The sequence below is a fragment of the Streptomyces sp. NPDC018000 genome (genome assembly GCF_044328025.1).
In the GTDB taxonomy this organism is placed as follows: Bacteria; Actinomycetota; Actinomycetes; order Streptomycetales; family Streptomycetaceae; genus Streptomyces.
The window spans coordinates 54,974-105,391 of the sequence record NZ_JBIRGM010000015.1 but is presented as its reverse complement, the minus strand read 5'-3'; the positions used below and the strand labels follow the sequence as shown (position 1 = coordinate 105,391).

General features: G+C 70.3%; 29 protein-coding genes and 5 pseudogenes (1 of these 34 running past the window's edge). 8 read left to right on the top strand and 26 right to left on the bottom strand.

Annotated features, from left to right (window positions below; genetic code table 11):
* Positions 1 to 112: 112 nt before the first annotated feature.
* The 11 genes and pseudogenes from secD to ACH4EW_RS25335 form a co-directional block, all read right to left on the bottom strand.
* Positions 113 to 1,635, bottom strand: a pseudogene (secD, locus tag ACH4EW_RS25385) (protein translocase subunit SecD); the annotation flags it as partial.
* A 29-nt stretch (positions 1,636 to 1,664) separates the two neighbouring features.
* Positions 1,665 to 2,231: a hypothetical protein gene (locus ACH4EW_RS25380; RefSeq protein ID WP_398260563.1), complete on the bottom strand. Its 567-nt coding sequence runs from the start codon at positions 2,229 to 2,231 to the stop codon at positions 1,665 to 1,667.
* A 29-nt stretch (positions 2,232 to 2,260) separates the two neighbouring features.
* On the bottom strand, positions 2,261 to 3,085 hold the full coding sequence (locus tag ACH4EW_RS25375; RefSeq protein WP_398260561.1) for a rod shape-determining protein MreC: 825 nt from the start codon (positions 3,083 to 3,085) through the stop codon (positions 2,261 to 2,263).
* Positions 3,086 to 3,242: 157 nt separating this feature from the next.
* Complete coding sequence (gene ligA, locus ACH4EW_RS25370) at positions 3,243 to 5,354, bottom strand: NAD-dependent DNA ligase LigA (protein ID WP_398260559.1); 2,112 nt, start codon at positions 5,352 to 5,354, stop codon at positions 3,243 to 3,245.
* 50 nt (positions 5,355 to 5,404) lie between these two features.
* Positions 5,405 to 5,740 (bottom strand): annotated as a pseudogene (locus tag ACH4EW_RS25365) (hypothetical protein); the annotation flags it as partial.
* 178 nt (positions 5,741 to 5,918) lie between these two features.
* Positions 5,919 to 6,335, bottom strand: coding sequence for an Imm1 family immunity protein (locus ACH4EW_RS25360; protein ID WP_398260595.1), 417 nt, complete (start codon positions 6,333 to 6,335; stop codon positions 5,919 to 5,921).
* Positions 6,336 to 6,626: 291 nt separating this feature from the next.
* Positions 6,627 to 8,429: a DddA-like double-stranded DNA deaminase toxin gene (locus ACH4EW_RS25355; RefSeq protein WP_398260557.1), complete on the bottom strand. Its 1,803-nt coding sequence runs from the start codon at positions 8,427 to 8,429 to the stop codon at positions 6,627 to 6,629.
* Between the two features lie 549 nt (positions 8,430 to 8,978).
* Positions 8,979 to 13,652 carry an RHS repeat-associated core domain-containing protein gene (locus ACH4EW_RS25350; RefSeq protein ID WP_398260555.1) on the bottom strand — a complete coding sequence of 1,558 codons (4,674 nt, stop codon included), beginning with the start codon at positions 13,650 to 13,652 and terminating at the stop codon, positions 8,979 to 8,981.
* A gap of 182 nt (positions 13,653 to 13,834) precedes the next feature.
* Positions 13,835 to 17,503 (bottom strand): LamG domain-containing protein, encoded by a 3,669-nt coding sequence (locus ACH4EW_RS25345; RefSeq protein WP_398260553.1) that lies wholly within the window; start codon positions 17,501 to 17,503, stop codon positions 13,835 to 13,837.
* Positions 17,504 to 17,804: 301 nt separating this feature from the next.
* Entirely contained in the window at positions 17,805 to 19,907 is a 2,103-nt protein-coding gene (locus ACH4EW_RS25340) for an alkaline phosphatase family protein (protein WP_398260551.1), read from the bottom strand.
* Between the two features lie 101 nt (positions 19,908 to 20,008).
* The gene (locus ACH4EW_RS25335; RefSeq protein ID WP_398260549.1) at positions 20,009 to 20,422 is read right to left on the bottom strand and encodes a hypothetical protein; all 414 of its coding nucleotides are present in this window, start codon (positions 20,420 to 20,422) and stop codon (positions 20,009 to 20,011) included.
* Between the two features lie 255 nt (positions 20,423 to 20,677).
* Between ACH4EW_RS25335 and ACH4EW_RS25330 the strand changes: the two genes are divergently transcribed.
* Both ACH4EW_RS25330 and ACH4EW_RS25325 read left to right on the top strand, forming a co-directional pair.
* Complete coding sequence (locus tag ACH4EW_RS25330) at positions 20,678 to 21,460, top strand: MBL fold metallo-hydrolase (protein WP_398260547.1); 783 nt, start codon at positions 20,678 to 20,680, stop codon at positions 21,458 to 21,460.
* Positions 21,457 to 22,077, top strand: coding sequence for a DedA family protein (locus tag ACH4EW_RS25325; RefSeq protein WP_398260545.1), 621 nt, complete (start codon positions 21,457 to 21,459; stop codon positions 22,075 to 22,077). The genes ACH4EW_RS25330 and ACH4EW_RS25325 overlap by 4 nt, the downstream gene beginning before the upstream one ends.
* Before the next feature lie 17 nt (positions 22,078 to 22,094).
* On the opposite strand, the gene ACH4EW_RS25320 is transcribed toward ACH4EW_RS25325, so the two are convergent.
* From ACH4EW_RS25320 to ACH4EW_RS25310, 3 genes are all read right to left on the bottom strand, one after another.
* A complete protein-coding gene (locus ACH4EW_RS25320) occupies positions 22,095 to 23,153 on the bottom strand; it encodes an MBL fold metallo-hydrolase (RefSeq protein WP_398260543.1) in 1,059 nt (352 codons plus the stop codon).
* Positions 23,154 to 23,287: 134 nt separating this feature from the next.
* Positions 23,288 to 24,556 (bottom strand): aminotransferase class I/II-fold pyridoxal phosphate-dependent enzyme, encoded by a 1,269-nt coding sequence (locus ACH4EW_RS25315; protein WP_398260541.1) that lies wholly within the window; start codon positions 24,554 to 24,556, stop codon positions 23,288 to 23,290.
* 154 nt (positions 24,557 to 24,710) lie between these two features.
* Positions 24,711 to 25,562, bottom strand: a complete 852-nt coding sequence (locus ACH4EW_RS25310; protein WP_398260539.1) for an SMP-30/gluconolactonase/LRE family protein — start codon at positions 25,560 to 25,562, stop codon at positions 24,711 to 24,713.
* A gap of 306 nt (positions 25,563 to 25,868) precedes the next feature.
* On the opposite strand from ACH4EW_RS25310, the gene ACH4EW_RS25305 reads away from it, so the two are divergent.
* Entirely contained in the window at positions 25,869 to 26,678 is an 810-nt protein-coding gene (locus tag ACH4EW_RS25305) for a methyltransferase domain-containing protein (RefSeq protein ID WP_398260537.1), read from the top strand.
* A gap of 24 nt (positions 26,679 to 26,702) precedes the next feature.
* Positions 26,703 to 27,056 carry a VOC family protein gene (locus ACH4EW_RS25300; RefSeq protein WP_398260535.1) on the top strand — a complete coding sequence of 118 codons (354 nt, stop codon included), beginning with the start codon at positions 26,703 to 26,705 and terminating at the stop codon, positions 27,054 to 27,056.
* A gap of 72 nt (positions 27,057 to 27,128) precedes the next feature.
* Here the strand turns inward: ACH4EW_RS25300 and ACH4EW_RS25295 are convergent, their stop codons facing one another.
* The gene (locus ACH4EW_RS25295; protein WP_398260533.1) at positions 27,129 to 29,099 is read right to left on the bottom strand and encodes a DUF5107 domain-containing protein; all 1,971 of its coding nucleotides are present in this window, start codon (positions 29,097 to 29,099) and stop codon (positions 27,129 to 27,131) included.
* A gap of 229 nt (positions 29,100 to 29,328) precedes the next feature.
* Between ACH4EW_RS25295 and ACH4EW_RS25290 the strand changes: the two genes are divergently transcribed.
* Positions 29,329 to 29,664: a DUF6204 family protein gene (locus tag ACH4EW_RS25290; RefSeq protein WP_398260531.1), complete on the top strand. Its 336-nt coding sequence runs from the start codon at positions 29,329 to 29,331 to the stop codon at positions 29,662 to 29,664.
* A 501-nt stretch (positions 29,665 to 30,165) separates the two neighbouring features.
* On the opposite strand, the gene ACH4EW_RS25285 is transcribed toward ACH4EW_RS25290, so the two are convergent.
* The 5 genes from ACH4EW_RS25285 to ACH4EW_RS25265 form a co-directional block, all read right to left on the bottom strand.
* Positions 30,166 to 32,025: a hypothetical protein gene (locus tag ACH4EW_RS25285; protein WP_398260529.1), complete on the bottom strand. Its 1,860-nt coding sequence runs from the start codon at positions 32,023 to 32,025 to the stop codon at positions 30,166 to 30,168.
* Positions 32,022 to 35,795, bottom strand: coding sequence for a DUF5682 family protein (locus tag ACH4EW_RS25280; RefSeq protein WP_398260527.1), 3,774 nt, complete (start codon positions 35,793 to 35,795; stop codon positions 32,022 to 32,024). Before ACH4EW_RS25280 ends, ACH4EW_RS25285 begins: the two co-directional genes overlap by 4 nt.
* The gene (locus tag ACH4EW_RS25275; protein WP_398260525.1) at positions 35,792 to 36,946 is read right to left on the bottom strand and encodes an AAA family ATPase; all 1,155 of its coding nucleotides are present in this window, start codon (positions 36,944 to 36,946) and stop codon (positions 35,792 to 35,794) included. Before ACH4EW_RS25275 ends, ACH4EW_RS25280 begins: the two co-directional genes overlap by 4 nt.
* Before the next feature lie 138 nt (positions 36,947 to 37,084).
* On the bottom strand, positions 37,085 to 41,995 hold the full coding sequence (locus ACH4EW_RS25270; protein ID WP_398260593.1) for a DNA-binding protein: 4,911 nt from the start codon (positions 41,993 to 41,995) through the stop codon (positions 37,085 to 37,087).
* Between the two features lie 5 nt (positions 41,996 to 42,000).
* Positions 42,001 to 42,879 carry a DUF4132 domain-containing protein gene (locus tag ACH4EW_RS25265; protein WP_398260523.1) on the bottom strand — a complete coding sequence of 293 codons (879 nt, stop codon included), beginning with the start codon at positions 42,877 to 42,879 and terminating at the stop codon, positions 42,001 to 42,003.
* A 362-nt stretch (positions 42,880 to 43,241) separates the two neighbouring features.
* On the opposite strand from ACH4EW_RS25265, the pseudogene ACH4EW_RS25260 reads away from it, so the two are divergent.
* Positions 43,242 to 43,323 (top strand): annotated as a pseudogene (locus tag ACH4EW_RS25260) (HtaA domain-containing protein); the annotation flags it as partial.
* Between the two features lie 41 nt (positions 43,324 to 43,364).
* On the opposite strand, the pseudogene ACH4EW_RS25255 reads toward ACH4EW_RS25260, so the two are convergent.
* The 3 genes and pseudogenes from ACH4EW_RS25255 to ACH4EW_RS25245 form a co-directional block, all read right to left on the bottom strand.
* Positions 43,365 to 45,149 (bottom strand): annotated as a pseudogene (locus ACH4EW_RS25255) (BTAD domain-containing putative transcriptional regulator); the annotation flags it as partial.
* 426 nt (positions 45,150 to 45,575) lie between these two features.
* Positions 45,576 to 45,791, bottom strand: a pseudogene (locus ACH4EW_RS25250) (multiprotein-bridging factor 1 family protein); the annotation flags it as partial.
* Between the two features lie 1,091 nt (positions 45,792 to 46,882).
* A complete protein-coding gene (locus tag ACH4EW_RS25245; RefSeq protein ID WP_398260521.1) occupies positions 46,883 to 47,557 on the bottom strand; it encodes a hypothetical protein in 675 nt (224 codons plus the stop codon).
* A gap of 591 nt (positions 47,558 to 48,148) precedes the next feature.
* On the opposite strand from ACH4EW_RS25245, the gene ACH4EW_RS25240 reads away from it, so the two are divergent.
* Both ACH4EW_RS25240 and ACH4EW_RS25235 read left to right on the top strand, forming a co-directional pair.
* Complete coding sequence (locus ACH4EW_RS25240; RefSeq protein WP_398260519.1) at positions 48,149 to 49,168, top strand: carbon-nitrogen hydrolase family protein; 1,020 nt, start codon at positions 48,149 to 48,151, stop codon at positions 49,166 to 49,168.
* A gap of 101 nt (positions 49,169 to 49,269) precedes the next feature.
* The gene (locus tag ACH4EW_RS25235; RefSeq protein ID WP_398260517.1) at positions 49,270 to 49,410 is read left to right on the top strand and encodes a hypothetical protein; all 141 of its coding nucleotides are present in this window, start codon (positions 49,270 to 49,272) and stop codon (positions 49,408 to 49,410) included.
* 209 nt (positions 49,411 to 49,619) lie between these two features.
* Here the strand turns inward: ACH4EW_RS25235 and ACH4EW_RS25230 are convergent, their stop codons facing one another.
* The 3 genes in view from ACH4EW_RS25230 to ACH4EW_RS25220 are tightly spaced (at most 29 nt apart) and all read right to left on the bottom strand, a layout consistent with a single transcriptional unit that may run on beyond the window.
* Positions 49,620 to 49,970, bottom strand: coding sequence for an alkyl sulfatase C-terminal domain-containing protein (locus ACH4EW_RS25230; protein WP_398260515.1), 351 nt, complete (start codon positions 49,968 to 49,970; stop codon positions 49,620 to 49,622).
* Positions 49,971 to 49,999: 29 nt separating this feature from the next.
* A complete protein-coding gene (locus ACH4EW_RS25225) occupies positions 50,000 to 50,395 on the bottom strand; it encodes a (2Fe-2S) ferredoxin domain-containing protein (protein WP_398260513.1) in 396 nt (131 codons plus the stop codon).
* A protein-coding gene (locus ACH4EW_RS25220) for a heavy metal translocating P-type ATPase (RefSeq protein ID WP_398260511.1) crosses the window boundary here: on the bottom strand, positions 50,392 to 50,418 show its final stretch. Its footprint extends 1,953 nt past the window's final position; only the last 27 of its 1,980 coding nucleotides appear in the window; its start codon lies off the right edge, out of view; its stop codon occupies positions 50,392 to 50,394. The genes ACH4EW_RS25225 and ACH4EW_RS25220 overlap by 4 nt, the downstream gene beginning before the upstream one ends.

The window sequence follows — 50,418 nt, the reverse complement described above, 5'->3', positions numbered from 1 at the left end:
CCGGCCCCCCCCCCCGGGGGGGTGCCCCGGGGCGTGGCCCCCCCCGGCGCCGGCGGGGGGTGGGCGCCGCGGCGCGCGGGCGGGGGCCCGCCGCTGCCTCCCCCCCCCCCCCCCCCCGCCGGTGAATTCGACACCCAGGTTGACGCCGCGTACGACGATGCCGAGGACGGCGACGGCGATCAGAGCCGTGGAGATCAGCAGCCAGCGGCGCGGGGACCGCATCAGCTGGGGATCGCGGCGGGTCAGCCAGGTGCGTACCCGGCCGGGGGCGGTGATGCCGTTGACGCCCCCGTGGTCGCTGACGAATCGTGAACGTGCGGCGACATCGGTGAGTGCGCGGGCGACGACGAGTGCGGAGAACATCGAGGCGAGCACACCGATGGCGAGTGTGACACCGAATCCCTTCACCGGTCCGGAGCCGAAGAGGAAGAGCAGCCCGGCCGCAATCAGCGTCGTGATGTTGGAGTCGGCGACGGCGCTCCAGGCATTACGGAATCCTGCGGTCAGCGAGGAGCGCAGCGAGCGGCCCGGATGCTGTGTGCGTTCCTCTCTGGCCCGTTCGAAGACCAGCACGTTGGCGTCGACCGCCATCCCGATGGCCAGGACGAACCCGGCGAGACCTGGCAGGGTGAGGGTCACTCCGAGGGCGACCAGGGCCGCGTAGGAGATCAGCCCGTAGGCAGCCAGTGCGACGGCGGCGAGCGCGCCGAAGAGCCGGTAGACGATGGTGATGAAGAGTGCGGTGGCTGCGGCGCCGATGAGGGCGGCCCGGGCGCTGGCGTCGATGGCGTCGGCGCCGAGCGTCGGGCCGACGGTCCGCTGCTCGACGATCTCGACGGGGAGCGGCAGGGCGCCGCCCTTGATCAGCAGGGCCAGTTCCTGGGCCTCGTCGGCGCTGAAGGAGCCTGTGATCTGGGTGGAGCCGGACGGCAGGCCGACGTTGCAGCCGACCGAGGGGGAAACCTCTGGCGAGGAGATGATCTGCTGGTCGAGGACGATGGCGACGCGGCGCCGGTCGTCCTGGACCGGGTGGCATGCGGCCTCACCGGTCAGCTGGGTCCAGGCCCGGCCCGCCTCCTTGTGGAAGTCGAGGGAGACGGACCAGCCGGCGCCCTGCTGGGCGTCGAACACGGCGGTGGCGTCCTTGACGCCCGCGCCGGAGAGCCGGGCCGGGCCGAGATCGAGGGAGCGGCCCTGTTCGTCGGGGAGCGTCGGCCCGTCGCCGGCCTTGGCGTCCGCCTTGTCGTCCTTCTTGTCGTCCGCCTTGTCATCGCTCTGCGGGGCGGGGCCCTGGACCGCGTGGAAGCTGAGCTGGGCGGTTCTGCCGATGACCTCGGCAGCCTCGCGCGGGTCCTGGACATCCGGGAGTTCGACGATGATCCGGTCCTCGCCGGAGCGGGTCAGGGTGGGTTCGGTGACACCGAGGGCGTCGATGCGCTGGCGGAGCACCTCCATGGTGCGATCGGTGCTCTCCTGGTCCGCTTTCGCGGTGTCGGAGTCCTTGGCCTGGAGCACCATTCTGGTGCCGCCCTGAAGGTCGAGGCCGAGTCTGGGTGACTTGGTCAGCGTGATGAACACGGAGACGAGCAGCACGGCCGCAGCCAGAACCGCCCGCACCGTGGTGGCGCGAGTCATGGGTTTCCTCCGAGGGGCGCCGGGCGCCCTCACCTCGGCGAGGACATTCCGGCGGGTCTGTGGGACGGGACCGGTGGCAGGACCGGTGGCCGGTGAACGGCTGTTCTCGGAGGCCCGCGGACGGCGGGGAGCGCAGTGCGGAAGCGGTCGGTGGCACGAAGGGGTGCGGCGGGGACCCGCCGGAGGGCGTGGTGCGGTACGCGGATGCCCGGTGCGCCGGGCAGCAGGAAGTTGTGGCCGGGGGGCGGGAGATGGTGCTGCGTGCGGGCGTGGTCGGTGCCGGCCCTGGGCTGGGGTGCGGTCGCCGGCGGCCGGTGGCGGTCGGTCGCCGTGGCCGTGCGGGTGCGCCGGGTGTCGTGGACGGTGCCCGTGCGGGCGGTCCGGTCCGTGTGCGGGGTGGGTTGATGGGCGCCGGGTGAGTACGCGGCGGAGGGCGGCACACCGGCGAACGGCTGGGCGGGGAGTGCGGATCCGGCGGCTGCGGGGGCACCGACGACGACGGTGAGTACGGCGAGAAGGAGGGCGACGAAGACCTGTCGGGCCGCCTGTGCGGTTCTGCGGTGTGCCGGGGCGCCCGGCCATGCCCTCGGGGGCACATTCCCCGGGGGCGGCCCCGGGAGGGGGGTCACCTCGTTCGGCCGGGCAGGGCCGGTGTCACGCCGGCTCGGCGGAGAACGGAGCTGAGTATCAGCCCGGCACCGCGTACGACCGTGGTCGCGGGGTCGTCGGCGAGACGTACCGGAACGCCGAGGCGGACCGCGACCCGGTCGGTGATGTCGGGGCGGGCGGCACCGCCGCCGGCGAGCAACGGGCCCTTGCGCAGGGCCCCCAGGACGGCACCGTGCCGGTCCTGCTTCCACATCTCGTCCACCATGTCCACAACGGTGCGTACGACGTCGGTGGGCGGCTCGGAGGGGTCGAGGTCGCTCAGTCCCGTCTCGGCCTGACGGGCGTCGCGGACCAGTCCGTCGACGAGGAGGGTCGCCTCGGTCAGCTCGGCACCGATGTCGACGACGAGCAGCGGGCCGCCGTCCTGCGGTCCGGCGTATGCGGCGGCGGCCCTCGCGCTGTCCAGGGCGATGATGCTCGTCGGCCTGAGTGCGGCGATCAGTTCCATCGCCGCGGCACGGTGTTCGGGCCCGGCAAGGACGGGATGGCTGAGGACGATCACGGTGTCGGTACGATCCGCGCCCAGGGCGCTGTCGGCGATACGGCCGAGCATCCGGCCGCAGGACACGGGGTCGACGATGCGCCCTCGCCGGACCGGGCGGCCGTACCCGGCCCCGGCGCCGAAGTCGCCGCAGGCGTCGGTGTCGGCGATGACGCCGTGTCCTGGCATCCAGGCGCGGGTCCGGGAGCTGCCGAGATCGAGGGCGAGGCCCCGGGTGACACCCCGGTACTCCCGGCGGACGGACCGGCCGAGCCGCGGACCGTCGTGCAGCGAACGCATCGCCCCTCCCACCGGCCTGCCGACGCGGCCGTTCACACACCCATTGACCCGCTGATAGCGAGGCATGGCCGAGCCCTCACTATGCAATAGGGAGGCAAAGAAAGCCACTCTCAGGCGAAATCCAAGGGGTCGGGCGCGGCGAGGTCTCCGCCGTGCGTCACACCTCCGACGGCAGGAACCCGGCGATCAGTTCTGCGAACTCGTCCGGCGCGGCGATCCGGACACCGAGGTCCTCGGCCTTGGTGCGCTTGGATCCGGCCTTCTCCCCGGCGACCAGGAGCGTGGTGCGCTTGGAGACGCTGGACGAGGACTTCCCGCCGGCTCGCTCGATCAGCTCGTTCATCTGATTCCGGGAGAGCTTCTCCAGTACGCCGGTCATGGCGCCGGTGACCACCACGGTCATCCCGTCCAGCGGCAGACCGGCGGTCCCCTCCCCGTCCGCGGCGGCAGCGGCTTGGGTGCCCTCCTCCCCCGGCTCCGGCGGCGGCGTCGCACCGGGCTCCTTCATGTTGACCCCGGCGGCCACCAGTTTCTCGATCAGCGGGGCCAGCTCCACCAGCTCCGCGACGACACCTGCGGCCTTCTCCTTGCCGATGCCGTCGACCCGCTGGAGCTCCTCGGCGTCGGCGGCCCTGATCCGGTCCATGTCCGCGAAGTACCGGGCGATCCGCCGTGACATGGAGCGCCCTGTGCCGCGTACCCCCAGCGCGCAGAAGACCCGGGAGAGCGGTTGGGTCCGTGCCGTTTCGATGGCGGCCAGGAGGTTGTCGGTGCTGGTCTCACCCATCCGTTCCAGGCCGAGCAGCTGCTCGCGGTCGAGGGTGAAGAGGTCTGCGAAGTCGGCCACCAGACCGGCGTCGACGAGCTGGACGACCCGGGTGGCGCCGAGGCCTTCGATGTCGAGCTGGTCACGGCCCGCCGCGTACGAGATGGAGGCGACGAGGCGGCAGTCGCGGCCCCGGACACAGCGCCAGCGCTGCTCGCTGGTGTCGATCCCGGAGCCGCACTGCGGGCATGCCTCGGGGAAGACTATGGGCTGCTCGTCACCGGTCCGCAGATGGGCGACGGGCGCCTCGATACGGGGGATGATGTCGCCCGCCTTGTAGACCATCACACGGTCGCCCAGGCGCAGATCACGCCGGGTGATGTCGGCCGGGTTGTGCAGGGTGGCGTAGCTGACGGTCGAGCCGTCGATCTCGACCGGCTCCAGCACGGCGCGCGGCGCGATGATGCCGGTCCTGCCCACGTTCCACTCGACGCCGAGGAGCCGGGTGACCTTCTCGACGGCCGGGAGCTTGTATGCGATGGCCCAGCGCGGTGCCCTGGTGCCGGTACCGGCCTCGCGCTGGTCGGCCGCGAGATCCGCCTTGATCACGATGCCGTCGATGCCGAACGGCAACGAGGCGCGCAGAGCCGCGACTTCCTCGACCCGGGTCTGCACCTCCTCGACGGTGGTGACGGTGCGCGGTGCCACATCCGTCTTTGCCGCGGTGTGCACGCCGAGCCCCGCGACGTATCCCAGGACCGCGCTGTGCGGGAGTTCGGCGAGGGTGTCGGTCAGCTCCGCGGACTCGGGCAGCGGCAGGGCACCGTAGGCGAAGAACGTCATCTCCACCGTGTACGCGCGGTCCTTGGCGCGGAGTGTGCCCGCCGCGCCGTTCCTCGGGTTGGCGAAGGGCGCGCCGCCGTGCTCGGTGCGCACGGTGTTGGCCTGTTCGAACTGCTCGGTCGTCATGAGGATCTCGCCGCGCATCTCGATCGTCACCGGCTCGGCGAGCTGCTCGGGGAGGCCGGCCACGGTGCCGATGGCATGCGAGACGTCCTCGCCCGCGGTGCCGTCGCCCCGGGTGATCAGCTGCTCGAGGCGGCCCGCCCGGTAGCGGGCAGCGACAGCCAGGCCGTCGAGCTTCGGCTCCACGCTCCACGCGGCGACGGGCCTGCCGATCCGGCGCTCCAGCGACGCGGTCCACGTGACGAACTGTTCGGCCGAGAAGACGTTGTCCAGGGACAGCATCGGCACCGTGTGCGGCACGTCCCCACTTACGGCGCCGCCCGCCACCTTGCCGTTCGGGGACGCCTCCAGCACCTCCTGCGGGTGCTGCTGTTCGTATGCGTCGATCCCCCGTACCAGCCGGTCGTACGCATCGTCATCGAGCGTGCTCTCGCCCGTGGCGTAGTAAGCGGCGGCGGCCTGCGACGCTTCTTCGACCGCGGCGGCGTAGGCGGCGGTATCGGCGAGCACAACAGCTGAGTTCGTCATGGCCCCCATCCTGCCGCCCACCACTGACAACGCCGCTCAGAAGGTCACCCGGCAGGCTCTCAGCCGGCCTCCTGAACCGTCCCGCCCGTCTCGTCGGCGCCACCCACCGCGCCCGGCGGTGCCAGCGGGATCTGCGGTCCCGTGCACTCCCGCAGCCAGCGCCGCAACACCTCGTGCACCTGCTCGGCCCCCACCAGCTCCGTGCCCTGCGCCACCGGCGCCGACAGATCTGCCGGCCACAGCAGGAACGGCCTGGACTGCTCGCCGCCCAGACCGCCGTGCGAGCCGATCTGTTCCTCGAAAGCGTGCACACAGCCCGTGGCCCCGTCATGCATCGAGTTGACCATGATGTCGGCGACATGCGGGAAAGTGTCGGTGCGTCGCACCGCGGCCGCCGTCAGGCACCGCCTGACGGGGCGTCAAATTTGCTTGCACACATCCACAAGCAAATGGAAGTTCAACAAACAGCGACATCAACGCGAAATTCGCGCATAACCTCCATGATCGAGTAATAAATTTCGTCTCGCTGAAAGGGAGATTCCATCTTGCACGAAGCGCCACCGAGAACCTTCATCAGTGCAATGGGTGCCGTGTACCCGAGTCTCTGCACCATGGATCCTGACAGTAGGAAGGTGTAACATCCGCCTGCCCATTCAGAGAGTGGTACGCGCCAAAGTCACCACGATCCCAGCAAATCGCCGTAGGCCTCTGACCGCTTCTCAGTTCGCAAAATTCCTCGACGGCCGCACGAATATCAGATATCGGCAGCGTATTGCGGGGCTCGAATAGCCTCCAATCGTCCAAATCGGCAACAACGTTTTGATCCAACACCGGCGGTTCCGGATTCTTGGAGGTCCATACACTCCTCGCAATCTCCCGATCCACTCGAACTACGGAATCCTCGGGAACTTGCCACCTCAATGCGCCATATCCCGTAAGCGGATTTGTCGAGACTTGTAGATAGCTGTCAAAATACCGATCCGATTTCATCGGATCCCTATGTGGCGCCAAGAGCACAAACGTTGCAAGAATGCCACCCTTCGGCTTTCCAACCACATCTGGCCCTCGGTCGGGCCCGCCGCTCACCAACTCGCTAATCAAGCGCCTAAGAATAGCTCCCGATGCTGCATGATATGTCGTACCGCCAGTGAAAATAGTCAGAATCATTAATATCCTCCAACGTTCGCAGGTGAGGCGATGCGGAATACTGAAATTAGACCGACCCCACCCCGGAGGATTCTACCCCAGGGCAGGGCCGGCCAGATATTACACCACTTGAGATTAACCGCCGCCCAGCATGGTTACCCCGTGCCAGCCCTCTTCAGTGCGCCACACGGACGTCAGGCTAGACCCTCTTGGTAGAATTGCAGATACCCCAGTCATACATGAATAGGGACCAGAGCAAACCCCGTCAGGATTGTTTATTACGACTTTCGCCCTCTGAATGCTATTGCTTCTCATAGCCAAAGCGATCTTGGTCTCTACATGAGAGGCGGCTGCGAACCTACCTGCAGCGTCATGTGGCACGCCAGATTCTCTGAGCGCGTCCCTCACGTGCGCGAATGAACCATTCTCGCCACTTGATACGGGAGGCCCGACTCTATTTCCTGCATCATCAACGACCTGGCCAGTCGTAATCTTGCTGCCTGCCAAATCATCCGCAATCCCGTCGAGCGGATTGCAGTTGTGAACGAGAACCGGCGTAGCCCCCGCCAGCACATAGTACGCGTGGATGTCCCGGATGGTCAGGTCGTGGGTGCGTTGCCGCTTGGTGTAGTGGCTAAGCGCGGTGATCTGGACGTGGGTTCCTGCGCTGGTCCTGAGCCACTGTCCGACTTGGAGGTCGCCGGCGCGGATCCATTGTTTGAGTTCAGGTACCCAGAAGGGGTGGGTGTCGGTGGCTACGATGCTGGAGAGTGTGTCGCCTATGGCGATGGTGACTTCAGTAAATTCTTTGTCATCTTCCGTCGTAATAGTGGAGATGACTTTCTTTTTGACGCTTTTCCCCGTAGTGGTGTCGGTTGTCGTTACGGTGTCGCCGACTTCGACGTCTTCGATTGCTTTGTTGCTGCCGTCAGCGAGCAGTACCCCGGTTCCGGGAAGAAAGCTGTGGCACGGCCCCATCACCTTCTCGAGGATCTTCCCGGCGATGGCAGTGGTCACCACGGCACTGGCGGCTCCCCACAGGGCGCCGTCGATCATGTCTGAGACTTCGTCGGCGGTGCTGCGGTCTGCGTCCTCGGACAGGGCGTTGTTTACTGCAGCGCCTGCGGCACCTGCGATCGCACCGCATCCTGCGGTCACGGCGAGGCTGGCGCCACCGGTTGCCGGTGCGCTGCCTATGGACGAGAGATAGCAGGCGCCCCCAGTGACAATTTCAGTGGCCACCACAACGATCTCTTTGTGGTCCTGCGCCCAGTCTTTGGTGTCTTCCCAGGCATTCGACCATCCGCATTTGGACCAGAAGCCGCAATTCTTCCCGCTGTCATCGGAACCGCCTCCGCCGGCCGTACCGCTGCCGCTGTCGTGCGTGCCTCCGGTCTTCCCTGGGGTGGGACTCGGTGCCGGGGCAGGGCCCCCGTCGCGCCTCGGCTCGCTGTGGCCGGTTCCGTCGTCGATCCATAGTCCGGTGGGGTCGGCCGAAGTGACGGGGGTGTTGTTGGCGTATGCGTAGCCGTTCAGGGATTGATGCTGCTCGAGAGCCAGTACGGGGTCGACGCTGATGAATTGACCAATGGTGGGGTCGTATTCGCGGGCGCCGATATGGGTGAGGCCGGTGGTGGTGTCGGCCGGCTTGCCGAGGAAGCCCTTGTCGTCGGGCCAGGTGGTGGGTGTTGCCCCGCGGGTGGAGCCGAAGGGGGTGGTGTAGCGCTTGGTGACGGCCCAGGTAGTGGGTTCGAGTACCAGGCTGGCCGTTCCGTGGGGGTCTGAGCAGAGGAAGTTGAGTTTGGTACCGGACACTCCGCTGGTGGCGGTGCGTACGGCGATGGTCTTGTCGGCGGCTGTGTAGTAGCGGGTGCCGGACAAAGTCTTCGTTGTGCCCTTGGTGGTGAGGCGGACTTCCGTGCCGCCGAGGTAGAGCACGGTGTCGCCGTCGCCGGTCGCGCGCCGGATCAGGAGTTCGCCGGAGGCGTCGTACAGGTAGTTGGTTTCCAGCTTTGGCTTGCTGTCGACGGCGGGCTCACTGGTGGAGACGAGTTTGCCCTCGGAGTTCCAGACCAGGGTCTGCTGGGCCTGGGTGCCGGGCCTGCTGGTGGTGTTGCCCGTGTCGTCGTATACGTAGGTGCTGGTCTTGGTACCGGTCGTCTTGGTCAGTGGGTGGGGCTGGCCGGTGGTGGTTCCGTACTCGTACGACGTTGTCGTGTCACCCGAGGCGGTGTGTTGCTTCTCGCTCTCGCGCTGACCGGATTTGTAGTAGGTGTAGCCGGTCCAGTACGGAGCCGCACCATCGAGGTTGGCGGTGGTGCGCCCGCTCTTGGCGCAGTCTGCGGTCTTGGGGGTCCAGGCTTCGGTCAGGCGGCGGTTGCCGTCGTACTCAAAGCATTGGTAGTCGGCCGTGGCGGTGCCGCCCTGGGTGCTGGCGTCGAAGATGGAGGTGACGTTGCCGGCGTCGTCCTGGGTGTATTTCAGCTCCTAGGGCATGTAGCCGTGGACGTCGTCGGTGACGTAGGAGCGGGTCAGACGACGGGTGCCGTCCTCGTAGTCGTAGTTGAGGTAGGCCTTCTTCGCCGAACTGGTGGAGTCGGTGCCCACCGTGAGCTGACGCAGGTCTCCCTGGGGGGAGTAGGCGGCTGTCTGGAGGTAGGCGGTGGTGCCCTGAACGGCGGTCTGCTGACCGAGAGCGTTGTACTTGTTGGAGATCGTCTCGGCGGCGAGACCACCGACGGCGGGCTGGGATGCTTGCTTGACGGTGCCGTCGAGGTTGTATCCAGTGGTGAAGGACAGCGTCTTGGGGACGCCGGCGTCGACCAGGGGCTCCTTGTCCTTGTCGGGCAGGATCAGCTGGCTGCCGGTGACCCGGTAAAGGTTGTCGTAGGCGGTGACTTTGGTGGTGTACGCCTTGCCGGTCAGGCCGCCTTCATAGCGGGTGGCGGTGTCCTGCTGGCCCTTGGCCAGTTCGTCGAAGGCCCAGGAGGCGAGCTGGGTGGCGTCGGACTTGGTTCCGTCCCACAGACCGTTCTTGCGGCCGAGGTTGTCGTACTCGGAGATCAGGGTCCTGCCGCGGGAGTCACTGGTGCTGGTCACCTGGTCGAGCGCGTTGTAGTGGGTGTGCGAGGTGCCCTTGTCCGGGTCGGTGGCGCTGTCCTGGCGCCCGAACAGGTCGTACGTGTATGACCACTTGGTCTGGTCGGGCCCGGTGACGATTTTCTGCTGGCCGGCCGAGGTGTACTCGTAGCCCGTGGTTGTGTAGTCGCTACCGGCCGCCTGTGGTCCTGCGTACTCTCGGCGTTCCGTTGTCTGACCAAGTGCGTTGGTGGTGACCATCGTGGCCTGGCCCCCTGGCGGGGCGCTGTTGGACACGGTGTCACCGGTGTAGTCGGTCTTGGTCTTGAAGCGTTCGACACCCCGAACCTTGGTCACCGTCAAGGTGGCACGCCCGGCGCCGTCGTAGGTGGTGTCGGTCTCCATGGGTGCCTGGCCGCCCTCGGTCCCCACCAGATCCCCGGACGGGACTGTCTTGTCCGCCCAGATATCCGCCAGGCTGGTGACGGTGAGGCCTCGCTCGTCGTACATGGTCTCGGCAACGATGGTCCCGCCGTTGGGCGCGGGGGTCTGCGTCTGCCGGGGCCGCAGCAGGGAGTCGTAGATCTCGTAGGCGGTGTTGTAGCCGGAACCGTCGCCCTTGATCGAGCCGGTTGAGACCCACGGTGTGTCCGTGGCCGTGATGCTGTAGTTGTAGACGTAGTTCGGAGTGGCGTTCAGGGCCTTGAGCCGGTTGGGCAGCCACACCTTGGTGACCCGGCCCAGCGAGTCGTACTCGGATTCCGTGATCTTGTTGTTGGGATCGGTGACCTTGGTGGCAGCGCCGGTTGCGAAGTCCACCGCCGTGGTCGTGGTGTAGCCCTTGATGTTGGTGCTCGTGCTGGAAGTCAGAGGGCCGATCTTGTCGGACGGGATGTATGCCGCGGTGGTGACGAGTGCGTCGTTGGTGTCCTTGACGGTGAGTGGCCGGCCGAGGATGTCGTAGGTCGTGGTGACGAGCTTCTGGAAGACCGGCGTGTCATCGAGGCCGTAGGACTTGGCCCGGCCCGTCCACTGGACTTCGCCCTTGGTGGGCTTCTGTGTTGCACTCCAGGTCGTGGTGTCGTACGCGGTGGCGATGTCGGAGATGACATCTCCGGGCTTGGTGGAGTCTGCGGGCAGGTCCAGCGCGGAGTCCGCGGTGGAGCAGGGCTTGGTAACGATGCGTGTGCGCGCTGCCAGGGAGTTGATGCCCAGGGTGTCATTTCGGGCGTACCAGGTGCGGGTGCACTTCTCATCGCCGGTGACGGCGTCGTCGCCCTTGTCCTCGACGGTTTCGGGCATGCCGTAGTCGTCGAAGGTGGTGACGGTGGAGCGGACCCGGTCCTTGGGCGTGCCGCTGCTGGTGATGTTGGTGCGGGTGTGGGTGGCGGCGGTGCGTACGTAGTACGCCTCGGTGTCCGCGTACGACTTGTGCTGTGTTGCTGTTCTCTTCGACCATGGGTCGTTGATGGTGCCGCCGACCTCGTTGGCACCGTTGTAGGTGACCGTTTCGCGGGTGAATCCGGCGTACGGTTCGGAGTCGGTGATCTCGGCGGCCTTGATGCCGGTGGCCTTGACGGATTTCCGCTTGTCCGGGTCGAGGGTTATCCCGTCGTCCTTGAGCACGCGGTCGCCGTTCATGCCGCGCATGTACGCGGTGACGGTCTTGGACTGGGTCTTGCCGGGAACGCCGGTGAGGTGGGTGACCTGCCCGAAGCCCCGCCAGATGGACCAGGTGCGTTCCTTTTCCTTGGTCATCGGGTCGTCGTTGTAGTGCCAGGCACCGCCACCGGAGTAGCTGTAGGTGTTCTGTACGGCTTCGGACCCGCCGTAGGGGTCTGTGTTGATCACTGAGGAGACCGGGTACTTCTGGAACCAGTCCAGGATCGGTGTCTTCTCCCCGTTCGGGGACCAGAACACCGGGTAGCAGCGTCCGGTGTTCTGGTCAGGGCGGGGCAGGGTGTCCCTGGAAGTGCAGCCGGCTTCCATGTAGGTGACGATGGTCTGTGCTCCCGCCTCGGACGTGACGGTCTTCAGGCGTGGCTTTTCCAGGGACAGGATGTTGTCGGTGGTCGAGTCGACACGGTTGGGGTAGGACTCGTGGGTGAAGCGGACCGGGTCCAGGACCAGGTCGGTGCCGCGCTTGCCGGTGTGCTGGATCTCGTCCAGCCATAGCGACTGGTCCGTCGAATCGCCCGTGTCGCCGGGGTCGATGTAGTGCTGCTTCAGTGTCCAGTTGTCCACGGCGGAGAAGCCGGGGGTGGCCGCTGCGGCGTCCCAGGCGTAGGTGGTGATACCGGTCATCCGCTTGCGGGAGAAGAAGGTCGGGCTGACGTTGCCGGTGCACTTGCCGCCGTCCTTGCAGACGGCGTCGAACGGAACGTCCGGCCAGTTGTCCCGGGTGTCCTCGGTCAGGGAGTCGCAGCCGGTGCCGGAAGCTTCGCAGCGTTCGTCGTAGCTGAAGGTGACCTTGTTCGAGGCGGGCTGGGCGGCGAAAAGGCCGTCGGCTCGCTGCCCGTAGCGGATCTCCTTCAGGTAGCCGCCGCGGGTGTAATGGGTGCCGGTGTTGTCGTCGCCGAGCTGGTCGTAGTTGTTGGTCTCAGCCGTGTACCAGTAGGACATGGCGTTCTTGTGGGTGTCCTCGACATAGTCGAGGTTCCACCGCCATGCCTGCTTCTTGGCCCGGCCGGAGAAGCTGGTGCCGTCCGCATAACCGGGTTCGCCGGAGTCGTCGCCGAGGACCGGTACTGTCCATACCGAGTCGGTGCGGTCAGCAGTGCCTGCACCGTCCAGCTTGTTGAGACCGAAGACGTACTTCGTTCCGTCCCCCGTGGTGACAGTCCAGTACTCGCCCTTGCCGTCGACGTCCGCGTCGCCTTCGTCGCCGTTTTCGGCACCGGTGGAGTGCGTGACAGTGGAGGCATCGTCGTTCTTCAGCCGCCACTTGCCTGACGTGTCGTCCTTGACCAGTTCACTGGACTTGCCGTTGAGGACGAGCGAGGCGTTGTCGTACTTCCAGCACAAATCAAACTTGTCTGGCTGACCGTCGTCGTCACACACGCCGTATTTGCGCTCGATATACGACGAGGTGATATCGAAACCGGTACCGATCGTGGTGCTCTGGTTATTGGTGTTCGCGGTCTGGCCGTCCACCGCACCGGAGTCGTAGGAGATCGACAGATCCGGTGCCGGTCCCGCCGCCGCGGGCGGCGTGCGCAAGGGATACGACCAGGTGAACGTGCCGGAAGAGCCTCCTGCCTCCCAGGTCGAGGAAGCGGCCAGCGGGGTCGCCTTGTAGTCGCCGCCGCCTGACTTGGTTCCCGCAGCCAGCGCCACGACCATCGTGCGTCCTTCGGCCTTGGCCGCAGGCTCGGCAGTGGGTTCCGTACCGAAGGTCAGCTGTGTATCGATGCGGTTGTGCTTACGGTGGTTGGTGAACTCAAGGAGCGCACGGGTACGGCAGGAGGCCTTTGTCGGACTGCTCAGTGCACAGTCCGGGAGGCGCAAGGCTTGCAGTCGACCGGCCCAGTCTCCCCCGTAGGCGGATGCGAACTTTCCGTAATTGATGCCGAGTTGGGCACTGCCACCGGAGGAAGGACCGGTTACGGACAGGACAATGCCCTTGACGCCCAGTTTCGCTGCCTGCTTCTGGTCAAGGACCTTGACCTTGACCGAGTCGGCCGCCTTGGGCTGCTTCTTGCCCTTGGCCCGGTGCGGACGGTTCAGAGTGAGCGGGAGCGCACCGGGTGATGCCTTCGCCGGCCCCAACGCCGGCAGGGTCATTGTCGCTTGCCCGGATGTCGGCCAGGCGACAACCTTCTCGCGGTCCTTCTTGGCCCGCGCGACGGCAACTCGGTCTTCGTCAGCCGACTTCTTCACTAACGCCGCGGTCTTCTTGTTCACCTTCGCGGTGAACGGCGACACTTTGTCCGGGTGCAGCTTGACCTGTGGCTTGCCCAGCGGATCAGCATGAGCTGCGAACGCGACCGGCGACAGCAGCCCCGGTATGAGAGTGAAGCCGGCAAGCACCGCGATCCGCCGTGTCCAGGCTGTGCCGCCTGGACCGCTTCTGCGCGCGCGCATAGCTGATCCGAACCCGTTCATTTGGTTTCCGCTCCCCGCATGGGCCGCCTCGGGCGGCCGGCGTTCTTGCCCCGCGGCCAGTACCGAGGGGGACGTTTGGTGGGTAACGCGATGAATCTGAAAACCTGCGCAACAGCGCGGCCAGGTGGCGGCTCGATCGGTGTCGCCACCTGGCTCGCCGGTCAGCCTGCGCCCGATCCGGGCTGCACTTGGGAGCTGACCTGATCTGCCGTCATGGCACCTGTCCAGATCCTCAGGCCCTCCAGGCTGCCGGCCAGGTAGTTGCCGGTGGTTCCGCCCTTGGCACCACGGCCCATGGCCAGTTCGCCGCTACCTGGCTGCGCCGCTGTGAAGCCTGAACTCGCATCGGACGGCTGATCAAAGTCACCGACGTACAAGTGCAGCTTCCCGTAGCGGGGCACTGTCTTGGACGGATCGGAGGTGTCGTCCCAGACCTCCTGGGCGTCGAAAACTCCGGTCACCTGGACCCACGTGTCGGTTTCAGCGAGGTCCCCGCCCGAAACCTCTGCGCTCTGGGTGACTTTACCGTCGGAATCGAGGGCGGTCCGGGTGAACTTCCACTGATACGTGCCGGCTGCGGGCTTGGTGATCCACAGTGCCCAGGCTGATTCATTGCCCGTGCGCTGGCCGGCCACCTGCCCGGTGTAGCCCACCGGCTTCGCCGCCAGTGCCTCGGAATCCACCTCCACCGATGCCGAGACCGTGAAGGACCCGCTCCCGTCGACCACCGGACCGGTCATGGAGGCGTAACCGGTGGTTCCGTTGAGTACCACTGCGCTCTGATCCGCGTTCGGAGCGGCGCCGCCCGCCAGCTTCATCGAAGCTACGGGGTAGGCCGTGGTCTCGGGTATCGCTGTGGCCGTCGCGCCGGCGGCATCCCATTGGGCCACGAGCTCGTTGGTGGGCACATCGTCCACGGCCGCCTGCGCCTCCTTGGCGATCTCGTCGCCGGTGAGGGGGCGTTGCCATACGGCTACCTCGTCCAGGAGACCGAAGAAGTTCTCACCGTACTTGCCGCTGACCTTCGAACGTCCCATCTGCAGGCCTTCGTTGGCGGTCCAGGGCTCGTAGGCCGGTGCACTCTTGATCAGCACGACGGGTTGCCCCTGCGGGCGTCCGTTCACGAACAGCTGGATCGTGTCATTGCTCTTGTCCGTGTCGCCCTTGGTATCGAAGACACCAGCCAGGTGTGTCCATACGTTCAGCGGCGGGTTCACCTGGTCGGCAACGGATCGGACGAACGTATGGACCGCCTGATCCCTGTCCGTACGGTTGAAGATCCACTGCTTGCCACTGGAGGAGTAGTACAGGGCGAACGCGCTGCCGTTCGTGCCGGGCTCAGTCAGCACCACCCGGTTCGCCGACGGGTTCGACAACTGCACCCATGCCGAGACCGTGAACGAGTCCTTCGTGTTCACCGCGGCGGTGGCGGTAGCCGCATAGCCAACCTGCTTTGCCGGATCCGTGGTGTCGTCATTGAGACGCAGCGAATAGTCCAGATCCCCGCGGCGTGCACGCGTCGACCACCCCGTGCCATCTGCACCGAAAAACGTCGCATCGTGACGGGCACCGGCCTCAGTGGCTGTGTCCTTGGCGGTCATAATGCCTGAACCGGGCGCCCCGTCATCCAGGTGCCATCGGCCGACCGGGCCGCTTGCCGGTGAGACCTTGAACGTGAATTCCGCCGGTGCCCCCCACCGCGTCCGGCCGGAGGAGTCGAGCTTGAGGTCGCTGGCCTCGACCGACAGCACCTGAGTACCAGTCAGTGACGGAATGACGTCGTCGACAGTCACGGTGGAGCCACTGACCAGTTCGGTGTCCTGGGCCGAGGTCGTCAGCAGACGCCACCGGTAGGCCCTGACGTCGGGGTCCGCGGCGTTGTGGTCGAATGTAAAACTGCCCGGTACTCCGGGGCCGCCCTTGCCCTCGCACAGCGTCACCGTACATTCGGAGTACGGGGCGCCCGCTGTAATAGTCGGGGGCTTCGGCGCAGTCGAGTCGATTTTGAAGTAGCACCACGACGAGTACGGGGAGAACAGATCACCCGAAGCGCCGTCATATGACCAGTGGGACTGAGTGCGCGCCTTGAGTCTGTACAGGCCACCATCCGCACGATTGGACGTGCGCAGGCTCTGCAGTGTCCCATCGGGAACCCAGCCGCTGGCCGGGCGGTAGTCGGACCAGACCTGATGCCATGCGGCGTCGTCGCCCCGCTCGACGATGTACTCAGCCTGCAGCGATCCCTCCTCATCCCCCAGGTGAGCTTCGACCTTCGTCTGAACGCGTGCCTGGACCATCGGGTCAACACGGGTCACCACCAACGGGTCCGTCGCCGACGTCCTGCAGTACGCAGTGCTGCCGTTACCCGGAACGACACCCACATTGGTCGGGACACCCGGCTGATGGACATAGTTGACCTTGAGTTCGGCATTGTCGTCGAACCGCTTCCAAGACCGCGCGTCATTCTCGTCCTTGGCCTTGAGCATGAAGGTCAGGCGTTTGATCTTTCCATCGGCGAACGAGCGCACCGTGGACTTGAGGTTCTCATCCGGCTCGGTGGGATTGTCGTTGAACTCAACCCAGTGGTCAGGCTGCGATGGACTGCAGTTGTCGCCGCGGCCATAGGACACATTCTTGTCGCCCATCAGGTCCAGAATCTTCGGTCCCGGCCAGCGGGTACCTTCGGACATGTTGTCGGTCCGTACCAGATCCACCCAGTGCGCATCACAGTTGAACGACCACGTTTCAAATGCCCGGAAGGTTGCATCCAAAATGTGCTTGCCCGCGAGCTGGCTCGGCGAGAGTTCGTACAGCATCCGGTTCTTGTATCCGTTGCCGCAGTAGTACCCGTCCGCGTTCCCGCACAGCCCGACGCCGTACTCCCCCTTGAACTGCCACCACCGGTCGCCGTCCGAAGAGATCACCGACCGCTCGGACACCCCAAGCCCGACCGACGGATCGATGCGCACGGGATACACCGTCCCCGCACCCCGCAGCAGATCCAGATCCGGCTTCACCGAGACAGCCCCACCCTCGACGTTCACCGGAAGCACCGCTGTGGCATCGCCTGTCCCCGGCTGCGTGGAATCGCCCTCACCGGCTGGATCCTGCGGTTCGTCCGCCGCCGCGCGGGCCTGCTGGGCTGCGGGCGCCTGGTCACCAGCAGAATCCCACATCTGCCCAGCCGGCCCCTTGAAGACTGTGTTGCCGTTCTCGTCGACCGCGCGCAGGCCTCCGCCGGCTCCCGGCACGATCTGCAAGCCGTCGCCGGAAACCGACAGGGTCACCTGCTCCAGTTCTGAACTGGCGGCAGCCTCTGCCGACTTGACGACCAGCACCTCGTGATAGCCCTCGGCCGTCGCCGTCAGCTCCAAGTCGACGCCCGTCATGACATTCGCATACGTGGCAGTCGCACCGTTAATGGTCGGCTCCGGCAGCACGCCGGGCCAGCCCAAAGACACCGAGCCCTGCTTCCCGCCCAGACGGATCATGTCCTTACCGCCGCCACCGGTGAACGCCAAATCCACCACAGAAGCCTTCGGTCCCACTGAACCGTCAGAACGGCGCACCAGCGTCGTGTCCACGTCCTGCCACGAACCGTCACTTGCCCGCACACGCCGCGGTGCCGTCGACTGGGTCAGAGTGAACGAGCCGTCGGGATTCGCCTCGGTCGTCGCATACTCAGTGCGCGCCGCGATGATCTCGACCGGCTCCCCGGTCTCCGCGGCCTGCGCCAGCGCAGTCTGCTCCGCAGCGGAGTCACTGGCGTTGGCAGTCGCCTTGGCCACAGCACCGGCACCGGCTGCATGGGCAGGAGCCGTCCCGGCCATGAGCGCAAGGCCAAGCAGTGGGCCCAACACCCGCCCAGCCCTCTGTCTGCTGACAGACAAAACTCTCCCCCACCCCGGTACAGGGTCTCCCTGGACCCGTCACGTTCATGACCTTCTGGTGAAGGTCGCTTGCGGACGGTAGGCGCAGGCAGCTTTGACCGTCAAGGATTTACATGGCGTATGAAAGGACATGTAAAAACCTGCCCCCCCGCAACAACTGGGGCATATGGGTTTGGGATATTCCAATCACCCGAGATGCAGAATCGTGGCTTCGGTGATGCCGGCGCGGCCTGCGAGCCGGTCAGCCGGCCTCCTGAACCGTCCCGCCCGCCTCGTCGGCGTCACCCACCGCGCCCGGCGGTGCCAGCGGGATCTGCGGTCCCGTGCACTCCCGCAGCCAGCGCCGCAGCACCTCGTGCACCTGCTCGGCCCCCACCAGCTCCGTGCCCTGCGCCACCGGCGCCGACAGGTCTGCCGGCCACAGCAGGAACGGCCGGGACTGCTCGCCGCCCAGACCGCCGTGCGAGCCGATCTGTTCCTCGAAAGCGTGCACGCAGCCCGTAGCCCCGTCGTGCATCGAGTTGACCATGATGTCGGCGACATGCGGGAAGGTGTCGGTGCGGCGCACCGCGGCCGCCGCGCCCGGGCCGAAGGACGCCAGCGGCCCTTCCCCGTCCTTCAGTTCCGACACCGGGACCTCGGTGCCGCCACGGCCCAGCACCACCGATCCGTGCCGCTCGCTGCGGACCAGCAGAAAGCCGATGCCGGGGTGGTTGGCGAGGGTGCCGAGCAGTCCGGGACGGCTCCGGTCGAGCTGTTCGCGCGAGGCGCGTCCCTCGACGTCGGGGAAGGAGATCAGGCCGAGGTTGCCGGAGGCGAGGACCACCGGATCGGACGGCTCGGCTCGATGTTCCGCCTCGCGCTCCTCGACCGGCCGGCGGTGCAGGGCGATCCGTACCGCGTCACGCGCCTCCGAACCGCTGCGGGTGCGGTGCGCCCGACGGGGCACGGGCAGCCCGCAGCCCGCCCGCACCAGGTCCTTGAGCGTCAGGCCGTACGCCCCCGCGAAGGTCTCGCCGGGGCTCTGCCCGTGGTCGGAGAGCAGCACGAACCGGTAGGTGCGCGGGGTGTGCTCGGCAACCTTGACGATCAGGGCGAGCGAGCGGTCCAGTCGCGCGAGCACTTTCTCCGCGTCGCGGCTGTTCGGTCCGGAGTGGTGCGCCACCTCGTCGTACGCGACCAGGTCGGCGTAAACGGCGGTGCGTCCGGCGAACATGTCCCCGATGACGGCGGCCACCACCACATCGCGTTCGACGACGGTCGCGAAGGCCCGGATGAAGGGGTAGAGCCCGCCGCGCTTGATCCGGGGCGTGTCCTTCCGTATCCGCGCCCCAGTGGACTGGCCGATCTCGCGGCAGACCTCGGCCACGAACGAAAGCGCGGTACGGACAGCATTGGCCGGATCGGAGAAGTAGGCGAAGTACCCGGCGCGGGAGTGGCGGCCCTTGCCAAGCCGGGCCGCCATGGACAGGACGAGCGCCAGCTGGTCGGCACCGCCGCTGAAGAGGTTCCCGCGGCTGGCACCGTCGATCGTGAGCAGCCCGCCGTCCTGGGTGCGTGCGATGGCCCGGCGCTGGAGTTCGATGGCGCTGGCGGGGCGGCTGGAAACCATGACATCGCCGGTCTCCTTCTCGTACCAGCGGAAGGCGGGGACGTCGTGGTTGGTGCCGTGCAGGATGCCGAGCTGGCTGGCGCCCGTCTGGCTGGACCAGTCGGTGCGCCACGGGGTGAGCCGGTGGCCCTCCTCGTCGGCGAGCCAGCTCGCGACGGTCGGCATCAGGCCGGAGTCGGCGGCCCGGGCGAGCACGTCGTGGCCGACGCCGTCGAGCTGGATGAAGACGGTGCCCGGTGGTCCGCTGCGCCCGCTGTCCGCACCGCTGCGCCGACGGCGGCGGTCGGCGAGCCGTGAGAGCCGGCGCCGGTAGGCATTGTCGTCGCGGACGGCCAGCGCCGTGGAGGTCGCGGAGGCGACGGCGGACATCACGGCCGCGACGACGACCGCGGTCTCCGGGTTGGCGGCGCCGCGCCCGTGCGGAATGAGCGACAGGGCGACCAGCAGCAGCGAGCCGTTCAGGAAGAAGACGAGCATCCCGAGGACGAGTGCGGGCACGATGAGCAGTGCCCGTACCAGGACCGGCCAGACCAGCGCGGAGAGCAGGCCGAACGCTCCGGCGCCCCAGGCCGCGGTGAATGCGACCGTCGTGATGCTGTCGCTGTTGTCCGACTGGAGCTTGAAGTCCGGCAGAATCCCGGCGAGCGCCAGCATCGTGAGCGTCGAGACCGCCCACACCACAAGCACTCGCATCAGGGCGCTGCCGGCTGTTCGCCATCGCCCGTCGCCCACGCCGTTCCACCTCACGTCCTGCCCCGCCGTCCCGCGGGCCCTGTCCCCCAGCTTTTCACAGCGCGGCCGCGGGCCGTCTGCGGCAGCAGGCAGGAGGCCGGTCAGCAGCCGTCGTATCCGGCGGTCGGCATGGAGAGCCTGCGGTGCACACTCGCCTTCGTACGGGCGCTGTACAGCGGCTCGTCCAGTCCCGCGATCTCCAGCCGTACACCGCGCCGCTCGCATTCCGCGGCAAACTCCGGCACCGAGGTGAGGGCCCGCGCCAGCACCCGGTCGTTGGCGGCGACGAATAATTCGACATCGCCGCTCTCGACGTCCGCCCACAGGGCGCGGTGGTCGGGACGCAGCCCGTAGAAGCGCAGCTGCCGGGTGACGACGTATCCCTTGTCGGCGGCCCAGCGGGCACACATATCGTGCTGGCTGCGGGTGTCCACGAGGAACGGATCGCTGTCGAGCTCTTCGAGCGGTGTGAGACTGGCGATGGCCGCCACCCGTACCTCCGTTGCGTCCACCATGGCCGTCCCCCCGTGTTGGTGCCGCGACCTTACCTCTCCGGCTCCCGTACAAAAAGGCGCATGTCGGGGCTGTAGGAGTGCGGAGCACGGACACGGAACGCCGGTGCACCCCCGCCCCGGGGCGAAGGGCACGAGGACGACGGCGTTGCCGGCGCGGCGGCCGTGGCCGGACGGAGCCGGGTCACCCGGTCCGGTCACGGCACTAGGCTCGGCACCAGGGCCGGAACAAGGAACCTGGGAACGAGGAGGCAGCGCGTGCCGGTGGAAGTCACCTGGTGGGGTCATGCCACCTGCACGATCGAGGACTCCGGGGTCCGTGTGCTGACCGATCCGCTCTTCGTGCGGCGCTTCGCGCACCTGCGCCGTCGCCGCGGCGAGCTGCCCGGCCCCGAGGCCGCGGTCGCCGATGTGGTGCTCGTCTCGCATCTGCACTCCGACCATCTGCATCTGCCGTCGCTGGCCCGGCTCGCCCCCGGCAGCCGGCTGATCGTGCCGGCGGGTGCGGTGCGCGCCGTGCCGGGGCTGCGGAAGCTGCGCTCGGTGCGCGGGCTGCGGATCACCGAGGTGACACCGGGCGACGAGGTCCGGGTCGGCGAGGTGCGGGTACGGGCCGTTCCCGCACTGCACGACGGCAGGCGTCTGCCCGTGGGCCCGCACCGCTCTCCCGCGCTCGGCTATGTGGTCGAGGGCGAAGCACGGACGTATTTCGCCGGTGATACCGGGCTCTTCGACGACATGGCCCAGGCGGTCGGTCCGGTGGATGTGGCGCTGCTGCCGGTGGGCGGCTGGGGTCCGTATCTGGGCCACAGTCATCTGGACGCGGGCCGGGCCGCGCAGGCGCTGGCCCGGCTGGCGCCGCTGTCGGCCGTACCGGTGCACTACGGCACGTACTGGCCGATCGGAATGGACGGAGTCAGGCCGCACGAGTTCCACGCACCTGGAGACGAGTTCGTCCGCAAAGCGGCGCTGCTGGCGCCGGAGGTGGCGGTGCACCGGCTGTCCCACGGCGAACATGTGCGGCCGGAGGCCGCCAGGTGATCCAGGAGGTCGTGAGACAGCTGCCCCCGGAATCGACGCAGCAGGCGATCGGCTATCCGTCCCTGTTCCTGCTGGTGGCGCTGGGCGCGCTGGTGCCGGTCGTGCCCACGGGTGCGCTGGTGAGTTCGGCCGCGGTGGTGGCGCTGCATCAGTCGTTGCCGTTCTCGCTGCTGATCGTCTTCGGGGTGGCGTCGGCCGCGGCGTTCGTCGGCGACATCTGTCTGTACTGGCTCGGTCAGCGCGGGGTGCGGTCGAAGAACGGTTCGAAGTGGCTGCGGGCGATCAGCAACCGGGCCGCTCCGGAGCGGCTGGCGCAGGCGCAGCAGAAGCTGGACGAGCACGGTTCGGTGGTGCTCGTGCTGTCGAGGCTGGTACCGGCGGGACGGATTCCGGTGATGCTGGCCTGTCTGCTGAGCCGAATGCCGCTGCGCCGGTTCGCCCGTGGGGATGTGCCGGCCTGTCTGGCATGGGCGGCGACGTACCAGCTGATCGGTGTTCTGGGCGGTTCGCTCTTCCCCAAGCCGTGGCAGGGTGTGGTCGCGGCGGTGGGTCTGACCCTGCTGATCAGCGCGACGCCTGCGGTGTGGCGCCGGATGCGGATGCGGTTCAGTCACTGACCGTGCGGGGCGCTGCTTCAGCCGCTGACCGTGCGGGGTACCGGCTCAAGCACGCGGGAGCCGCCGATCGGCAGGTCCCAGAGCCGTTTCCGGGGGTGTCCGGCCCGCTGCCAGGCGGTACGCAGTCGGGTCAGCGGTTCGAGTACGGGCTCCGCCGAGAGCAGGAAGGTGGCCCAGTGCATCGGCGCCATCGCGCGGGCGCCTAAATCCTCGTACGCCTGCACGGCCTCCTCCGGATCGGTGTGTACGTCACCGAGCCACCAGCGCGGTTCGTACGCCCCGATCGGCAACAGGGTCAGATCGATGCCGGGGTACCGGCGACCGATCTCGCCGAACCAGTGCCCGTACCCGGTGTCCCCGGCGAAGTGGATCCGCTGCCCGTCGCGGCCGGCGGTGGCGATGATCCAGCCGCCCCACAGGGAGCGGCAGGTGTCGGTGAGGGTCCGCTTGGACCAGTGGTGGGCGGGCACGAAGTCGAAGCGGACGCCGTTCAGCCGGGCCGATTCCCACCAGTCGAGTTCGGTGACACAGGTGAAGCGGCGACGGCGGCACCAGCGGCCGAGCCCGGCGGGGACGAACAGCGGGGTGTCCTTGGGCAGCCTGTGCAGGGTGGGGGCGTCGAGGTGGTCGTAGTGGTTGTGGCTGATCACGACGGCGTCGACGCGCGGCAGATCCTCCCAGCGGACGCCGACCGGGGTGATCCTGGCCGGGGTGCCGAGGATGCGCCGGGACCAGACGGGGTCGGTGAGGACGGTCAGCCCGCCGGTACGCACGATCCAGCTGGCGTGCCCGGCCCAGGTCACGGATGTGGTGCCTGCGGGGATGGCGGGCAGGGGTTCGGGGGCGTACGGGAGCCGGTGGATGCCGCGCAGTCCCTCCGCGTTGGGCCGCAGGGCACGCTCTCGGGCAAGCCGCGACATGCCCATGACACCCGGGAGCGGTGCGGTGAGCCGGTCGGCGAAAGTTCTGGGCCAGACCCGGAGCTCGCCGAGCGGACGCGGTTCGACGACCTCGCCGCGAGAGACCTCGTACGGGTGCGCGGTCCCGGTGGGGGTCCGCTCGGTCTGTTCCGTCATCGAGAGACTCCCGTCTCGGAGTTCGGCACCGGAGTTGTCCGGGGTTCATCGGGGTTGTTCGGAGTCGTCCTGAGTCGGTTCGGCATCCCGGTTCGTCATCCCGGCTCGTCATTCCGGCTCGTCATCCCGGCTCGTCATCGGAGTTCGCCGAGGGCTGCTGCGAAAATGCTCAGGGCTTGAGCCACATGCGGCAATTCCAGGGGCGCCACAGCGGTGAGGGACTCCATCTGCTGTTCCGGGGTCGACCCGAGGAGCGTCCCGGTGCCCAGCCGTACGCGCAGCGCCCCCAGTTCGTCGCCGAACCGGTGGCCGCCCGGCGCCGGTGCGCCGAGACGTTCTGTCAGGTACTCCTCCAGTTCGAGGGAGTCCGTGACACCTCGATTCGCGAGCCGGGATCTGAGCGGCCCGAGGTCGGCGTAGAGATGGCGGCCGGCCTGCGGGGGCCTGGCCAGCGCGCCCGATGCGAGGACCGCACGGTGGGCCGCCGCGGCGACCTGCGCCTGGAGCGCGGCGGCCCGGCGGACCCGGTCCGTGACGGAATCCGGTTCGCGCAGCGCGTGGCCGGCGGCCATGGCGACGGGCCCGGCGACGTGCGCGCCGAGTGCGGTGAGGATGTCGAGCGTACGGGCATGGCGCACCGCCGCCCGCTCGGTGTCCGGGAATCGGGCGACCGCGACCGGCCAGGCGGACGGGGTCAGCGCACCGGCGAGATCGCAGACGACCGTGACATCGTCGGGGCACATTTCGGCCGGACTGAGCAGAACCGTGTCGTGCGGCCGGTGCAGGGTGTCGCGCCAGGTCTCGTCGCTGACGATGTGCAGTCCTTCGGCGACCGCCGCCTCGCACGCCTCGCGCACGAGTTCCGGCGGAGCGACGGTGGCGGTGGGGTCGTCGACGACGGAGATCAGCAGCAGCCGGGGCCTGCCCCCTTCGGCGCGCACTCTGCGTACTGTCTCCAGCAGCGCGTACGGATCGGGCACGCCGCCGCACTCGGCCGGGGTCGGTACATGGTAGGCGGGCCTGCCCAGCAGCCGGGCCTGCGGGATCCAGGTGGCCGTGCAGGGGCGCGGCGTGAGCACGTCGCCGCCGTGCGCGGCGATCAGCGCGAGCAGCAGCGGCGAGGCGCCGGGGGCGGCGGCGATGTTCTCCGGACTGCCGTGCAGTCCGCGTCGCTCCCAGTAGGCGGTCGCGGCCTCGCGCAGGGCATCGCCACCGCCGGTCGGTTCGGGTTCGCTGCGGCCGGCCGCTGCGGCGAGCACCTCGGCCAGCTCTGGCAGTACAGGCAGGCCGGGGTCGGGGGCCGGCGGCCCGTACCGGACAGGGCCGCGGTCCTCCCGTACGTGATGCGCACCGTCCCCGCCCCGCTGCTCGCGCCCCGCCCGTCCGGTCTTCTCCCGCACCATCCGGGCCTCCTTCGCCGCAGCCCCGTCGCCCTGTGCCGTCGTCTCGTACTCAGGGCCCTTTCTCGCACTCAGGGCCCTTTATACGAGGGTTCGACCGACCGCGCCCGCTCAGCGGAGCCGACGGGAGTCCCGCCAGGCAGCGCGGGATGCGGGCTCAGCGCGCGAAGGCCGTAGCGGGCATCCCCTGTCCGGCGTCCGGCAGCACCAGCAGCGAACCGGACAGCGGGTGCGGGGCGGCAAGCCCCGTGCGGGCCGAGGTGATGTAGAGGTCGCGCAGGTCCGTACCGCCGAAGGCGCAGGCCGTCGGGCGCTGTACGGGGAGTTCGACAATCCGGTCGAGGGCGCCGTCGGCCGTGTAGCGGCGCACCGCGGCGCCGTCCCACAGGGCGACCCAGACGGCTCCCGCGGCGTCGACCGTCAGCCCGTCGGGGAATCCCGCACCTCGCTCGACGGTGGCGAACGGGCGTCGGTTCACGGCGTGTTGACCGTCGAAGTCGAAGACGTCGATACGGCGCGTGGGCGTGTCGATGAAGTACATCAGCCGCCCGTCCGGACTCCACCCGATGCCGTTGCTGCAGGCCGCGACGGGCAGTACCGGGGTGACCGCGCCATCGGGTGCGATACGGGCGAGGCTGCCGCCGGTCTCCGCGCCGTCGTAGCGCATGGTGCCGGCCCACAGCGCCCCGTCCGAAGCGACCGCCGCGTCATTGCCGCGACGTCCGGGCTGGGGGTCGTGGACCAGCCAGTGGAAAGCGCCGTCGGGGTCGTACAGACCGATGCCGTCGCGCAGATTGACCACAAGTCCGCCACCGGCGCGCGGCTTGGCGGCTCCGACGTGCTGTTCGGTGGCCATCACGGTACGGCGGCCGCTCACCGGGTCGTAGGTGTGAACGCGGGAGGAAACGATGTCGACCCAGATCAGCCGGCCGGTGGCGGTGTCCCAGGTCGGGCCCTCGCCGAGTTCGGCCCGCTCCTGTACGGCCACATCCAGGCGTGTGGTGGTCACTTCCGCCCCTTGTGGTGTCCGAGCCGGTCGAAGAGCGCGTCGGCACCGTCGGCCGCGAGGCTCGCCGGTTCCAGAATTTCGCTGGTGGAGACAGGTGTCATGGGGCCCACTCTCCCCGGCCCGTGACGGATGCGCGAGCGCGCCCTGACAGTTGGCCACCACCCGCACACCAATCAACTTCTCGGTTGATTCCATATACCAAGACAGGTATCTCATAATTCGACATTCGAGCGTACGGTGGCCGAACCGGTCAGCGCTTCGCGGTTCGCATGTGGCGCTCTGCGTTTCGAGAAAGGATCCACGGCCATGCCGAAGGAGACCGCCGTCTACACCCACGGCCACCACGAGTCGGTGCTGCGCTCGCACCGCTGGCGCACCGCCGCCAATTCCGCGGCGTATCTGATCGACGAACTCCGCCCCGGCATGACCCTGTTGGACGTCGGCTGCGGACCCGGCACCATCACCGCGGATCTGGCGGCGCTGGTCGCCCCCGGCCGGGTGACCGCCATCGACACCGCCTCGGAGATCCTGGACCAGGCGGCCGAGGCAGCGGCCGAACGCGGCCTGGAAAACGTAGAGTTCACCACTGCCGATGTGCACGCCCTGGACTTCCCCGACGACTCCTTCGACGTCGTCCATGCCCATCAGGTGCTCCAGCACGTGGGCGACCCGGTGCAGGCGCTGCGCGAGATGCGGCGCGTCTGCCGCCCCGGCGGAATCGTCGCGGCCCGCGACAGCGACTACGCGGCGATGACCTGGTACCCCGAGGTACCGGGTATGGACGCCTGGCAGGAGCTGTACGGACGGGTGGCCCGAGCCAACGGCGGCGAGCCGGACGCGGGCCGCCGACTGCTCTCCTGGGCGCGCCGGGCCGGCTTCACCGACATCACCCCGACCGCCGCCAACTGGTGCTTCGCCAACCCGGAGGGCCGCGACTGGTGGAGCGGCCTGTGGGCAGACCGCACGGTCGGCTCGGTGTACGCGAAGCTGGCCAAGGACGGCGGCCACGCGAGCACCGAGGAGCTGGCCGCGATCGCCGCGGCCTGGCGCGAGTGGGGCGCGCGGGACGACGCCTGGTTCATGGTCCCGCACGGCCAGGTGCTCTGCCGGGCCTGAGAGCCGCCAACTACCCTTGCGCTCATGGATATTCTTGGAACAACGCTGCGTATCTGCGTCGACGATCTGGAGGCCGCGGTGGCCTTCTACGAGGCCCTCACGGCCAGTTCTGCGCTGCGCTTCGAGCGCGGCGGAGTCTCGGTCGCCGCGATCAGCTGCTTTCTGCTGATGAGCGGCCCGGAGTCGGAGCTGGAGATCCTGCGCAAGGTGACGGCGACGATCGCGGTCAAGGATGTCGACGAAGCCCACGCCTCTCTCACCCGCGTCGGCGCCCGGATCCTCGCGGGCCCGGTACCGACGCCGGTGGGCCGCAATCTGATCGCGGTGCATCCGGACGGCTCGGTCTTCGAGTACGTCGACCGGAACCTGACCGCCTGACCCGCGGCAACCGGTCCGCGACCGGCCTCCCCACGCCAAAGGATGTGGGCGCGGGCCGGATGGCTTTTACCTTCAAGTCCTCGGGCGCATGCGGTAGTTGTACCTGTCCGGCAGCGGCTCGTCGGTGAGCTCGGCCCACACCTCGTCCAGAATTTCCGCGCCCTCACGCAGATCCGCGACCTCGAAGCCCTCGTCGAACACGGCCCGGGCGGCAGGGCGGTCGCCCTCGGCGATCAGCAGCCGGGCCTCCAACAGGCGGAAGCGGCCGCGCTGTCGGACCGCCGGACACAGGCCGGCCCACACGGTCCGGGCCGCTCCGGGTCGCCCCGCAGTCAGCAGTGCCTCCATCGCCTCGCGGCCCAGCGCCGCCGTGGCGGACGTCCAGGCGTCACCGTCGTCACGACGTTCCGCGCACAGGTCGTCGAACGCCTCGGTGTAGAGGTCGGCCGCCCGGTCCCACTGCCCGCTCTCCTCGGCGGCGACGGCGAGGCAGCGCAGCAGCGGCCAGCGGGACGGGGCGAGGGCCAGTCCGCGTTCCCAGCTGCGGACCGCCTGGGCGCGGTCGCCGGCGTGCCACTGGGCGACTCCGAGATGGTATTCAGTGAGGGGTTCGGCAGAGGCCGTCTCCAGCATGTCGCGCCAGTGCGGGGAGACCAGGGAGGGTCCGGGCGGGGCCGCCCTGCGCGGTTCGGGGAAGGCGCCCTGGTCCAGCAACTCCAGCCAGGGCGCCTGTTGTTCACCGAGGGTCGACTCGGCGAACGGTGTGCCGGGGAGCTGGTACTTGCCGCGCCGGACTTCGAGGGCGCCCCAGCCGGAACCGGTGGCGATCGGCTCGCCGGGCTCGTTGTCGGCGCAGGTGCGCCAGGCGGCGTACGCGGCGTCGACATCGACGCGCGGCAGGGCCTCGGCGAGCCGCCGCTCCGTCTCGGCGCGGGCTGCCGCCCAGTCGTCGCCGTGCACGGCCCGGGGGTCCGCGGACAGCGGTCCGTACGACTCCAGCCAGCTGAACTCTCCACCCGGTTCGAGGGGAATGTGTTCCAGCTGGGTACGGGCGAGTCCGGCCTGGATCTCGGCATATCCGGTGGTGCCGGGCTCGGTGAGCCACTCCTGCCAGCGGCGCCCGCCCGGGCCGCTGCCCCACAGGAACAGCTTCCGGCCGCGCAGCAGATCGGTCGACGTCTGGACGAGTCCGTGGCCGTCGCCGTCGAGGGAGGCGATCCAGCGACGGGCGCCGTCGGGCACCTCGTAGAAGTAGTCGGCGGGGAAATCGCCGCGCAGCGGGTACGTACGGTCGACGGAGCCGGTCCCGGGGACCGGGACCCGGGTCAGGGTCCGCTCGTAACCGAAGTGCCATGCCTCGTCGGCCGGGGCCAGGACGCGGGTGCGCTCGCCCTCGGGCACGGCGATGTTGGACCACCAGTAGACGGGCACGGTGTGTTCGTGCGGGTTGCGTATCCGTACGCCGACGTGCAGGAAGTCGGAGTCCTCGGGCAGCCAGAGGTCCACCTGGAACGGCAGGTCGCGCAGCCGCTCCCACTCCCAGAGGCGGACCATTTCACCGCCGTCGGGTGCGGGCACCCGGGCGGCGTGCACCGGGGCGCAGGACAGTGTGGTGTGGCCCGTGGCGCCGATGTTCCATTCAATGCCGCCGGAGAACCAGGCGCCGTTGAGTGCGAAGTCGGCGAACTGCAGGACAGGGTTGGTGTAGAGGAGTTCGCGGCCGGTCGGCTTGTGGTGGAGGGAGTGGATGCGGCCCCCGAGCCCGGGCAGCACGGTGGCACGCAGCCGGTCGTTCTCGATGACGATCGCGTCCAGTCCGGTGGGGACGCGATCGCGCCCGTACCCGTCGAGGATGCGCACCGGAAGCACGGTGGCCAGTGGTTCGTAGCCGATCTGGCGTGCCATGTCACGTGGCAGTCCGGCCCGGTCGCGGTTGTCGACCACATGCATCTCGTCGAGCAGCCGCAGTGCGGGCAACGGGTTCTCCGGGCCCAGTGGTGCGGCGGGCAGATTCAGTACGGTACGTCGTACGGTCGTGGCCAAGGCAACCTCGCTCCCTCGCGCGGGCCGCCGCAGGTCCGGGCGCCCCCGATGACCATCGAACACGCTGAACAGCGGCCCGGCCAGGGGGCATCGCTGTCAGACTTCGGCAAAAGACCACGGGGGGCGACGGCCGAGGCCGCCCTCCCGCCGATATTCGCGTGCACCCCCTCCCCGCCGCCGTTACCTTGGCCCTCGGCGGTCACGAGCGGAATGCGGAGCGGGAAACACAATGAGCACGCAGCACACCTACCGAGTCATCGTGCGCGGTACCTGGGACGGTCTGACGGACGAGGCGCGCGCCCGGCTCCTGTCCGAGGTGGACCTGCACGGCCTGAGCGCGATGCAGTTCACCGAGGAGGGCTCGCTGACGTACGACCGTGTGCTCAAGCATTTCAGCTTCCGGTTCGTGGTCGTGTCGGACGCCGAGGACGGCGAGGAGATGGCGTCCGCGATCGCGGAGGACCGGGCCGAGACGCTGCTGAAGAAGCAGGGGTACGGCCATGGCGAACTGCGTTCCACAGCGACGGACATGGACACCATGAAGATCAACTACAAGGGGCGCTGAGCGGCGGACTCGGCGTGGCACCGCACCGAAAGCCGCCGCAGACGCGCTGACCAGGGAATTTTCGTCTTTCAGCTCTGTCACGGGCGAAGAAGTGTTCCGGCTTGCGCTCGTAGCGGCGGTGGAGGCGTCGGCAGCCGGACAGCCAGGACTTGGTCCGTTGCGCAACCCATCGGTGCCGGCCCGGGACCGATGGTTCGGGAGCGGCTCGGTGGAGGAGTTCGCGGACAGGCTGCCACACCCGGTGGTGCGGAACGCCGGAAGGACCTGGGCCCGGAACCGCCTGAGCCCACCGGGCGGCCTGGGGCGTGTTTCGAAAGTAGCGTCGTCCGCCCGCAGGGCGGGGCCGGGGGCGTCTGGTGCGTGCGATCGCAAGGCGGAGGGAGGAGAGCGCAGCGGGCTGCGCCGACGACCGACGACGCAGCGAACGTGCGTGCCAGACGCCCCCGGCCAGACGGGACTTTCGAAACACGCCCTAGGCGGCCCGGTGGGCTCAGCGGTAGGTCACGACCAGGACGCGGCCACCAGCGAGCGTTCCGCAGCCGCCAGGTGCACGGCCGAGGCGAGCCAGGCCTTCGTGTAGGCGTCGGCCGAGGGGTCGGTCAGGCGGCCGAAGGTGTCGCGGGGGCGGCGGCCCGCCTCCGTTGTCAGGGCCTGTGCGAGGTGGGCCGCTACGCCAAGTTCCGCCCGGGTCAGGCGGGCGGAGAGCGAGGCCGCGTCCGTCCCTCGGCCCGCCTCAGCCACGGCACGGCGACCGCCCGCGACACCCGTCTCCAGCAGGCGCCGGACGCGCCACAGCGGTGCCTCCGCCAGCGGGTCGGGGCCCGTGGTGACAGGCCCGCAGTCTGCGGATCCCGCCGTCTCGCGGGGGAAGTTCTCGCCCTGGAGCCGGTCATAGCCCAGGTCGGCACGGCCCTTCCATGCGTCCGGCAGCCGCAGCGTGGCGGACTCCCCCGGCACCGGCCCGACCGCCAGCGACCGGAGCGTCGCCGCCCGGTTCAGGTCGGGGCGGCCGAGCACACGCAGGGCGAGCCCCGGGTGTTCGGCGATCCGGCGCAGGTTGGCGGCGTGCGGCAGCTCCGGGTGGGGGTGTGCGGGGCGGAGCCGCAGCAGCGGTCCCTCACCGGCGACGCGGGCGACGACAGAGTCGCCGGCCGCACCGATCACTTCGACGTCGCAGCCCAGCAGACTCGGCGCCGTCCCGCCGAGCCCGCCTGCCTCGGGCGCGCCGTCCGCGAGCACAGCGGCCATCGCCTCCTCCACCGGTCGGGTGAAGAGGGCGGCGGCGGGTTCCTCGGACCAGTCCACCCCGCGCAGTGGCGTCGCGCTGACCCCCCGCCCTGCCCCGAGCCGCCCGTCCGCGGAGACGGTCGCGCCGACGATCCGCAGACCCCCGCGCGCCAGCCCGGCGTGGTCGAGGACGGCACCGCCGAGCGCCACGGACGCGGACCCCGCACCCTTCACGCGGGCGAGGCCACCGGGGCGCACGTCGGACACCGAGTAACCGGCGCCGTCCGAACCGACCAGGTGCGTGGTCACTCCGCCGTACCCCGTCGCGGACAGCACCGGCTCCCGGCACAGGCCGTACACCCGCAGGCTGCCGCCCTGTTCGTAGACCCGGCGCGCGGAGCCCGCCGCGTCCGTGTCGGCCGACCCGGAGGCGAGCAGGGCGGTGCCGGCCAGCAGCTCACGGAAGGCTTCGGTGAGGTCGGAGAGACGTTGTCCCTCGCTCCGCTCCCGCGCGGCCCTCAGGCCCCGTACGACTCGCAGCCCGGCCGCTTCGGCCCGCGGCAGCCCGGCCAGCCGCGCAGTGTGGGCGGCGCGGAGCAGCTCGGCCTGCACCACGGCGCCGCCCCCCGTGACGCCGGCGCACAGGGCCTCGGCGGCGGCGTCCCACAGCGCCGTGGCGGCAAGGACCTGCGCCGCGGTGAGGGCGGCCGACGGGACCACCGTGGCCGCGACTTCGGCGGCGGGGGCTGTGGGTGCGGCCTCCTCGGGGCCCGCGCCCGTGTCGGAGGCTGTGGCCTTACCCGTTCCCGAGTCGTCACCCGCGCCCGCGTCGCCCTCCCCATCGGCGATGGGTGCCGCGCCCAGGACCGCGGCCCGGTGCAGGCAGCGCGGGGCCAACAGGCAGGTGCACACGGCCTGTTCCGCGTTCGTGACCGTGCCGGACGGACCCGGGCACAGCGTGACCGTGGCGTTCTCGCCGAAGTGGACCTCGACCGTCCCATCGGCCGTGGCGGAGGCCTGGTCGGCGCAGCCCGAGATCGCCGCGTCGAGTTTCTTGCGCAGTCGTGCGCTGAGCTGCTCCACGGCGTCGGTGAGGACGTCGGGGGCGACGGGAGGCAGGAGTTCGGTGCTCAACGGGGTTCTCCACGAAGGCGGTCGCCCACCCAGCGGGCGAGTTCGAGCGGGCTGAGGGCGGCCACCGGCATACCGGCCGCGACGAGTTGACGCGCCACGGACACCGAGTAGCGCGGCGTACCGGTGTCATCGAGCGCAGCGCATCCCAGCAGGTGGGCGCCGGAGGATGCCAGGGCACGCACCTCGCCCAGCAGCCCGCCGAGCGGTGCGCCCTCCTCGAAGTCGCTGACCACGACGACCAGCGTGCGGCTCGGCACGGTGATCAGCGAACGCGCGTGCGCGAGACCGGCCGCGATGTGCGTACCGCCGCCGACCCGGACCTCCAGCAGCAGTGACAGCGGATCCTCGACCCGGTCGGTCAGGTCGATCACCTGCGTGGAGAAGGCCAAGAAGTGCGTGGACAGGGTCGGAACCCCGCCGAGGACCGCGGCCGTCAGCGCCGACCAGATCACCGACGCCTCCATCGAGCCGGAGACATCGACGACGAGGAGCAGGCGCCAGTCCGCCTCCTTGCTCGCCCGCGTGCTGAACAGCGGGCGCTCCGGTACGACGACGAGCCGGCCGCCCTCCGTCCGTCGGGTGTGGGCGAGATTGGCCCGCAGGGTACGGGCGAGGTCGAGGCGCCCGCCGGGCCGTCGGGTCGGGCGCGGGGTGGCCAGACCGGTGAGCGCCGGGCGCAGGTGGGTGGCCAGCTCCCGGGACAGCTCGTCGACGAGCCGCTTCACCAGCGGACGCAGCCGGGCGAGTTGGGCCTCGGGCATGCCTCCGGCCAGGGACAGCACTGAACCGAGCAGCTCCACCGACGGGCGTACCGACGCCGGATCGAGCTGCGCGAGCACGTCGGTGCGACCCGCGTCGGCGGCCTCCGCGAGGACCTCCTCGCGTACGTCGGTGCCGAAGAGGGCCTCCAGTTCCTGCGCCCACTCCCGCGCGGTGGGGAAGGACGGGTCCTGACCGCCGCCTCGGCCTGGTGCGCCGCCGGCCAGGTCCTGGGCGCCTTCGCCGCGCCCTCGGCCGTAGAGCTCGTCCAGGGCGTGGGCGTAGCGGCGCGCGTCGCAGGTGAGCCGTTCCTTGTGGCGGCCGAGCAGCAACCGCCAGCGGTCGGCACGGCCGAGCCGTCGGTCCGCGTCGTCCGCGGCGGCGCAGTCCGCTGCGGGTGGGGGTACGGGGCGGGGGTTGTCGGCCGGGTCCGGGCCCGGGTCCGTTCCTGCGTCGGCGTCCGCGCCCGGCAGGCTCAGGGCCTTCAGCGCTGCCGATCCGGCCGCGTCGGCCGCCGCCCACAGGGCGAGCAGCTCGGGCGGGGCGTCGAGTGACAAGTCGAGCCGGTCGCCGAGCCGCTCCGTCACGGTGGTGAGCAGCCTCTCGCGCGCGGCCGGGGTCAGTGTGTCGAAGCCGCCGCGCAGGGCCGGGAGCCGGTCGAGGAAGTCCTGGTCGGCCAGCGCGTCAACCCGGTCCATGAGCGCGGCGAGCGCGTCCGGCGACGCTTGGAGCAGGGGACCGGCGGCTGTGAGCAGCCCGGCAAGACGCTTCGCCAGCGCCCGGCGCGTGTCCGGAGCCGTGGCCCCGTCGATCCAGCCGGCCGTACGCTCGCCCAGCCCGGCCGTGTCGTCCAGGTCGAGCAGCACGCGTACGGCCAGGGCCGCGCCCTGGATGAGCGGGGAGCCCTCGGCCGCGAGCTCGGCGAGCGCCCTGTCCAGTCGCAGGCCCAGATGACGGGCGGCCGTACGGTCCGCCAGCGCCACCAGCGCCGCGGCGTCGGCGCCGCTGTCGCTCCCTGCGAGGCCGGGCAGGGACCGGACCGCGGTCTCAAGGAGTTCCTCCGTGAGCGCGCCGGCCGTCGTGCGGGCGTCCTGCATCGTGTCGGGGTAGTGGCCGCGCCGCAGTCCCTCCAACAGGTCCAGGGCCTGGAGAAGCTCGGGCAGGTCGGCGCTGTCGGGCAGCACGACGGAGGCCTCGTACAGGCGTGCGTCGACCAGTTCGGGCAGGCCGCAGCGCGCGGCGACGGTCAGCCCGGTGAGGATCTGGGCCGGGGTGGGGCCGCCCTCGGCGGCCTCGTGGCGCGCGGTCGCGGCGAGCGTACCGGCTGCGGCCTGGGCCGCGGTCACCCCGCGCACGCCCGCGAGGTCGAGGCGTGCGGGCACGGACGGCGTCCACGTCAGACGCCACCTGGTGCCGAGCGCGGTGCCGTCGCCCGTGCTCGCCACGTCCAGGGGTTCGCCGTACGAGGCGCCGATCACCAGCAGCCGCTGGAGCAGCACTTCGCGGCGGCCGTCCAGCGGTGAACGGAGCGGGTCGAGGCGCAGGTCGCGGCGGTCGGGGTCGTCCGGTCGGGGCAGCCGCAGTTCCGCGAGTTCGGCCTCGACCGAGGGGCCGAGACCGGACCGGGGCGCGTGCGGGCTGATCCGGCCGCGTGCGGTGCCCACGAACACGGCCTCCAGCGCGCGGGCCAGGGCCCGGCCCCGGCCGAGGGGTTCGCCCTGGCCGAGGACAGTGGTGACGGCCTCCAGGAGTTCGCCGCGTCCGGGTGCGGGCAGTCCGCGCAGTGCGGCCAGGTCGCAGGCCAGGCGCAGCGTCTCGGCGGCCTCGCCGGTCCCCGCGGTGTGACCGCTGCGGCGCATCTCGCGGCACAGGCCGGTCACCGCGTCGGCAGCCGCCTCCCGGATCCGTTCCGGATCGCCGGCGGCGGTGAGCACCGCCTGCTGCCACAACGGGTCGCGGATTCCAGCCGGGTAGCCGGACCGGGAGTCGAGCAGGTCGAAGGAGTACGGCACGAGGGAGGTCACCGCCGAGCCCTCGGTCGCTGCGGCGCCGTCTTCCCCAGCCCTGCCGGCCGCCCAGACCCCTGCCGCGTCCGTCCTGGACCCCCACGTGCGGGGCCCCGCACTACGCGGCGCGGCCTCGGACGGGTCGGCCGCCCGCCCCGTAGCGCCGGAGACACTCGCCGTCCCGGCCCCGGCCTCCGCTCCGGCATCCGCCTTCGTGGACGCGAGAAGCGCGGGTGCGTGGAAGGCGCCGATCACGGCTGCCACCCGGCGCCCGTCTGCCGAGGCAGAGGCGATCACTTGCCGCATCCGTTCCTCCCGCGCCAGGTCGGCGGCGGGTACGGCGGCGTCGGCGCGCAGGGCCCAGCCCACGCCCAGCGCGGCTCGGCGCACCGCGTCCGGGGCGCACCCCGGAGCCAGCACCTCCACCGCGCGGTCCCACAGATCGTCACCGTCCCGGCCGGTCCCGGCGGCGGCGAGCGCCTCGGCGTACGAGCGCCGCACCCGCGTCGTCCCATCGCCGGGAGCAGGGTCAGGACCGGCGTCGGAACCGGCATCGTCCCCACCCGTGACCCCCAAGGGCGCATCGGCCTCCGGACGTACGGCCTCGCTCCCGTCCTGCTCGCGCACCGGCCCGAGTGCCCCCGCCGACCAGCGCGGGTCGCCGAGGGGAAGGTCGCAGCACACGACCTCCACCCCGCGGCTTCTGGCCCAGCGGACCGCGGCGAGCTCCGGTGAGAAGTCCGCGAACGGGTAGAACGAAAGCCGTCCTCCCTCGCCCGCCCCCGCCAGGGCGACCGGGGTGACGGTTTCGGGGTCCGCCAGGTGTTCCACCCAGGGCTGGAAGTCGGTCGGCAGCTCGACGCAGACCACCTCGGCCCGCGCCTCTTCCAGCAGGGCGGGTACCACCGCGGCCAGCGCCGGACTGTGGTGGCGCACTCCCAGCAGGTACGGCGCACGCGATGCGGCCAGTGCGTCCACGGCCGTCCGTGGATCGACGGTCGTCAACGCAGGCTCCCGCGCAGGTCCCAGAGCCGGCGCCACATCGCCGAGCCGTTCTCGGCGCGGCGGCGCACCGGGCCGTCCCAGTAGCCCAGCAGCCGTGCGTGGTCGGCGGGGTCGTCCTTGCGGACCACGCCGAGCAGATGTCCCGGCAGCAGGTCGAGCACGTCCTCGCCGGGCAGGTAGGCGGCCGCGACCCCCAGCGACGCCGCCACCTGGACGGCCTCGGCGGTGGACATGACCGTGCCCGGCCGCTCCACGTCCCAGCCCTCGTTGGAGCGGCCGGATCGCAGGTCGCGGAAGACGGTGACGAGGGCGTCGAGGACGGCGTCGTCGACGGCGAAGGCCGCGCCCGCCCGCTGCACGGCGGCGACAGCCTGGCGGCGTATCAGGACCGCCTCGGCGTCGGCGTCGGCGATCGGGTCGACGGTCTCGAAGTTGAAGCGGCGCTTCAGCGCGGCCGACATCTCGGAGACGCCCCGGTCGCGCAGGTTGGCGGTGGCGATGACGGTGAAGCCGGGGGCGGCGCGGACGACTGCGTCCTCGGTGGAGGTCAGCTCGGGTACGCTGATCCGCCGGTCCGACAGGATGGAGACGAGGGCGTCCTGAACCTCGGGCAGACAGCGGGTGATCTCCTCGACCCGCACCACCCGTCCGGCCCGCATGGCGGCGAGGACCGGGGAGTCCACCAGGGCCTGCGGGGTGGGGCCCTGGGCGAGGAGCAGGGCGTAGTTCCAGCCGTAGCGGAACGCGTCCTCGGTGGTGCCCGCCGTGCCCTGCACCGTCAGAGCGCTGGTCCCGCTGACAGCGGCCGCGAGCAGCTCCGACAGCATCGACTTGGCCGTACCGGGCTCACCGGTGAGCAGCAGCCCGCGCTCTCCGGCGAGGGTGACCACACAGCGTTCGACCAGCGCGCGCTCGCCGACGAACTTCGGGGCGATCACCAGCTTCGACGGCAGACCGGCGCGACGCCGGGACAGGGCCAGCTCCGCGCCGTCGGTGCCGCAGACGAACGTGACCACCGCGCGAGGGGTGAGCGCCCATCCGGGCGGCCGCGGCCCGGGGTCCTGGGCGGCGAGGAAGGCGAGTTCGGCGGCATGGCGCTCCTCGGCCGGCTGGCCCTGCCGGACGGGTGCGGTCTGTTCGGTGACGGTCATGCGGGTTTCCTTCGTCATGGTTCGACAGGTGTGCATACGGGTCGGGGGGACCGGCGCGGCGCACCCGGGCGGGCGCGCCGCGCCGTGCTGACGACGGGCGGCCGGTCAGCGACGGCTCAGGTGCCGTTCGGCGGCGCCTCAGCGGCGGCGCCTCGTACGCCGCACCTTCAGCTCCTCGAAGCGCGGGAGGTCGCCGTCGAGGATCCGCTGCCAGGCCCGGGCGTACAGTTCCGCGGCCGGTTCGGTCGGCGCCAGGGTGCCCAGCACCGGCCGGCCGCCCGTGGCCACCCCGTACATCGGCAGCTTCCACTGCTCGACGGGCAGGACGGGCGCCGACTGCTCCGCCCAGGCGCCCGGCAAGACCAGCGAGCGTCCCGCCCGGGCCCGTACGGCCGACACCACCAAGTCGGTCTCGGCCAGTTCGGCCCGCGCCGTCTTGAGACGGGCCGGCTTCCACCCCGTCCATCGCGCGGTGTTGCGGTCCGTCGGGTCGGGCATGGCCAGCAGCATCAGGTACAGCGTCGCCGCGTCGGCGGTCAGACCGCGTGCCTCGGCGACCTCGGCCACCCGCTCGGGCACCGAACGAGACGGATCCTGCGGCCACCACAGGCCCTCGTCGTCCGCCGTGCCGGCCGCGGGCGCGCCCGGGTCGGCCAGCAGCCGTGCGAACGCCGGGTCGTGCGCCCGCCGCAGGGCCGTCTCGACCTCGGTCGACTGCTGATCGGCGCCGCGCAGAGCCACCAGGTACGGGTCGGAGCCGGTGGAGTCCAGCAGGGCGGGCCGTATGGCCGGCCGGGGCTGGCCGTCCTGCGTGGCCATGAGCACCGCGCCGTACCGCTCGTGGTCCTGTGCCGTCTCCGTCGGGGCGCCGGCCACCTTCCGGAAGTCCGCGAGGCTCGTGTAGTGCCCCGCGGAAAGCAGCAGTTCGGGTGCCGCGAGACGCTGCCGCACGGCGGTCAGCGCACTCGGCAGCGCCGCCCGTACCGGATCGCCGGCGGGCAGCCGGTGGGCCAGCCAGGCCATCAGGCTCATCGAGCCGACCAGCACCGCCGAGGTGAACGGCGCATCGGCGGGGGACGCCGTCGCCGGGTGATCGCCCTCGATGTGCCACGGCACGTCGACGCCGAGCTCCTGCGACGACGCCGGTTCCAGCAGCGCCGGGAGCGCCCGGTGCACGGGCCAGCCGCTGCGCGCGGCGCGCGCAGCCTCCGCCGCCAGCCAGTCGGGCACCTGCCGGCGCCGTCCCACCTTCTCGTTCCACACGGCGGCCGCCGACGCCACGTCCGGGCCCTCGCTCCACAGCCGTGCCGGGTCGTCGGGCAGGAGCGCCGCGAGCACCGCCCGGCGTACCTCGACCGGGAGCGCGCGCAGTTCGTCGCGGGCGTGTCCCGCCTCGGCCACCTTCAGCCCGAGCGCCTTGCGCAGCTCGGTCGGCAGGAAATTGTTCTCCCAGCTGTCCACGTCGGGCATGCCCGCGAGAACGATCCGGGCCAGCGCCCGGGACACACCGGTGAGGCGGCTGAACTCGTCGGCGGCCTCCGGCAGGAAGGGCACCGCCTCACGGGACTGCGCCTCCCCGAGGAAGCCGGTCAGCCAGTCGGCGGCGCGCACCCGGTCGCCCACCGGCGCGTCACCGCTCACGGTGTAGGGGCCGGGCACCTCGAAACGGCCGTTCGGGTCGTGGAGCAGCGCGCCGAACTCCCATCCGTCGTCGACGCCGGAGTTGTGCTCGGTGATGCCGAGCACAGCACCGCCGCCCAGGGGCAGCACACTGCGGTGCGCGACGTTGCGCCGCTGGCCGTCCGGCGTGTGCAGGTGAGGCGTCGCCAGGCGGACCAGGACCCGGCGCCAGTGACCGGCCGAGGCCGCCGTCGAGGCCAGTCCCAGCGCGTCCACCCGGCCGAGGACTTCGAGCAGGGCTGCCCGGTGTGCCGGGTCGCTGCCGGGCGCGACGGCCCGGTAGGCGATCGCGGCCGGCTCGTCCAGGAGCGAGGCGAACGGCAGTCCCGAGTAGGGCAGCGACGGCAGATCGAAGTGCAGCCGGCCCGGCAGCGCCGTGGCGGCGGTGTTCGCGCGCACGGACGCCAGGGTCTCCAGGTATTGGTGGGTCACGTCGGTGTCCGCGCCGTAGCTGTAGTAGCCGGTGTCGACGATGCCGTGCAGCGCCTTGGCGAGCACATGGTCGCTCGGTCCCTGGACCCGGACCTCCGTGGGCTCGGCGGCGGGGTCGAGCCGTTCGGCCACGGCGTCCAGCGTTTTCTGCTGCCGCACCGCGAAGCGCAGCACCTTCACCACGCCGGCGACCAGCTCGGGGGCCGAGACCTGCGGCAGCGCGGCGCTCACCAGCTCGGGCAGGTCCGCCGCCCGCTCCGCGAGCACAGCCGCCTTCAGCAGGGCGCCGGCCGACTCGGCGTCGGCACCCCGCAGCGCCGCCGACCCCTGCGGATCACGCGCGCGCAGCATGTACAGGTACGGCAGCGGCGGCAGGGCCTGAGCCGCGGTCGCGTACAGCTCGTTGCGGTGGTCGCACCGGGCCGACGTCGTGACTGTGCCCTCCGGGTCGCTGAGCGACAGCTCGCGCCACTGCTGGGTCAGTGCCCGCGGCCGGTCGTCGCCGGGGAACGTCAGCGCGGCGACCGGCCTGTCGGCGCCCTTCGGAAGGGTGACGACCCGTCCGGTGGTGTCCTCGCCGCGGTGGCCGCCGTCGGACAGCCGCACGACACGCCAGCCGAGGAGCCCGTCCGCGGACGTCCCCTGGGCCGAACCCGCCACCTCCGGGGCGGGCCGCAGCCAGCACGAGCCGGCCGCCAACTCGGCCCCGGGGGCGTGCCGCAGCAGCGCGTCGGCGAGGAATCCGGGCTGCGAACGCCGGCCGTACGCACCGCCCACGGGGTCGTATTCGAGCCAGCCGCCCTTGTCCTCCCCGTCCCTGTCCTGCCACACCCAGTACGACGTGCCGTCGGACAGCAGTGCGCGCTCCGCGGGCAGCTTCGTGTCGCCGCTGTGGAGGACCCCGCCGCCGGTGGTGCGGCCGCCGCCGGGCAGCTGCAGGCTGAGGTGATCCGAACGCATGGCCCAGGAGCCGGCGCCGACTCCGGCGAGAGCGAACACCGTGTCGGGCGCGGTGTGCCAGTAGCCTTGCGGCTCGCCGCGACCGTACGTGTTCCAGAACACCAGCAACGCACCGTCCACGTAGTGGAAGCCCGTCCGCCACACGGACGAGGTGGGCAGCCGCAGATCGTGCACGAGAACGGTGGAGTCGGCGTCGATGACGCGCACCTGCGTCGCGTTGGCCACGATCAGATACGGCCAGGCCTCGACGACCGTCAGACCCTCGGTGGTGTGGTGCCCCGGTGCCAGCTCCGTCAGCGCCTCCTCCCACGTCGGCCAGCGCAGCTCCTCCCACAGACCGCCCCGAAGCGTGCGCGCCAGGGCCTCGCCGAGATCGGCTCCGGCCGCGGCCGCGACCTCCTGCGGCGCGAGCGCGAGAGCCTCGGAGGGCAGCCACGAAAGCCGCTCGATCGACTTCGGCAGTCCGGGCAGCCCGGCCGCCACCGACGAGGCGGCCACCTCGCGCATCCACTCGGCGAGCATCGGGCGGCCGCCGGGCGAGGCGGCCAGCCGCCGCATCACGTCCGCACCGGAGGACGCGCTGTTGTAGCTGTTCACCCCGCGCCCGAAGGCGGGCCGGAAGCGCGGGTCGGCCGCCAGCGCGACCAGCTCCCGCGGCTCTTCGCCGCGGGCCCAGTCCGACAGGTTCAGGGCGTCGCCGCGCTGGTAGTGGGCGGACTTCGCCTCGGGGTCGGCGACCGCGATCTCCAGCGAGAGCAGGAGATCCAGCAGGTTCACGTCCTCGACACCGATCCGTAGGAAGCGCTCGCCCTCGGGCCGCGCCGCCAGATCGGCACGCAGCCGGCCGGCCGCCCGCTCGACCAGCTCCAGCAGGGCGGGCGGCGTCGGGCGCGGCCCCCAACCGCGGTGCCGGGCGCTGTAAAAGCGCTCCAGCCAGCCCGCCGCGCCGTCGGAGCACTGCTCCTCCTGCGGCAGGTCGGCGTCCACGAGACCGGCGTCGGCCCCCGACTCCGCCAAGATTCCCAGCCACAGCTCGGTCATATCCCCGTTGTCCCCGGGCGGGGTCATCGACAGCAGCGTGCCCCGCACGGACGGAACGCGCCGGGCCAGCGCGACCAGCGCGCCGCGGTGTGACTTCCACCAACCGGCGGCGGCCCGCAAGCTGGCCGGCAGCGGAAGGAGCTCGGCGAGGTAGTCCTGCTCCGCCTCGTTGCCGGACAGGGCCGCGGCGCGGGCGAGCCGCTTCAGCTCCACCGCGGCCTGGGCGGACGGCGCGAGACCGCCGGCGGTCCGGCGCACGCACAGCCGCCGGAACCGCTCGTACGCCTCGACGGGCGCGAGCCGGGCCGACAGGTCCTTGCCGTAACCGGTCAGGACCTTCACCGGCAGCGCGCCGGCCAGAGCGAACTCCAGGAACAGGGCGTCGAGCCGGTCCTCGTCGACCGTCAGCCCGTGCTGCGCCTCACTCGTGCGGGCACGGGCGAACAGCTGGCCGGCGTACGTGCGGTTCTCGACGCCGAGGAAGACCCGCGCGGCCTGCTCGTAGAAGACGGGCAGGAAGTGCGGGACGGCCGAGGCGAGCCGCCCGGCCAGCTCGTGGCAGGCGTCCAGGGCGGCCTTGGGCTTGGTCTTGGCCTGCCGGGCAAGCCGGTCCAGCTCCGGCACGACCGCCAGGGCGTGGTGCCCATCCTCGGGGTGGTGCACCAGCACCCACTCGGGAAAGCCGAGTTCCTGGCGCCGCCCGAGACCGACCACGGCCGGCTCGCCCTGCGGCTCGAGTCCGAGGAAGCCGGCGGCGAGGTCCTCGGCGGGGCCCAGTTCGGCCGCGGCCAGCCGCACAACGACCCGATCCTCGCCGAGCACCGCGTGGCGATAGGCCCGCGCGGTCAGCTCGACGGCTGAGGGGCCCGCATCCCGCGCCTCGGCCGGGAGGACCGCGCCTGCCGCGAGCAGCTCCTTGTTGTCGTTCCCAACCATCCCGGTCACGCGTCCCCACCCTCTTCGATCGTGCGGCCGGCGTACAGCGCAGCGGCCATGCGCATCCCCTCGGACCAGGCCACCGGCCCGACCTCGGTCAGCCGCACCGCGCGGCCGTCCTCGTCGTGCCAGCTCAGCCCGCCGGTCTCCGATTCCCCGTCCCAGTACGGTTCGCCGATCCACACCGACGCCTCCGTGCTGCGGCCCCCATCACGTACTTTGCACGTGGCGTAGCCACCGGACACCCGGTAGCCGAGGCCTGTGGCGCGCGCCGCGAGACCGAACCGCGAGGCGAACTTCCCGCCCGCGTAGTCCCGTATCTCCGTTGCCGTTGCCGTCGCCGTCGCCGGGCGCCCGGCATCCGGCCCGTCCGGCCTGGTCCAGGTCGCCCGGTGGATCTGCTCCACCTTCTGGGTGATCCCGAGGTCGGCCGCGAAGTCCCGCACGTCGTCCAGGTCCGGCAGGAGAACGGGGTGGGGAAGCGTCACCGTGCGCGGCGACAGCCGCACGGTCTCACCGTCGAGGTCGACCACCTTGAGCTCCCCGTCGCCGGTGACGTCCCGCAGGAAGCCGACCTCGTCCGGATCGTCGCCCACGACGGCCATGTCACGCAGCGCCGCCTGCCACGCCTCGTCCGGCCACACCCGTGCGATCAGCTCGGTCGGAACCGGAAGCGACGACACCATCCAGGCATCCACCTGAGCCACGCACGAGGCCGCGTGCCGGTCCAGCCACTCGGCCAGTTGCCTCAGCCGGTCGACCTCGGGACTGTCGCGCAACGCCTTCGGCAGCGCCTTCAACTGCCGCCCTCCGACGCGCCGTGCGACCACACGCCCGTCCTCGAGGGTGATCTCGTACCCCTCACCCGCTGCCAGCCACGCCATCAGCCGTGCCCCTCTGCCTGTCCATCAGATGTCAGCGCAGCCCGAATTAAGGGCCACGAAGCCCCTGAACTGCGATATGAGGGAAGACTAACGAGGACCACTGACAACGCAGGTTGGTCCGCGGTGCCCTCGCGACGGCCTGGCAGGGATCTCGGTGCTGCTGGGGACGGCAGGCGTCGCGCCCGACGGCGGGAGGCGGTACGGCCACGGAACATCAGCAGAGCGCTGCCCGGCTGCGAGCAGGACGTTGGCCGAGTGGTGCCTCCGTACGGCTGGCCGGCTTCGCGGCACACTCTCTACGTCGACGGCTGGTATGAGGACGATGCCGCCTTCGTGCCGGTCCGGGGCGCTCGGGAGCTCTCACGTTCCGTGAGTACGTCACCGGCCCCCTCGGCGAGGGGAAGTGGAACCTCGCCGACGGCGCCACAGGACGGGGGCGCGCTCGGCTCCCCGGGGCGGGACGCCTGTCAGGCGAGTCCCTGTGCCGGCGGCTCTTCGAGTTCCGCACGCGACTGTGCAAAAAGCCGGGCCAGGTTGTGCATGTGGTAGCAGCCCGGGCCCATCGACATCAGAAGCCCGGTGTCCACCAGGCTCTCGAGCAATTCCTCCGCAGCCTCTGCGCCACAGCCGAGCCGATCCGCCATAAGTGACAGGGTGACGAACGGGCTGACGAACGAGCTGAACAAGCGAAGCGCGCGTTTCTGTTCCTCTTCGAGCTGCCCGTAGCCCAGCTCGAAGGTGGCCTTCACGGCAAGGTCTCCAGCCTGCAGCTCGTCCAGCCGGTGGCGTTCATTCGCGAGTTTCGCCGCGAGGACCGAGACCGTCCAGGTGCGGCGGGCCGCAAGGCGAGATGCCGCGATACGGATGGCCAGAGGCAGGAAGCCGCAGGCAGTCACCACATCCAGGGCCGCCATGCGTTCGGAGGCGACGCGCTCTTCACCCACGATCCTGGTGAAAAATTGGAGCGCCTCCTGCGGGGACATCACGTCCAGGTCCACCAGATGGGAGCCCGCCAGGTCGAGCATGCGGATCCGTGAGGTGACCAGGGTCGCGCAGCCTTCGGTGCCGGGCAGCAGGGGTCTGACCTGAGCCGCGTCCCGGGCGTTGTCCAGGAGGACCAGGACCCGGCGTCCGCCCAGCACTGACCGGTAGAGCGCTGAGCGCTCGACGAGGGTGTCCGGGATCGCTGAGTCCGCTGTGCCGAGTGCCCGCAGGAACGCACCGAGGACCGTCTCGGGTTCTGCGGGCCGGGAGCTGGTCCCCTGAAGGTCGACGTACAGCTGGCCGTCGGGGAAGTGCGGGCGAGCAGCGTGCGCCACGTGCACGGCGAGGGTGGTCTTACCGACGCCGCCGATCCCGGCGAGAGCGGACACCGCCATCACGTGGCGCTCCGCGTGCGCGAGCTGCGCGGCCAGTTCGCGCACGAAGGAGACGCGCCCAGTGAAGTCTGCTACGGACGCCGGGAGTTGGGAAGGGTGCACCAGGACCGGGGCACTCTTCGTCGTGGCCTCGCTCGGCCGGGTCAGGTCCTCGTCAGCCTGGAGGATCCGCTGCTGGAGGCGGGCGAGTTCGGGGCGCGGGTCGACGCCGAGTTCGTCGGCGAGGAGGCGCCGGGTGTCGGCGTACACGGCTAGCGCCTCGGCCTGCCGCCCGCTGCGGTACAGGGCGAGCATGAGCAGCTCGCGGAGGCGTTCGCGCAGGGGGTGGGCGGCAGTGAGCGCGGTAAGTTCGGAGACCGCCTCGGCGTGACAGCCCGCTTCCAGGTCCATGTCGAGCCGCGCCTCGGTGAGCTGGAGACGCCACTCGCCGAGCCGGGTGCGCTGGTTCTCGGCGTACGGTCCCGGCACGCTCGCCAGGGGCTCGCCCTCCCACAGGGCGAGCGACTCGTTGAGGAGGGTGCGGGCCCGATATTGGTCCCCCCTGGCCCGCGCCTTCTCTGCGGCTGCCGCCAGCTCCTCGGCGGCATTGAGGTCGAGGGTGCCCGCGTCGACGCGGATCGCGTAGCCGCCCGACTCGCTGACCAGGACCCCTGGGCCGAGGACCTTGCGCAGCCGCGAGGCGTACGTACGGACCGCGGCCAGCGCCTGGGAGGGCGGATCGTCGCCCCAGATGGCGTCGATGAGCTCGGAGGCCGTCGCGGTGCGCCCGTCGCGCAGCAGCAGGGCGGCGAGCAGCGCCCGCTGCTGCGGGGAACCCGAAGGCAACGGCCGACCGTCAAAGGAGGCCCTGACTGGCCCAAGCAGCATGAAGTACGGGCCCGACGCGGGCATCGGGGCAGGCGCCTCGACCACCGGCTGCACGATCAGCGGGGCAGGTGGCGTCGGCGTGCGCGGGGCCGGGGGGATGCGCGTCCCCAGACCCAGTGCGCGCCGCCACGCAGTGACCCACGGCTGATGCGCCGCCTCGGCGATGCGGCACGCTGTCAGGTACCCGATCAGCTGTTGCTCGTCGCGCGGCACAGTCCGGCCGAGCACGATGCGGTGCGCCGTGCTGTGCGGAAGCCTGCCCAACCCGCCGGCTCGCCGCTCCATCTCCCGCATGGACGGCCGCCCCGCCGACGCGTGCAGTTCCCGCAGCCCCGCCCGGAGCGCGTCGACGTCTTGGATTTCCTGAGGACTCGATGCACGGCCGCTCGTGATGCTGCGCTGCTCCGCCCTGCGGGCCTCCACCCACAACTCCATGGCGACCTCGACGGAGACTCCACACGCCTGTGCGTACGCCTTCACGCTGTGAGCACTCGGTACCGCCCGCCCCGATGCGGCTCGCTGCAGGGTCGTAGCATGGCAGCCCGCACGGGACGCCAGTTGGGCATACGACCACCCTCGGGCCGCCCGCTGGTCACGCAGCCACTGTGCCAATGTGACCAGCGCCCGGTTGGACGTCTTTATCGGATTCTCTCTACGCCCCGCCACCGCAACGCCCTTACGGCGCGGAGACCGCGTGTGCCACGCGCACGATCGTGCGACCCAGCCTCGGAGTTCCGCACCGCAGGGCCCGCGCCGTGACAGCAGCCACAAGGCCAGCGCTACTTAGTACCGCGAGGATCGATGTCGGTGCCTGGCCGGAGACCGACAGCCCGCAGGCCAGCACAGTGATGACCACGATGACGATGGCATCGGGCATGGAGGGCCGATGCGGACCGGGGACACCATGCACGACACAGCTCGCCGACGGAAAGGTACTCGACATGGTGCTGCCTCCTGAGAATCGAAGCCCATGCGCAAGGCGCGTGGGCATGTTGCGGGCTCCAAGGACATTGCATCCGACCGGCGTTTGCCGACACCGGTGGGACCTGAAGCGTGCCACCCTCCCGGGCCGTCACGGCAGCCCCCTAGAAGTTGATGCGTGCACGTCCACGCATCGAAAGCGGAGCCCGCAGGCCGCCGCGAGCAAAAACCCGATCTCCACCTGCTGGTCTGCGCAGGGGAACACGTTCACGGCGCGATGGGCGACGTATTGATGCAGAGGCATCCCAGTGTTGATGCACAGCCGTCCCAGCCGCCTTCACCGTTCGCTTAAAGGTCTCCGCGATCCTCTTCAGGCGACCGGAACACTCCGGCCGTTCCTGAGAGTTGCGGGCTCCAGCCACACGATCAGGAGACCGGTAGGACACGTTGCCGCGTGTACCGACCAAGATCGGCGCTCCGCCTGCCGGGGCGCCGATCCAAGCCCTCGCCCACCGCTGAGCGTTGCAGGGGCTTGAACCCGGCTGTTCTGCCGCGCGGGGCGGGTCTGCGTGGTGTCAAACCCGCCCCGCGAGTCCGCGGAGCCGCGGACCTGACGACTGCGGGTGGCGGGCCGGCCCGGTCAGCCGCGCGGTCACCTCGCTGCGGTCCCGCGTCTCCGGGCTGGGTCGCCTCCAGCATCTCCTGCAGGCGGGTGAACACCGTGTGCCTGGCCGGTCGGCGAGCTCGGTGGCTGCCGCAGGCGGGATCGGCACCGGCGGGGCGTTCGTCCCGGGCCTCTCCGTGGACCGGCAGCCGAGCCGCTGCCGTCCTGTTCGTCAGAGCGTGTCGGTCGCCGCGAACTCCCCGGTCAGACCTGTGCGGGCCAGCGCTCGGACGAGGGCCGGCCGGTCCAACGGATCGTCGTAGCGGTTGGTCCGGCACAGCCTTTCCAGCAGCCTGTGCGGCTCCAGTCGGTACGTTTCTGCGGCGGCCAGGAGGCTGTCCGCGCTCGGCCCGTCGACCGTGTCGTCCAGGTGGTTCGTCAGTGCGCCCAAGACCTCGCTGCGGTCGATGAAGTAGCTCATGCCGCAGTCCAGGCCGTCGTCGTCAAGGTCGTCCGGGTACGGTGCCCGGGCCCAGGCGCCGTTCTCGTACCAGTAGACGCAGCCGATTTCGTGCCCTTCGAGTCGGTCCCGAAGTTCCTCGTAGGGCAGCCAGTCCGGGCCGCCCGCCAGCACGTCGATCGCCGGCTCGTACCACTTGACGTCGCTCGCCTCGTCCTCGCCGTAGAGCACGAACCGGCCGTCGCCTTGCTTGGACATGACCCACCAGGTGCAGCCGCAGTCGTCCCAGTGGAGGCCCTCGTCATCGATCCACCGGCCGGTCCGGTAGCCCGGCGGGCGCTCCTCGTATGCGGTAGTCGCCTCGAGGGCGGCGAGCAGCGCCCAGCGCGCCCACAGCTCCTCGGCCGGCGGAAGGTCCTCCGGCAGTCCTGGCCGGTGAACGGTCATGTGGACCCCCGTGTGCGCGTTTCGATGGTGATCGCCGCAAGGATACGGTTCGCGGCTGACACGACCGTCCCGGGAACCCGCTTCCCGCAGGGGCCAGAACTGCGAGCCGGCGCGTAGGTTCCGACCCCGGCACGCTCAGGAATCTGCGAACCCACGCGCTTCCCACCGCGTCAGACCGAAACTCCGCACCGCACTTCGAGGGCTTTGCCATGTGGATCTGCAGCTTCCTGGACCTATCAAGATCCATTGTCAGGTGTGTCCACATCCCAGGGGTCGCCTCGATCTCAGCCGGACCCGTCATCATGGACCTCGCCCGCCGCCCCGTGCCGAGTGACGTTCAGGCCCGGCGGAACGTAGTCACAGCAGCATGCCGGTGGCACCCCGGTCTCAAACTCCAGCTCTCATGCCAAGAGTTGACAGATCTTGACATGTCTTGTCCGAACTGGTCAGCGTAGGCACGCGTTGCTGCGAACGATGGAAGGCTGCTTCGTGATCGGCTCGCCCATTCATCCGCATCCGGACCGTGCGCCCCGGACACCGCTCGACGGCCTGTTCCTGCCGGTGCGCTCCACTTCTGAGGAGGACTCCGCCATGTCATCTCCCACTTCCACGAAGCGAACTGTCGCGGCGGTGCACGCCGCTCCGGTGTTCATGGACACCGAGGCGACCGTCGACAAGGTCATCCGCTTCATCGAACAGGCCGGCCGGGAAGACATCGACCTGCTGGTGTTTCCCGAGACCTTCGTGCCCGGTTACCCGTACTGGATCGAGGCCTACGCCCCGCTGGACCAGCAGGGCGCCAACGCCGCCTACGCCGAGGCGTCCGTCGAGGTGCCCGGTCCGCAGATCGCCCGGGTCCAAGCCGCTTGTGACCGCGCCGGGGTCGGCGCCGTTCTCGGTGTCAGCGAGCGGCTCGCGGGGACCCGCACGTGTTTCAACAGCCAGGTCTTCATCGAACCCGACGGCACTCTTCTCGGAGTTCACCGCAAGCTCCAGCCCACCTACGCCGAACGGATCGTGTGGGCTCAGGGCGGCGGCGCCACCCTCAGCGTCTTCGACAGCGCTCTGGGCCGGATCGGCGGTCTGGCCTGCTGGGAACACACCATGAACCTGGCCCGGCAGGCCCTGATCACCCAGGGCCAGCAGATCCACGCCGCAGCATGGCCCGGTCTGTCCACCATGACCGGCTTCGAGACCGTCGCCGACGTCCAGATCGACGCCATGATGAAGACCCACGCGCTCACGGCGCAGGCGTTCGTCATCTCCGCCGGAAACCCGGTGGACGAGACGTGCCTGCAGTGGATGGAGTCCACCGTCGGACCGCAGAAGCACATCACTGCGGGCGGCGGCTGGTCGGCCGTGATCCACCCCTTCAACCAGTACCTCGCCGGCCCGCACACCGGCCTCGAGGAGAAGCTCGTCACCGCCGAGATCGACCTCGCCGACATCAACGCCGTCAAGGTCTGGGTCGACTCCCGCGGCCACTACGCGCGACCGGAGATCCTCGGCCTACGAGTCGACCGACGCCCGCTCTGGCATGACGAAGGACACCGTGAATGGCCTGCCGCCCCGAGCGACGGCACCGCCGCCCCGGCGGCCGAAACGGCCTGAGTGGACGACGTCGGCTCCCGTTCCGTCGGTTACCAGAACCTGCTCCATCCCGTCCACACGGCCCGCCAGGCCGCTGACCTCGTCGCTGGAACGCTCAGCTGATGACCACCACCGCCACACCCCGCACTCTGCAGGTCAAGGGCAAGATGACCGCCGACGCCGAGAGCGCTCCTGCCCTCCGGGGCGCACACCGTCGCCCCCGGCCCGCACCGCCGGCCGGGGGAGGTGCGGCCGCGCTTTGAGAGGCTCTGGACCAAGGCTGAGGGCTGTCCCGTAATCCGTGGTGGATCAGCGCGCGGCGTCAGATGCCTTGCATCGCAAGGCGGAGGGACGCCCGAATACTGGATGTATTCGGGCGTTCCGACAACGCGGCGAGGTGCCGCGGCTGTCGTCGCGCGCCCACCAGGGATTACGGGACAGCCCTGAGCGAGTACGGGCTGGTGGCCGGGGATCAGGGGGTGGTCAGGCCGAACCAGTACTCGAAGGTGTCCAGCAGCCCGTTGAAGGTGTTGAGGGGGTCGATGGTGCCGGAGACGACGGTGAGGTCGCCGTCCTCGGCGAGCCGGCCGGGGGTGGTGTTGCCGACGGCGAGGTCGTTCAGGCCGGTGCGGGTGATGGTGTAGGTGGCGTCGGCGGTGCTGGGCGCCGCGTGCGGGGTGTGGACGAGGACGCCGTTGCGCAGCTGGACGGTGCACTGGCGGGGGTCGCGGTGCAGGCCGCCGGTGATGGTGAAGCCGAGGGTGAGGGCGTGTTCGGCGGCGTCGGGGCCGTTGAGGCGGATGCCGAGGTAGTCGAAGAGCATCTCTGAGGGACTGGGCCGGCCGAGCGTGCTCAGTCCTCGACGGCCCGGCGCACCCGGCGTGACGGCCCGAACGCGTACAGGTCGAGGATCTCGGGCGGCTCTGCGAGCCCTGGTCCCCCAGCGCGTACCCAGGCAGCGATGTCGGCAGTCGCATCGGGGTCGTTGACCAGCCCGAGCCAGACCGGGCGCCCGCCCGCCGCACGTCCGGCTGTCGAGGGCTGTACGACGATGACGTTGGCCTGCTCGCAGGCGTCGAGGCAGTTCACCGCCCGGACTCGGGCGACCGGCCCGAGTCCGGTCTTGAGGGCGGCGAGTTGGGCGGTGTGGTCGACGCCGGGGATCTTGGCCGTGCCGCAGCAGCAGCCCCGGCACACGGTGACCGTGCACCGGGGCTCTGCCTGAGCGGGAGCCTTGCGCCGGCTCACTCGACGGCCCGCTTCCACGCCGC

Bases quoted from the DNA above. Each gene is read 5' to 3' on its own strand.
- ACH4EW_RS25345 (WP_398260553.1), bottom strand. From the start codon at position 17,503: ATGGCCGGGACGGCTCCTGCCCATGCAGCCGGTGCCGGTGCTGTGGCC.
- ligA (WP_398260559.1), bottom strand. From the start codon at position 5,354: ATGGGGGCCATGACGAACTCAGCTGTTGTGCTCGCCGATACCGCCGCC.
- ACH4EW_RS25235 (WP_398260517.1), top strand. From the start codon at position 49,270: ATGACCACCACCGCCACACCCCGCACTCTGCAGGTCAAGGGCAAGATG.
- ACH4EW_RS25275 (WP_398260525.1), bottom strand. From the start codon at position 36,946: ATGACCGTCACCGAACAGACCGCACCCGTCCGGCAGGGCCAGCCGGCC.
- ACH4EW_RS25240 (WP_398260519.1), top strand. From the start codon at position 48,149: ATGTCATCTCCCACTTCCACGAAGCGAACTGTCGCGGCGGTGCACGCC.
- ACH4EW_RS25375 (WP_398260561.1), bottom strand. From the start codon at position 3,085: ATGCGTTCGCTGCACGACGGTCCGCGGCTCGGCCGGTCCGTCCGCCGG.
- ACH4EW_RS25305 (WP_398260537.1), top strand. From the start codon at position 25,869: ATGCCGAAGGAGACCGCCGTCTACACCCACGGCCACCACGAGTCGGTG.
- ACH4EW_RS25230 (WP_398260515.1), bottom strand. From the start codon at position 49,970: ATGCTCTTCGACTACCTCGGCATCCGCCTCAACGGCCCCGACGCCGCC.
- ACH4EW_RS25245 (WP_398260521.1), bottom strand. From the start codon at position 47,557: ATGACCGTTCACCGGCCAGGACTGCCGGAGGACCTTCCGCCGGCCGAG.
- ACH4EW_RS25290 (WP_398260531.1), top strand. From the start codon at position 29,329: ATGAGCACGCAGCACACCTACCGAGTCATCGTGCGCGGTACCTGGGAC.
- ACH4EW_RS25335 (WP_398260549.1), bottom strand. From the start codon at position 20,422: ATGGTGGACGCAACGGAGGTACGGGTGGCGGCCATCGCCAGTCTCACA.
- ACH4EW_RS25265 (WP_398260523.1), bottom strand. From the start codon at position 42,879: ATGGCGTGGCTGGCAGCGGGTGAGGGGTACGAGATCACCCTCGAGGAC.
- ACH4EW_RS25360 (WP_398260595.1), bottom strand. From the start codon at position 6,335: ATGAAATCGGATCGGTATTTTGACAGCTATCTACAAGTCTCGACAAAT.
- ACH4EW_RS25350 (WP_398260555.1), bottom strand. From the start codon at position 13,652: ATGCGCGCGCGCAGAAGCGGTCCAGGCGGCACAGCCTGGACACGGCGG.
- ACH4EW_RS25270 (WP_398260593.1), bottom strand. From the start codon at position 41,995: ATGGTTGGGAACGACAACAAGGAGCTGCTCGCGGCAGGCGCGGTCCTC.
- ACH4EW_RS25300 (WP_398260535.1), top strand. From the start codon at position 26,703: ATGGATATTCTTGGAACAACGCTGCGTATCTGCGTCGACGATCTGGAG.
- ACH4EW_RS25315 (WP_398260541.1), bottom strand. From the start codon at position 24,556: ATGGTGCGGGAGAAGACCGGACGGGCGGGGCGCGAGCAGCGGGGCGGG.
- ACH4EW_RS25320 (WP_398260543.1), bottom strand. From the start codon at position 23,153: ATGACGGAACAGACCGAGCGGACCCCCACCGGGACCGCGCACCCGTAC.